The 57,671-nt window shown below is 54.4% G+C and carries 42 protein-coding genes and 6 tRNA genes (1 of these 48 running past the window's edge); 18 read left to right on the top strand and 30 right to left on the bottom strand.

The annotated features are described in order from the left end of the window. Nucleotide 1: 1 nt before the first annotated feature. From Q3Y58_RS03965 to Q3Y58_RS03945, 5 genes are all read right to left on the bottom strand, one after another. The gene (locus tag Q3Y58_RS03965) at nt 2-586 is read right to left on the bottom strand and encodes a NuoB/complex I 20 kDa subunit family protein (protein WP_319621124.1); all 585 of its coding nucleotides are present in this window, start codon (nt 584-586) and stop codon (nt 2-4) included. After that, entirely contained in the window at nt 577-942 is a 366-nt protein-coding gene (locus Q3Y58_RS03960) for an NADH-quinone oxidoreductase subunit A (RefSeq protein ID WP_274216607.1), read from the bottom strand. The genes Q3Y58_RS03965 and Q3Y58_RS03960 overlap by 10 nt, the downstream gene beginning before the upstream one ends. A gap of 537 nt (nt 943-1,479) precedes the next feature. Next, nucleotides 1,480-1,556 (bottom strand) — tRNA-Asp (locus Q3Y58_RS03955). A gap of 43 nt (nt 1,557-1,599) precedes the next feature. Beyond that, nucleotides 1,600-1,676 (bottom strand) — tRNA-Asp (locus Q3Y58_RS03950). Nucleotides 1,677-1,717: 41 nt separating this feature from the next. Continuing rightward, nucleotides 1,718-1,794 (bottom strand) — tRNA-Asp (locus Q3Y58_RS03945). A gap of 365 nt (nt 1,795-2,159) precedes the next feature. Between Q3Y58_RS03945 and Q3Y58_RS03940 the strand changes: the two genes are divergently transcribed. After that, a complete protein-coding gene (locus tag Q3Y58_RS03940) occupies nt 2,160-3,191 on the top strand; it encodes a peptidoglycan-binding domain-containing protein (protein ID WP_319621122.1) in 1,032 nt (343 codons plus the stop codon). Between the two features lie 104 nt (nt 3,192-3,295). Here Q3Y58_RS03940 and Q3Y58_RS03935 read toward each other — a convergent pair whose 3' ends face one another. The 10 genes from Q3Y58_RS03935 to Q3Y58_RS03890 all read right to left on the bottom strand — a co-directional run bounded on the left by Q3Y58_RS03935 (nt 3,296) and on the right by Q3Y58_RS03890 (nt 13,779). Beyond that, a complete protein-coding gene (locus tag Q3Y58_RS03935; protein WP_319621120.1) occupies nt 3,296-3,790 on the bottom strand; it encodes a hypothetical protein in 495 nt (164 codons plus the stop codon). Between the two features lie 232 nt (nt 3,791-4,022). After that, nucleotides 4,023-4,098 (bottom strand) — tRNA-Val (locus Q3Y58_RS03930). A 238-nt stretch (nt 4,099-4,336) separates the two neighbouring features. Next, a complete protein-coding gene (locus tag Q3Y58_RS03925; protein WP_274216604.1) occupies nt 4,337-4,612 on the bottom strand; it encodes an HU family DNA-binding protein in 276 nt (91 codons plus the stop codon). 185 nt (nt 4,613-4,797) lie between these two features. Beyond that, complete coding sequence (lon, locus tag Q3Y58_RS03920) at nt 4,798-7,227, bottom strand: endopeptidase La (protein ID WP_319621119.1); 2,430 nt, start codon at nt 7,225-7,227, stop codon at nt 4,798-4,800. Between the two features lie 361 nt (nt 7,228-7,588). Next, complete coding sequence (gene clpX, locus Q3Y58_RS03915) at nt 7,589-8,854, bottom strand: ATP-dependent Clp protease ATP-binding subunit ClpX (RefSeq protein ID WP_274216602.1); 1,266 nt, start codon at nt 8,852-8,854, stop codon at nt 7,589-7,591. 269 nt (nt 8,855-9,123) lie between these two features. After that, nucleotides 9,124-9,759, bottom strand: a complete 636-nt coding sequence (gene clpP / locus Q3Y58_RS03910; RefSeq protein WP_274216601.1) for an ATP-dependent Clp endopeptidase proteolytic subunit ClpP — start codon at nt 9,757-9,759, stop codon at nt 9,124-9,126. Nucleotides 9,760-10,042: 283 nt separating this feature from the next. After that, a complete protein-coding gene (tig, locus tag Q3Y58_RS03905) occupies nt 10,043-11,389 on the bottom strand; it encodes a trigger factor (protein WP_274216600.1) in 1,347 nt (448 codons plus the stop codon). Nucleotides 11,390-11,633: 244 nt separating this feature from the next. After that, nucleotides 11,634-11,716 (bottom strand) — tRNA-Leu (locus Q3Y58_RS03900). A gap of 148 nt (nt 11,717-11,864) precedes the next feature. Continuing rightward, the gene (locus Q3Y58_RS03895) at nt 11,865-13,361 is read right to left on the bottom strand and encodes an NAD(P)H-hydrate dehydratase (protein WP_319621117.1); all 1,497 of its coding nucleotides are present in this window, start codon (nt 13,359-13,361) and stop codon (nt 11,865-11,867) included. Nucleotides 13,362-13,374: 13 nt separating this feature from the next. Continuing rightward, the gene (locus Q3Y58_RS03890) at nt 13,375-13,779 is read right to left on the bottom strand and encodes a VOC family protein (protein ID WP_274216598.1); all 405 of its coding nucleotides are present in this window, start codon (nt 13,777-13,779) and stop codon (nt 13,375-13,377) included. 355 nt (nt 13,780-14,134) lie between these two features. Here Q3Y58_RS03890 and Q3Y58_RS03885 point away from each other — a divergent pair, with 355 nt between their 5' ends. Together Q3Y58_RS03885 and glnA are read left to right on the top strand one after the other, a co-directional pair. After that, nucleotides 14,135-14,473, top strand: coding sequence for a P-II family nitrogen regulator (locus Q3Y58_RS03885; protein ID WP_274216597.1), 339 nt, complete (start codon nt 14,135-14,137; stop codon nt 14,471-14,473). Nucleotides 14,474-14,584: 111 nt separating this feature from the next. Next, nucleotides 14,585-15,994, top strand: a complete 1,410-nt coding sequence (gene glnA, locus Q3Y58_RS03880) for a type I glutamate--ammonia ligase (protein WP_274216596.1) — start codon at nt 14,585-14,587, stop codon at nt 15,992-15,994. Between the two features lie 76 nt (nt 15,995-16,070). Here glnA and dkgB read toward each other — a convergent pair whose 3' ends face one another. After that, nucleotides 16,071-16,877, bottom strand: a complete 807-nt coding sequence (gene dkgB / locus Q3Y58_RS03875) for a 2,5-didehydrogluconate reductase DkgB (protein WP_319621116.1) — start codon at nt 16,875-16,877, stop codon at nt 16,071-16,073. Between the two features lie 832 nt (nt 16,878-17,709). On the opposite strand from dkgB, the gene Q3Y58_RS03870 reads away from it, so the two are divergent. Next, a complete protein-coding gene (locus Q3Y58_RS03870) occupies nt 17,710-18,126 on the top strand; it encodes a bleomycin resistance protein (RefSeq protein ID WP_319621115.1) in 417 nt (138 codons plus the stop codon). Next, nucleotides 18,113-18,610 carry a hypothetical protein gene (locus tag Q3Y58_RS03865; protein WP_319621114.1) on the top strand — a complete coding sequence of 166 codons (498 nt, stop codon included), beginning with the start codon at nt 18,113-18,115 and terminating at the stop codon, nt 18,608-18,610. The genes Q3Y58_RS03870 and Q3Y58_RS03865 overlap by 14 nt, the downstream gene beginning before the upstream one ends. Nucleotides 18,611-18,634: 24 nt before the next feature. Here Q3Y58_RS03865 and Q3Y58_RS03860 read toward each other — a convergent pair whose 3' ends face one another. Beyond that, complete coding sequence (locus Q3Y58_RS03860) at nt 18,635-19,414, bottom strand: transporter substrate-binding domain-containing protein (RefSeq protein WP_274216591.1); 780 nt, start codon at nt 19,412-19,414, stop codon at nt 18,635-18,637. 496 nt (nt 19,415-19,910) lie between these two features. Here Q3Y58_RS03860 and tyrS point away from each other — a divergent pair, with 496 nt between their 5' ends. Next, on the top strand, nt 19,911-21,164 hold the full coding sequence (gene tyrS, locus Q3Y58_RS03855) for a tyrosine--tRNA ligase (RefSeq protein ID WP_319621113.1): 1,254 nt from the start codon (nt 19,911-19,913) through the stop codon (nt 21,162-21,164). Between the two features lie 86 nt (nt 21,165-21,250). Here tyrS and Q3Y58_RS03850 read toward each other — a convergent pair whose 3' ends face one another. After that, complete coding sequence (locus Q3Y58_RS03850) at nt 21,251-24,460, bottom strand: AsmA-like C-terminal domain-containing protein (protein WP_319621112.1); 3,210 nt, start codon at nt 24,458-24,460, stop codon at nt 21,251-21,253. A 259-nt stretch (nt 24,461-24,719) separates the two neighbouring features. On the opposite strand from Q3Y58_RS03850, the gene bcp reads away from it, so the two are divergent. From bcp to Q3Y58_RS03835, 3 genes are all read left to right on the top strand, one after another. After that, nucleotides 24,720-25,196 carry a thioredoxin-dependent thiol peroxidase gene (gene bcp / locus Q3Y58_RS03845; RefSeq protein WP_413697779.1) on the top strand — a complete coding sequence of 159 codons (477 nt, stop codon included), beginning with the start codon at nt 24,720-24,722 and terminating at the stop codon, nt 25,194-25,196. An 11-nt stretch (nt 25,197-25,207) separates the two neighbouring features. Beyond that, complete coding sequence (locus Q3Y58_RS03840; protein ID WP_319621110.1) at nt 25,208-26,053, top strand: ferritin-like domain-containing protein; 846 nt, start codon at nt 25,208-25,210, stop codon at nt 26,051-26,053. 91 nt (nt 26,054-26,144) lie between these two features. Beyond that, nucleotides 26,145-27,494 (top strand): M23 family metallopeptidase, encoded by a 1,350-nt coding sequence (locus tag Q3Y58_RS03835; RefSeq protein ID WP_319621109.1) that lies wholly within the window; start codon nt 26,145-26,147, stop codon nt 27,492-27,494. Nucleotides 27,495-27,559: 65 nt separating this feature from the next. Here the strand turns inward: Q3Y58_RS03835 and prfB are convergent. The 3 genes from prfB to Q3Y58_RS03820 form a co-directional block, all read right to left on the bottom strand. Further along, nucleotides 27,560-28,691 (bottom strand): peptide chain release factor 2 gene (gene prfB / locus Q3Y58_RS03830; RefSeq protein ID WP_274216585.1). Its coding sequence is split into 2 segments (ribosomal slippage): nt 27,560-28,621 and nt 28,623-28,691, totalling 1,131 coding nucleotides; the frame shifts between segments, so codons are not numbered across the junction. A 110-nt stretch (nt 28,692-28,801) separates the two neighbouring features. Then, nucleotides 28,802-31,252 carry a penicillin-binding protein 1A gene (locus tag Q3Y58_RS03825; protein ID WP_319621108.1) on the bottom strand — a complete coding sequence of 817 codons (2,451 nt, stop codon included), beginning with the start codon at nt 31,250-31,252 and terminating at the stop codon, nt 28,802-28,804. A 193-nt stretch (nt 31,253-31,445) separates the two neighbouring features. Next, the gene (locus Q3Y58_RS03820; protein ID WP_319621107.1) at nt 31,446-32,663 is read right to left on the bottom strand and encodes an N-acetylmuramoyl-L-alanine amidase; all 1,218 of its coding nucleotides are present in this window, start codon (nt 32,661-32,663) and stop codon (nt 31,446-31,448) included. 889 nt (nt 32,664-33,552) lie between these two features. Here Q3Y58_RS03820 and Q3Y58_RS03815 point away from each other — a divergent pair. Continuing rightward, nucleotides 33,553-36,834 (top strand): Rne/Rng family ribonuclease, encoded by a 3,282-nt coding sequence (locus Q3Y58_RS03815; protein ID WP_319621106.1) that lies wholly within the window; start codon nt 33,553-33,555, stop codon nt 36,832-36,834. 71 nt (nt 36,835-36,905) lie between these two features. On the opposite strand, the gene Q3Y58_RS03810 is transcribed toward Q3Y58_RS03815, so the two are convergent. Then, nucleotides 36,906-38,018 carry a pyridoxal phosphate-dependent aminotransferase gene (locus tag Q3Y58_RS03810; RefSeq protein ID WP_319621246.1) on the bottom strand — a complete coding sequence of 371 codons (1,113 nt, stop codon included), beginning with the start codon at nt 38,016-38,018 and terminating at the stop codon, nt 36,906-36,908. Nucleotides 38,019-38,348: 330 nt separating this feature from the next. Here Q3Y58_RS03810 and Q3Y58_RS03805 point away from each other — a divergent pair, with 330 nt between their 5' ends. The 5 genes from Q3Y58_RS03805 to aat all read left to right on the top strand — a co-directional run bounded on the left by Q3Y58_RS03805 (nt 38,349) and on the right by aat (nt 43,519). Beyond that, nucleotides 38,349-39,662, top strand: a complete 1,314-nt coding sequence (locus Q3Y58_RS03805) for a M48 family metalloprotease (RefSeq protein ID WP_319621105.1) — start codon at nt 38,349-38,351, stop codon at nt 39,660-39,662. A 65-nt stretch (nt 39,663-39,727) separates the two neighbouring features. Further along, on the top strand, nt 39,728-40,471 hold the full coding sequence (locus Q3Y58_RS03800; RefSeq protein ID WP_274216580.1) for a DsbA family protein: 744 nt from the start codon (nt 39,728-39,730) through the stop codon (nt 40,469-40,471). A gap of 528 nt (nt 40,472-40,999) precedes the next feature. After that, nucleotides 41,000-41,458 carry an acetyl-CoA carboxylase biotin carboxyl carrier protein gene (gene accB / locus Q3Y58_RS03795; RefSeq protein ID WP_274216579.1) on the top strand — a complete coding sequence of 153 codons (459 nt, stop codon included), beginning with the start codon at nt 41,000-41,002 and terminating at the stop codon, nt 41,456-41,458. A gap of 13 nt (nt 41,459-41,471) precedes the next feature. Further along, nucleotides 41,472-42,815, top strand: a complete 1,344-nt coding sequence (accC, locus tag Q3Y58_RS03790) for an acetyl-CoA carboxylase biotin carboxylase subunit (RefSeq protein WP_319621101.1) — start codon at nt 41,472-41,474, stop codon at nt 42,813-42,815. Nucleotides 42,816-42,844: 29 nt separating this feature from the next. Then, nucleotides 42,845-43,519, top strand: a complete 675-nt coding sequence (aat, locus tag Q3Y58_RS03785; RefSeq protein WP_319621100.1) for a leucyl/phenylalanyl-tRNA--protein transferase — start codon at nt 42,845-42,847, stop codon at nt 43,517-43,519. A gap of 53 nt (nt 43,520-43,572) precedes the next feature. On the opposite strand, the gene Q3Y58_RS03780 is transcribed toward aat, so the two are convergent. After that, entirely contained in the window at nt 43,573-44,112 is a 540-nt protein-coding gene (locus Q3Y58_RS03780) for a DUF2155 domain-containing protein (RefSeq protein ID WP_319621099.1), read from the bottom strand. Between the two features lie 332 nt (nt 44,113-44,444). Here Q3Y58_RS03780 and Q3Y58_RS03775 point away from each other — a divergent pair, with 332 nt between their 5' ends. Continuing rightward, entirely contained in the window at nt 44,445-46,484 is a 2,040-nt protein-coding gene (locus Q3Y58_RS03775; RefSeq protein WP_319621098.1) for a mechanosensitive ion channel family protein, read from the top strand. 70 nt (nt 46,485-46,554) lie between these two features. Here Q3Y58_RS03775 and Q3Y58_RS03770 read toward each other — a convergent pair whose 3' ends face one another. From Q3Y58_RS03770 to Q3Y58_RS03750, 5 genes are all read right to left on the bottom strand, one after another. Beyond that, a complete protein-coding gene (locus tag Q3Y58_RS03770; protein ID WP_319621097.1) occupies nt 46,555-49,389 on the bottom strand; it encodes a valine--tRNA ligase in 2,835 nt (944 codons plus the stop codon). A gap of 150 nt (nt 49,390-49,539) precedes the next feature. Further along, entirely contained in the window at nt 49,540-50,151 is a 612-nt protein-coding gene (locus Q3Y58_RS03765; RefSeq protein ID WP_274216572.1) for a PopZ family protein, read from the bottom strand. Nucleotides 50,152-50,378: 227 nt separating this feature from the next. Beyond that, nucleotides 50,379-51,710, bottom strand: coding sequence for a TolC family outer membrane protein (locus tag Q3Y58_RS03760; protein ID WP_274216571.1), 1,332 nt, complete (start codon nt 51,708-51,710; stop codon nt 50,379-50,381). Between the two features lie 387 nt (nt 51,711-52,097). Further along, entirely contained in the window at nt 52,098-52,757 is a 660-nt protein-coding gene (locus Q3Y58_RS03755; protein ID WP_274216570.1) for a protein-L-isoaspartate O-methyltransferase family protein, read from the bottom strand. A 156-nt stretch (nt 52,758-52,913) separates the two neighbouring features. Further along, nucleotides 52,914-53,726, bottom strand: a complete 813-nt coding sequence (locus Q3Y58_RS03750) for a DUF2793 domain-containing protein (RefSeq protein WP_274216568.1) — start codon at nt 53,724-53,726, stop codon at nt 52,914-52,916. A 247-nt stretch (nt 53,727-53,973) separates the two neighbouring features. Between Q3Y58_RS03750 and Q3Y58_RS03745 the strand changes: the two genes are divergently transcribed. Together Q3Y58_RS03745 and Q3Y58_RS03740 are read left to right on the top strand one after the other, a co-directional pair. Beyond that, nucleotides 53,974-54,047, top strand: a tRNA-Cys gene (locus tag Q3Y58_RS03745). 255 nt (nt 54,048-54,302) lie between these two features. After that, nucleotides 54,303-56,390 (top strand): VCBS domain-containing protein, encoded by a 2,088-nt coding sequence (locus Q3Y58_RS03740; protein WP_274216567.1) that lies wholly within the window; start codon nt 54,303-54,305, stop codon nt 56,388-56,390. A 78-nt stretch (nt 56,391-56,468) separates the two neighbouring features. Here the strand turns inward: Q3Y58_RS03740 and Q3Y58_RS03735 are convergent, their stop codons facing one another. Together Q3Y58_RS03735 and Q3Y58_RS03730 are read right to left on the bottom strand one after the other, a co-directional pair. Continuing rightward, nucleotides 56,469-56,927 (bottom strand): hypothetical protein, encoded by a 459-nt coding sequence (locus Q3Y58_RS03735; protein WP_274216565.1) that lies wholly within the window; start codon nt 56,925-56,927, stop codon nt 56,469-56,471. 175 nt (nt 56,928-57,102) lie between these two features. Further along, on the bottom strand, nt 57,103-57,671 hold the 3' portion of the coding sequence (locus Q3Y58_RS03730) for a molecular chaperone TorD family protein (RefSeq protein ID WP_274216564.1). It continues 34 nt past the right edge of the window; the window shows 569 of its 603 coding nt (coding positions 35-603); its start codon lies off the right edge, out of view; the stop codon is at nt 57,103-57,105.

Genomic DNA, 57,671 nt, shown 5'->3' with positions numbered 1-57,671 from the left:
TTTATCTTTCGATTGTGCCTGTGCGGCGGATCTTTTTCTGAAGAAGCAGCACACCGTAAAGCAGCGCTTCCGCAGTTGGAGGACAACCTGGCACGTAAATGTCGACGGGCACTACACGGTCACAGCCGCGAACCACTGAATAAGAGTAGTGGTAGTAGCCACCGCCGTTTGCGCAGGAACCCATGGAGATCACATAGCGCGGCTCAGGCATCTGGTCGTAGACCTTGCGTAGCGCCGGAGCCATCTTATTCGTAAGGGTGCCTGCGACAATCATGACATCAGACTGCCGAGGAGAACCACGTGGCGCAAAGCCGAACCGCTCACCATCATAACGCGGCATGGACATCTGCATCATTTCAACGGCGCAGCATGCCAGACCAAAGGTCATCCACATGAGGGAGCCGGTGCGCGCCCACTGGATCAAGCTTTCTGATGAGGTGACCAGAAAGCCCTTGTCTGAAAGCTCACTGTTGATGTCCATGACATACGGATCGTCAGCACCAACAGGCTTGCCGGTATTCGGATCCAGAGTGCCCTTTGGCTGCTGAGCAACCATTGGACGGGCTCCGTCAGGATTTAATCCCATTCCAGTGCCCCTTTCTTCCATTCATAAACAAAGCCGACCGTAAGCACGGCAAGAAAGATCATCATTGACGAGAAGCCGAACCAGCCGAGATCGCCGAAAGAAACGGCCCACGGAAAGAGGAAAGCAACTTCCAAATCGAAGATGATGAACAAGATGGAGACAAGGTAGAAGCGAATGTCGAACTTCATGCGCGCGTCGTCGAACGCATTGAAGCCGCACTCATAAGCTGAGAGTTTTTCTGAATCGGGGCTTTTGTAAGCCAGTACAAACGGTGCAATCAGCAACGCCAGACCAATGACCAGAGCCACACCGATAAAGACCACGATTGGGACATAGTCCCTTAGGAGCTCTTCCATCTTTCGTTTGCATCCCTGCGCATGGGGCTATCGAAGCCCAAAAGCTAATTTGTGCAAAAGCAATGAAAGTCAACACGCGTAAGTTGGAGGTGCCCGACCCAAGGTGCAGACCAGACCGCTATGCATTGCACGCACGATTAACTTAGCCCCTCCAAGAGCGCAAGACCCCCAGAAGGAGTAAATCAGTATACACCCATATATAGAAGACTTACATCTACTGACCAGTTACCAAACAATGGCCAAAAATGGCTCAATTCAGGGATTTGAAAATATATGAGTTTTTTATTCATGTTATTAGTAGCTTGCTAAATAAAGTTTTCCCCCAGCGGTTGAATCCCTCAATTCAATAGACTCAAACATGCGTTCAGATTCCAGTAATGAGTAAACTTACTCATACTGCCGCTAAGTAAGGTATAAATTCGTATCGATAAAATATTTCGAGCGCGCTGTATTGGAGGAATGCATGAGTACAGCCAGTAAAACGCGAAAAGCGCGGCAGCTGTTTTAAGCTGACCGCGCTTTTTTCGGTGAAATGAGTGGCGCGAGTGACGGGGCTCGAACCCGCGACCTCCGGCGTGACAGGCCGGCACTCTAACCAACTGAGCTACACCCGCCCATTTCATTTTTTCTATCTGAGATGCCTCCTCTATGAAGGAGTGGCGCGAGTGACGGGGCTCGAACCCGCGACCTCCGGCGTGACAGGCCGGCACTCTAACCAACTGAGCTACACCCGCTCTCAGATATGTTTCTCAAGCTCACAACACCCTAGAAAGAATGGCGCGAGTGACGGGGCTCGAACCCGCGACCTCCGGCGTGACAGGCCGGCACTCTAACCAACTGAGCTACACCCGCTTCGTTCGAAGACGTTGTGTTGTCCTGAGGTGGCGCTGATGTACGGCGTGCACGGCCACAAGTCAAGCGCCCTCAAATGCCGTTTCTCAGATTTTTCTCATAATCGTCATTTCTCTGTGCAAATCACCTCTCCCATGGCGTGTCCATGTGGAAAAACACCCGTCAAAAAAAACGAATTAGCTGTTTATACTCAATGCCCTGCTGGAAAACTGGCAAAACACAAATTTGATCAAGGCCGCGGGTGGAAGAGAATCCGCCCCTGCCCTGAGACTTTCCAGTGTACCCGTAATATAATAGTGGCCATTCACAAGAGGGGCGCCGGAACAGCTTTCATCCGGCCATTTGAGTTTCGAGGTGAGGCACAGATGAGAACAGGAACAAAGGTATCCGGAGCGGTGGCCATGGCTCTGGGCCTGACACTTTCCGCATCTACGGCACTGGCTGGGGCTGGTGATTTTCTGGTCGGCGTGGGCGTGGGCGCGATCGGCAAAACAATCTACGACAAGGTAACCCGCAAACCATCCGCTCCGCCGCAAACCATCCCACAGGCGAGCAACCCGCAGCGAGAGCAAAACCGGGACATTCAAAACCGCTTGAACGTTCTCGGCTATAACGCAGGCACACCAGATGGCATTGTGGGACGAAAGACGCGGGCCGCCATCAACGCCTTTCAAACAGATAAAGGCTTCCCGCCAACCGGCACGCTGAACGATGAGGAACTCGCCCTCCTTTATCAGCTGACGACACCAACCAACAATGCAGAGAGCACCAGCTCCATTCCTGTCGGCAAATCAGACCTGCCGTCAGATGAGAAGGACACAACGCGCGCAGGCGCCCTGCAAACCGCACCACCTGCCATTCACGGACTAACGCCGGGCCTGCGCGAAGAAAATGTAATCGCGTTTTTGGAGAGCGAAGGCTACCAGACTTGCGAAGGAGACCAGACCTACGTGCGGTGTTCAGCTGACCTGGACACCATGGTTGATGCCATCGAAGTCGCGACGGTCAACGACACCATCTATATGATCTACCGCGATTTGAACTTCAAAACCGAGGTGCCGCGGGAAGCACTCGTCAATCGTATGCGAGATACATACCCTACCCTGATTGACGAAGAGACCATGTCTCTCTCATCAAGCACGCCTTGCCAGGCCAAACTGGAAACACCCATGTTGTCGGTGGTCGCACCGGTTTCCAACGCGCCGGCAGATCCTAACGTTCTTGGCGCAGCTGCACAGGCCTGTGCTGACTATGCAGGGATCGAGCTGTCGGGCGACCCAATTGTGACCCGCACACAGATTCTTCTCTACGACAGCGCACCGATTCTGCATGAACAAGAATCAGGAGCGGGAATTTTTGAGGAAACGAACGCGGTGCCGACAGAATTGAAATTCTGAATTCCGCCAGCCGATTAGCAAAGACCCAAAAAAGAAAAGCCGGAGGCCTCCCAACCTCCGGCTTTTATGTCCCCCAACTCGGGGGGACTGGGCTCTGGGATGCGCTAAGACCTTCTCAGGAGCGCCACAAGAGCCGTTACGAAGCCAAACAGCATGTGCCCCACCAACGAGGCCCATGTGAGCGGAATGAAGTTCAGGAACGCTGGCAGCCCTCCAACCAGATGCGCCATCACATAAAGCGCAAAGATCCAGAGCACCACACCGTAGCCCAAGCCGACAAACCACCATGGCAAAGACGGTGCTACCTTTTTCCAGATTGGGCGCACGATGAATAGATAGCCAATCGGATAAAGTAATATTCCAGATATCAGATGGATGGCTTCAGCGATAAAGAAATCGTTGAAATGGAAAACCGACTGGATCAGCGTCTCAGTCTGCAAGGGACCACCAATGAGCATGGGCGTAATGAACCGCGCCCAAATCTCCCAGATGGTTACGGCAGCGAAACCTGCCAACAAAACCGTTCCGACTACCGACATGGTAACCGGCGGCACAACTCTGTTTTCGGAATCGCGTAGACTGGCGTTTTGGCCTGACATGGACAGCCCCTCCTCCTTGGCGTGACCTCGTCATTGTTCTTAACCGGCCGCACCCCGCAAAGGATTGCGCACCGGCGCGTCAACCGCAGCCCGCTTCTAACCGATTTAACTCGGCCACAAGAAGAGCGGCATCCAACAAAGATAACCAAGGGGAAAGTTGCCTGCCCATCCCGCAAAAGGGATAAGACACAAAAAAAACCGGAGAGCCGCCTGGCTTCCGGTTCCAAATGAATGGTGGGCGATGAGAGACTCGAACTCCCGACATCTTCGGTGTAAACGAAGCGCTCTACCAACTGAGCTAATCGCCCTCTCCGCTGCGCCGCTCGGCGCGTCGTCGATGGAGCGGTATGTATCCAACCTGCTTCGGCTTGGCAAGACCAAAAACGAATTTACCACTCCCCTTCCTGTGCAAAACCATCGTTAGCCGCCATTCATCCACAGCATTGAAATATATAAGATATTCCCGCCAAAGAATTTCAACAGGGCAAACAAAAAACCCTGCCCACCATAGCGGACAGGGTTTTTAAAAGCTCGAAAACGCGAGGATTAAGCGTTTACGGCGTCCTTCAGACCCTTACCAGCCTTGAACTTAGGAGTCTTGGAAGCTGGAATCTGGATGGTCTCGCCGGTGCGAGGATTACGGCCTTCAGTTGCTGCACGCTCAGAAACAGAGAAGTTGCCGAAGCCGATGATCCGAACTTCGTCGCCGCCCTTCAGAGTATCGGTAATTGCTTCGAAAGCAGCTTCAATGGCTTCACCTGCCTGCGCTTTTGTCAGGCCGGTTTTTTCAGCAACGGCGCCGATCAGATCATTCTTGTTCATGACTGTTCCTTTCCAAAATTCACCTGGAATGCCAGATTCGTATTGCACTCCTTGACCGGACATTCACGGCATTTGACCAGCAAATCAAGAAGAAAACCGCAGAAAACTGCGGTTTTGGGGTGTGTTTCAACGAAAAAAACCCCGGGCAAAGCCCGGGGTCTACGTTTAAACGGCCTCAACTCACATTAATGAGCCACGATGCCAGTCTTATCATCTTCAGAAACGACGGGTTCCGCGTTCTTCTTCTCGTCTGCTTCGGTCCACTCAATCGGCTCTGGCATACGAACCAAAGCGTGCTTGAGAACCTCACCCATACGAGAAACCGGGATGATCTCCAGCTCGTTTTTCACGTTGTCTGGAATGTCTGCAAGATCCTTGGCGTTGTCCTGCGGGATCAAAACTTTCTTGATGCCACCACGCAGCGCAGCAAGCAGTTTCTCCTTCAGACCACCAATTGGCAGCACCCGACCACGCAGCGTGATCTCACCGGTCATGGCCACATCGCGGCGCACCTCAATGCCGGTCATCACGGAAATCACCGCTGTTGCCATGGCGATACCTGCGGACGGACCGTCCTTTGGCGTCGCCCCTTCTGGAACGTGAACGTGCAGCTCGCGACGATCGAACAACGGAGGCTCGATGCCGAAGTCTACTGCCCGTGAGCGGACATAGGACGCCGCCGCGGAGATGGACTCCTTCATCACATCCTTGAGGTTACCGGTAACGGTCATCTTGCCCTTACCCGGCATCATGACACCTTCGATGGTCAGCAACTCACCGCCCACTTCGGTCCATGCCAGTCCGGTAACGACACCGATCTGATCCTCATCTTCAACTTGGCCGAAGCGGAAGCGTGGAACGCCGAGGTACTCCTCAACGAGCGTCTCATCAACCTCAATGGTCGACTTGTCGTTCATCAGGATGTCCTTAACCGCCTTACGAGCCAGAGTAGCCATCTCACGCTCGAGGTTACGCACACCAGCTTCACGGGTGTAAAGACGGATCACCTTGCGCAGCGCATCGTTGGAAATTGAGAACTCACCATCCCGCAAGCCATGGTTCTTCAGAGCCTTTGGCAACAGGTGACGATGGATAATTTCCACCTTCTCATCTTCCGTGTAACCCGCTATGCGGATCACTTCCATACGGTCCATCAAAGGCCCTGGAATGTTGAGCGTGTTGGCTGTCGTCACGAACATGACGTCAGAGAGATCGTACTCAACTTCGAGGTAGTGATCCATGAAGCTGCCGTTCTGTTCTGGATCAAGAACCTCAAGCAGCGCGGAAGATGGATCGCCACGGAAATCCATGCCCATCTTGTCGATCTCATCGAGCAAGAACAGTGGGTTGGACTTCTTCGCCTTTTTCATGGACTGGATCACCTTACCCGGCATTGAGCCAATGTAGGTTCTCCGGTGACCACGGATCTCAGCCTCATCGCGGACGCCGCCGAGCGACATGCGAACGAACTCACGGCCGGTTGCCTTGGCAATGGACTTGCCCAGAGAGGTCTTACCAACACCTGGAGGACCTACCAGACAAAGAATAGGACCGCGCAGCTGGTTCGCACGCTTTTGAACCGCCAGATACTCAACGATACGCTCCTTGACCTTCTCAAGGCCATAGTGATCCGTATCCAGAACCTCTTCGGCAAAGTTCAGGTCGTGCTTGATCTTGGACTTCTTGCCCCACGGAATGGACAGCAACCAGTCCAGATAGTTGCGCACGACAGTCGCTTCAGCAGACATGGGGCTCATCTGCTTGAGCTTCTTCATCTCTGCGCCAGCCTTTTCACGGGCTTCCTTGGAGAGCTTGGTCTTCTTGATGCGCTCTTCCAGTTCGGCAAGCTCATCACGACCATCTTCGCCATCGCCGAGTTCTTTCTGAATGGCTTTCATTTGCTCGTTCAGATAGTACTCGCGCTGGGTCTTCTCCATCTGACGCTTGACGCGTGAACGGATGCGCTTTTCAACCTGCAGCACGGAGATCTCACTCTCCATCAGGCCCAGAACCTTTTCCAGACGCTCAGAAACGGAAACCGTCCCAAGGATGTCCTGCTTGTCCTGAATTTTCACCGCCAGGTGAGAGGCAATCGTATCGGCCAGCTTGGAATAGTCATCCAGCTGGTTGACCGCGCCCAGAACCTCTGGGGAGACCTTCTTGTTCAGCTTTACATAGTTCTCGAACTCGGAAAGCACGGAGCGGCCGAGAGCTTCAATCTCGACTTCGCTCTCATCGTTCTCATCAAGAACCAGAGCTTCAGCTTCGAACAAGTCCTCGCGATCTGTAAACTCGCTGATTTCTGCACGGGCGCCGCCCTCAACAAGCACCTTCACGGTGTTGTCTGGCAGCTTCAAAAGCTGCAGGACCGTTGCCAAGGTGCCGACCTTGTAGATCTGGTCAGCATCTGGATCATCGTCCGCGGCATTGATCTGAGTGGCAAGCAGGATCTGCTTGTCAGTGCTCATCACCTCTTCGAGAGCACGAATGGATTTTTCGCGCCCTACAAACAGCGGCACGATCATATGTGGGAACACGACGATGTCGCGCAAAGGGAGCACCGGGAAGACAGATTTCTCCGCATCTCCTGTGTGGCGCGTTTCATTGTCAGCCATAGTCGATCCTTTCATGTGGCGCGCTCGCACCTTTCGCTGCGGCGCACTCGAGGGACGCAATGCAAGTTTCCTTGGGGCAAACTCTATAAGGCCGGATCCGAATGCCCCGTTTTATGGGCGCAGCCAGACCCGCCGCGATTGCGGTGGTACGCTATTAGGTGGCCACCGCACCCCTGTGTGTCAAGCACCCAGCATTCACGTCAGCGAGCCTTCTGTTGATAGCATTGTGATCCGGGAATAGCTTGGATCGCGCCAGCCACAGTCAACCCTGTCTTTAGAGAAGTGCCCAGTGAATCGAAACGGGCGGACCATTCAAAGAAAGGCCGCCCGTCTGTAAATTTCTTAGTAAGCTGCGGCCTTATCAAGCACTGGTTGCTGAGGTCTCGGCACGGTCTTCATAGATGTAAAGCGGACGCGCTTTGCCATCGACAACCTCTGACGAGATCACCACTTCCTTCACGCCTTTCAAACCAGGCAGCTCGTACATGGTCTCAAGCAAAATGGCCTCAAGGATGGACCGCAGTCCGCGAGCACCGGTTTTGCGCTCGATCGCCTTTCGCGCAATCGAGATTAAAGCATCATCATGGAAGCTGAGCTCAACATTCTCCATTTCGAACAGGCGCTGGTACTGTTTGACCAGAGCATTCTTAGGTTCTTGCAGAATGGTAACCAGAGCTTCTTCATCAAGATCTTCGAGGGTCGCAATAACAGGAAGACGACCAACGAATTCCGGAATGAGACCAAACTTCAGAAGATCTTCCGGCTCCAGCTCGGAGAACAGTTCACCGGTCTTACGATCATCTGGCGCCATAACGGTCGCTGCAAAGCCGATTGAAGTAGAACGGCCGCGATCGGAAATGATCTTGTCCAGACCCGCAAACGCGCCACCACAAATAAAGAGAATGTTTGTGGTGTCCACCTGCAGGAACTCCTGCTGAGGATGCTTTCGGCCACCCTGTGGCGGCACCGATGCAACGGTACCCTCCATAATCTTCAAGAGCGCCTGCTGCACCCCCTCACCTGATACGTCTCGGGTGATGGATGGGTTGTCTGCCTTACGGGTGATCTTGTCCACTTCGTCGATGTAGACAATGCCGCGCTGAGCCCGCTCGACGTTATAGTCGGAGGCCTGAAGCAACTTCAAAATGATGTTTTCAACATCTTCACCAACATAACCCGCTTCAGTAAGGGTCGTGGCATCCGCCATGGTGAAAGGTACGTCCAGAATGCGAGCCAGCGTCTGGGCAAGAAGGGTCTTACCACAGCCAGTTGGCCCAACCAGAAGAATGTTTGACTTGGCGAGTTCAACATCGTTGTTCTTCGCCGCATGGTTCAAACGCTTGTAGTGGTTATGAACCGCCACAGACAGTACCTTTTTGGCACGGCTCTGGCCGATCACATAATCATCAAGCACACCACTGATTTCCTGGGGAGTTGGAATTCCGTCGCGGGTCTTCACCAAGGAAGATTTGTTTTCTTCCCGAATGATGTCCATGCACAGCTCGACACATTCATCGCAGATGAAGACGGTTGGCCCGGCGATGAGCTTTCTAACTTCATGCTGGCTCTTTCCGCAAAACGAGCAGTAAAGCGTGTTCTTGCTGTCGCTGCCGCTAGCTTTGCTCATGAGTTATAACCCCGCATAGTTTCGAGGACCCAGTCCCCTTCTTGAACTTTATTCGATCGCCGGCCATTGATGGGTAAACGGCGTGTTCTTACTGACTTAGCGTGTTTCACCGCATCGATCCAGTAAGAACATTCAGAAACCCTAACGCAACGATCAATTAACCGATAGTTTGACCGTAAAAATCAACAATCCTTTAAGGCCATTCTGAGACACCTCATTTAGGTGTTGACGAATTGCAGCAAAGAATGTGCCACGATCAAACTCGGTGCTTATTCTTCCTCGGACTTGGCAAGGCTGTCGCGGTTCTCAATGACCTTGTCGATGAGACCAAACTGTTGAGCCTCATTCGCTGTCATGAAGTTATCGCGCTCCAACGCTTCTTCTACAGCTTCCAATGTCTGACCGGTATGCTCCACGTAGATCTCATTGAGGCGACGCTTCAATTTGAGGATCTCTTGTGCATGCAGCATGATATCGGAGGCCTGACCACGGAAACCGCCAGAAGGCTGGTGAACCATGACGCGGCTGTTTGGCAGCGAGAAGCGCATTCCCTTTTCACCACCTGCCAGGAGCAATGAACCCATGCTGGCAGCCTGACCAATGCAAAGAGTGGTCACCTTCGGCTTGATGAACTGCATTGTGTCATAAATAGCCAGACCGGAAGTCACAATCCCACCCGGGGAATTGATGTAAAGCGCAATTTCCTTGTTCGGATTTTCCGCTTCCAGATAGAGCAGCTGCGAACAGATCAGAGTGGCCATCGTGTCTTCGACGGGCCCGGTAACAAAGATGATGCGTTCTTTCAGCAAACGGGAGAAGATATCGTAGGCGCGCTCGCCCCGGTTTGTCTGCTCCACAACCATCGGCACCAGACTGTTCGTGAAGTACTCTACAGGATCGGTCATGCGTCATCCATTGTGTTGCAAGAGCCGCCACCCGGCAGCTCCCCTGCCCCTTCGAATAAGGCAGGACTTGAAATCGTTCTGTGAGTCGAAAAAAGCGACAGACCCAACATAAGGTATGTCGCTTTGTTCTTAAAGGGATTGAAAGCCGACGTGAACCTAGCGGTTCAGGTAATCAGCATTCGCTCCCAGAAAATTGATGGAGCCCCCATAGTAGGCAGGCTGCCAAAGAAAACGGAGGCCCAGCATGTGGAGCCTCCGTTCCATGATTTCAACAGTCAGAAGCTTATGCTTCGTCTTCGTCCTGCTTCAGAAGCTCTTCCTTGGAGACAACCTTGTCGGTGATCTTCGCAAGCTCGAGAATGAAGTCCACAACCTTCTCTTCATAGATTGGGGCGCGCAGGGAAGCCAAGGCCTGAGGGTTCTTCTGGTAGAATTCGAAGACCTGCTGTTCCTGACCTGGGAACTGACGTACGCGGTCGTAAAGAGCGCGCTGAACTTCTTCGTCAGTTACCTGAATGTTGTTCTTTTCGCCAACTTCGGAGAGAACCAGACCGAGGCGCACGCGGCGTTCAGCAATACGCTGGTACTCAGCCTTTGCTTCTTCTTCGGTGGTGTCTTCGTCTTCAAAGCTCTTGCCAGTCTGCTCCATGTCAGCCTGAACCTGACGCCAAACGCCGTCAAACTCCGTAGACACCAGCTTTTCCGGCAGATCGAAAGAGTAAGCTTCGTCCATCTTGTCGAGGAGCGCACGCTTTACCTTCTGACGGGTCGCGGCACCGTACTGGCTTTCGATCTGGCTGCGGATGATTTCCTTCAGCTTGTCGAGTGACTCCAGACCGAGCTTGGACGCCATGTCGTCGTCGATGCTCAGTTCACCCGGAGCTGCGATTTCCTTGATCACAACATCAAAGGTCGCGGCCTTACCAGCAAGGTGCTGTGCGCCATATTCCTCAGGGAAAGACACTTCAACAACCTTCTCATCGCCGACCTTGAGGCCAACGAGCTGCTCTTCAAAGCCCGGAATGAACTGACCGGAGCCCAGAACCAACTGGCCGTTCTCGTCAGCACCACCTTCGAATGGCTCGCCGTCAATCTTACCGAGGTAAGACATTGTTACGCGGTCACCGTTTTCGGAAACAGCACCCTCTTCGCGAGCGTCGAAAGAGCGGTTGCTCTCTGCGATTTGCTTAACCTGCTCGTCAACTTCTTCGTCAGCGATTTCTACGATCGGACGCTCGAGTTCCAGAGTGGAGAAGTCGATCAGTTCGAATTCTGGCAGAATATCGTACTTCATGGTGAAGTTCAGATCTGCTTCGCCAGCAAGGACGCGCTCAGCGTCTTCTTCTGGCAGATCGATTTCAGGCTGCAGAGCTGGCTTTTCGCTGCGATCTTCGATGGCCTTGTTGGAGGTCTCGTTGATCAGGTTGCTCAAAAGCTCAGCCATTGCCTGACGGCCATAAAGCTTCTTGAGGTGTGCGAGAGGAACCTTACCTGGGCGAAAACCGTTGATGCGAACCTTGTCTTTCATGTCAACAAGGTATTCATCAAGGCGAGTTGCCAGATCAGATGCTGGAATTTCGATCTTCAGTTCGCGCTTCAGGCCTTCAGCCAGGGTTTCTGTTACCTGCATGGTACTTGTCTTCGTCCTTAATCTAGAACGTGCACTCAGCAAATCCGCTGTGATTTGCCTTCGGCTCAGAGAAAGAACCAATCCATTTTAGGGGAAACAAATTTTGCAGGGACCACGTTGCCCTCTGCAACAAACCACCCAAAAACCGGAGGCCTTTCAACCGAACTTTGACAACGCCCTCAACTTTTTAAGTTTCCGATAGGGTACGGTTGTCGTCGAGTTGCACACCGTAATACCGGGGGTTTGGTGCGGCTGGAGGGACTCGAACCCCCACGGTCTCCCGCCAGAACCTAAATCTGGTGCGTCTACCAATTTCGCCACAGCCGCAACGTTGGGTGCTGACTAATTGCTAGCCGCGAGGAAGTCAACCGCCTTAGCCGCTTAGTTTTCCTGCATCTCTCACTTTATCCCATTTTTTTGACAGTTATGGCGTCTTACAAATGGAAAATCACAGTGTCCCCGCGACTTAAGGGTCTCAAACCTGAGCAGATGCATAGGCTGCAGGCAGCTTCGAAATAAGCTCCTCCGGCACAAGCATCGGTCCGCATAGCTCCGCCGCGCGGCCATGAAGCCAAACGCCCATGGCAGCCGCCTCAAAACCGGAAACCCCTTGAGCCAACAATCCACCAATGATGCCGGCCAGGACATCCCCCGACCCGCCTGTTGCCAGCCACGGCGTTCCATTTGTATTGACCGCCGCACGGCCATCGGGTGCAGCAACGACCGTATCCGCGCCTTTTAAAACAACGATTGCCCCACTCTGCTCTGCAGCAACACGGGCCTTCTCTATTTTCGAAAGGGAGCGATCTGCGGATATATCCGGAAACAGGCGCGCAAACTCTCCCTCGTGCGGTGTAAGCACCTGCTGCCCGTGCGCGCCCTTGATCAGACCTGCTAGGCCCTCACTATCTCCGGCAAACGCTGTGAGCGCATCTGCATCCAGCACCACGTGGCGATCACGTGTGATGCTGAAGTGAACCGCCTTTCGGGTTACCTCGCCAACTCCGGCCGCCGGCCCAATGACAACGGCATTCAAACGTATGTCCCCGAGATGGTCCTCGAACTGTTTCGGGTTGTCGCTGGGGCGCACCATGACCGAACTGAGATGCATCGCATGAATGCGGGCGGCGGGCGTAGGTGCCAACACCGTGGTCAGTCCTGCCCCGACGCGCTGACCGGCAAGCGCAGCAAGGCGGGCAGCCCCCGTATGAAACTCGTCTCCGCTGTAAACCACAAGATGACCGCGGTTATACTTGTGCCCATCCACCTGCGGCTCAGGAAGCGCGGCAGCCCATAACTCCGGCGTATTGACAAAGGCATCAATAGCGACTTCCGGAAACACGGTCTCCTGAATGCCGATTTGGGAGATATTCAATGCGCCACAAAGGCCGCGTCCGGGAAACAGGTAGTGACCTGGCTTTCCCCTGAAGAAGGTGATGGTTGCATCTGCCTTAACGGCATCACCCATCACTTGACCCGTCCTGCCATCGAGGCCCGACGGCAAATCGATGGCAAGAATGCGTGCCGCACTCGCGTTGATGGCCGCGACCAGTTCCAGTGACACACCTTCAAGCGGCCGATCAAGACCAGCACCAAACAGACCGTCCACGATCAGATCGTAAGGCCCGAGCTCAGAAAGTGGCGGCATTTGATCGGCAATAGGCGTCACATCCAACCGCAATGATTGATAGGCTTCAAGCGCATCGCCTTTCAGCTTGTCAGCACGTCCGAGCAAGAACACCTCTGCCACGAACCCACGCTGCTTTAGGTGCCGGGCAGCAACAAAGGCATCCCCCCCATTGTTTCCCGGACCAGCCAACAAGATCACCCGGCGCTCGTATGTGGTAAGTCGGCCAGCAGCATTGGCAACCGCCAACCCCGCCTTTTCCATAAGCTCCAGGCCCGACCGGCCGCCCTCAACGGTCAGACGATCGGCTTTTGCCATTTCAGTCGGTACAAGGAGCTCATGCATTCTCAGGTGCCTTTCAGTCTGTGTGCTGCCCAAGCACCACATTTTGCGGCTGGGCCAGCTCGATCAGGTTTCCATCAGGATCTCGTACATATATGGAAAGCAAGGGCGATCTTGCACCCGTTCGGTAGACCGGCCCCTCCTCTATTTTCACTGAATTTGCATTCAGATGCTCGATCGCCTCTTCAATATTGTCGACGAGCAAGCAGATGTCCGCCGATCCCGGCGTCTCTCGCCCTGCCTTGGGCAAAGGTGCATGCTCTGAAAGTTGAAGATTGATTTTTTGCATGCCAAACCGAAAGCCCTTCCGCCCCGCGCCGAAGACGACTTCTTCCAAACCAAGGACTTCTCTGTAAAAGGCACAGGCACGATCCATGTCATGCACGGTGAGTACAATGTGATCGAGTGAGATCAGACGCATGATACCCTCCTACGTGTGGATTGCCTTTACCTTACAACCACCACCCGTCAAGAGCTAGCCGCCAAGCCGTCGCATGATATTTAAGCGGTAAATGTGATTAGTTTTTAATCACAGAGCACAGAATATCATCAATTTCAAATAAGCCTACGGTGAAGCCCTTGGTTCAAGACCGTCCAATTGCCCGATAAACGCGCGTTTTTCGCAGTTCTCGCCAAACTGGCACACTTCCTGCAAACAACGTTAGCATCGATTGCAGAAAGTGATTTTGCCTAGGCACTGATCGCCTGAACACGCTCTGGACAAAATGTGAAAGAACAGTTCAGGTGAAGCCACAAAACGGAGAGAATGTACGGCCATGAAAAAGATCGAAGCGATTATCAAGCCCTTCAAACTTGATGAGGTGAAAGAAGCGCTTCAGGAGGTCGGCCTCCAGGGTATAACCGTGACTGAGGCCAAGGGCTTTGGCCGACAGAAGGGTCACACGGAACTTTACCGAGGCGCCGAATATGTGGTCGACTTCCTCCCGAAGGTAAAAGTTGAGATCGTGCTCACCGATGATCTGGTGGAAAAGGCAGTCGACGCCATTCGCGACGCTGCTCAGACCGGCCGCATTGGTGACGGCAAGATCTTTGTTTCTAACATCGAGGAAGCCATTCGCATTCGTACCGGCGAGACAGGCGAAGAAGCAGTCTAATTTTCAACTTTCGCCCAAGGGAGGAGCTGAGTGGTCGCGCATCACTCCAGAACAAACCACGGGCGAGCTCATCCAAACGAAACTAGAAGCGTAACAAGGGGTAAGGACGTTATGACAACGGCCAGCGAAGTCCTGAAGGAAATCCAGGAAAAAGACGTCAAGTTTGTTGATCTGCGTTTCACCGATCCACGCGGTAAGATGCAGCACGTCACAATGGACGTTTCTCAGGTCAACGAAGACATGTTTGCTGAAGGCGTCGCGTTTGACGGCTCCTCCATTGCTGGCTGGAAAGCCATCAACGAGTCCGACATGATGCTGATGCCGGATCCGGATACAGCGCACGTTGACCCATTCTTCGCGCAGTCCACCATGTCCATTTTCTGCGACGTTCTGGACCCAATCTCCGGCGAAGGCTACAACCGCGACCCACGCATGACCGCAAAGCGCGCCGAAGCTTATGTGAAAGCATCCGGCGCCGGTGACACCGTGTTTGTTGGCCCTGAAGCGGAATTCTTCATTTTTGATGATGTTCGCTTCTCCGCAGACCCATACAACACCGGTTTCAAGCTGGATTCCGCTGAACTTCCATCCAACATGGACAGCGAGTACGAAAGCGGCAACCTCGGTCACCGTCCACGGACCAAGGGCGGCTACTTCCCAGTGCCACCAATCGACAGCTGTCAGGACATCCGTTCTGAAATGCTGACCGTGATGACCGAAATGGGTGTCGTCGTTGAAAAGCACCACCACGAAGTGGCCGCAGCTCAGCACGAACTCGGCATGCAGTTCCAGCCGCTGACCTCCATGGCTGACCACATGCAGATCTACAAGTACGTGGTTCATCAGGTCGCGCACGCTTACGGCAAGACCGCAACCTTCATGCCGAAGCCAGTCTTCGGTGACAACGGCACCGGGATGCACTGTCACTTCTCCATCTGGGAGGACAGCAAGCCAACCTTCGCCGGCAACCAGTATGCAGACCTTTCCGAAAACGCCCTGTACTTCATTGGCGGTGTTCTGAAGCACGCCAAGGCAGTCAACGCTTTCACCAACGCTTCCACCAACTCCTACAAGCGTCTGGTGCCTGGTTACGAAGCTCCAGTTCTGCTGGCATACTCTTCTCGTAACCGTTCTGCATCCTGCCGTATCCCGTTCACGTCCTCTCCAAAAGCAAAGCGCGTGGAAGTTCGTTTCCCGGATCCGACCGCCAACCCATACCTGGCGTTCACCGCTCTGCTCATGGCTGGCCTCGACGGCATCAAGAACAAGATTCACCCCGGCGACGCCATGGACAAGAACCTCTACGATCTTCCAGCGGAAGAACTCGCAGAGATCCCAACCGTTGCAGCCTCTCTGCGTGAAGCTCTTGACGCTCTGGATTCAGACCGTGACTTCCTCAAGGCAGGCGGCGTCATGGATGACGACCAGATTGATGCCTACATCGAACTGAAGATGGAAGAGGTCATGCGCTACGAAATGACTCCACACCCAGTTGAGTTCGACATGTACTACTCCGTCTAATCATCCATGGATTAGATATCGAAAGGCCGGGCAGATCGCCCGGCCTTTTTTATTGCGCTTCCCACCGGCAGGCCGGTTAGTCCCACTCAGGAGCGAAATCCGGATCGGCAATGCGCTTGCCCTCATCCAGAGCCGCAATCTGAGCCAAATCATCTGCATCCAGTGTCAAATCAAGTGACTTGAGGTTGGCCTCAAGGTTCTTGCGTTTAGTCGAAGAAGGAATGGTCACCATGCCGTTTTGGCGCACCCAGGCAAGGGTCACTTGGGCAGCAGTGGCCCCATGCTTTTCGGCGATCGCAACAATTGTTGGGTTGGTGATCGCTTCACCGACGGCCAGAGGCATGAAACCGGTCACCTTGAGGCCAAGCGCCTCGCTTGCTTCCCTCACCTTCCGGTTTTGCAAGAACGGATGCACCTCGATTTGGTTTGTGAAGAGAACCCCCTTGCCCAAGATGCTAACGGCCTCCTCAACCTGAGCAACCGTAAAGTTGGAAACCCCAATCTCGCGGGCCAAGCCGAGATCCTTCGCCTTCTTCAATTCACCAAGGTATTCAGCCATGGGAACACGATCGTCCTTCAACGGCCAATGGATCAATAACAGGTCCACATAGGAAGTCCTAAGCTTTGCCAAGCTTTCATGCAGGCTCGGAAGAAAGGCGTCTTGGGAAAGACGATCGATCCAGACCTTCGTGGTCAAGAAGATTTCCTCACGGGGAACAGGACTGTCATAAAGAGCCCGCCCCACATCCTCTTCGTTCTCATAGATCTGCGCCGTATCGATATGACGATAGCCCTCTTCAAGCGCCATGATCACGGAGTTATAGGCATCATCACCTTTTAGACGAAACGTACCGGCACCCAGTACGGGCATTTCAAGTGTCATAGTCATCTCCTGCTGCCTGCGGCAAAATCAAGTCGCCAGTTGGTGGCGCTGCATTCATCTAACAACATGAAAGCACTGAGATAAGTCGGCAATGCCGCAAGACAGTTTTGCTCTCACCGCGCGAATGAGATCAAATCCAAAGCGCCTTGACGGCTCGCCCAAAAGCATGGATCCACGAGCACAATCGTCACGTACGCGTCACACGATTCAGGCAAGAAACAACTCAGGTTTTCAGCTTCTGACCGGGCTGACTGACCCGCATCGACTTTAAAGCGGCTTGTCCAAGCCGCTTTTCTTTTGCCCTGCAGAGGCAATCTCCTCAAATGAGGTGCGCCACAGCATTCAAGGATGTGATCAGAACTTTTTCGTTCACGAAATATTACAGTTCCTTGAAACCCCGTCTGGGCCACTTACATCAAATCTATAAGACGGGAGGTTTAGAGAATGACACCACCAGACCGACGTCAGCTGCTAGAGCACTAAAACGCTCACCACGAAGAAACCTCTAGTGCGACGGCAGCAGAAACAGAAATTCAAGTACGTATATTGCTTGGCAGTGTTCCTGCCTTGAGTAAAATGGTTCAACTGAGAGCTGCACACACAAAGCTTCCTAAGCAAGCTTTCCAAACCTGACGAGCGCTCCAGCAACCTGAATACGACAACAACCCCGCTTTCCCTTCGAGAAGGGAGCGGGGTTTTTCTTTACTTGCTATCATGTTCTGCCCACCCTGCCCTCCTTGGCCTGGGGTGTTATTGTTGCTGCGCCCTATCAAATTTCGCGACGCGCGCCTAAGGTATTCAACCTACAAATTCATGCAGAAGGGCAATCATATTGAACCAGACAGCTGACCAGGAAATTGAAGTCCTTCCCAACTTACCGTCCTTAAATCTTTCCGAGACCAAAACCTTCTATCAAGGCATGCTTGGCTTCGACCGTGTCATCTATGAGGATCAAAACACATTGATCCTGCGCCGCAAGACCTGGGAGATCCACTTCTGGCTCTGCCGCAATAAGGAAATCTGCAACAACTCCAGCCTCTATGTCCGCGGCCAAGGTATAGATAACCTCTACCAGGAGTTCACCAAAGCGGGCCTTTCAAAAGATGGGGCTTCAGAGCCCAGACTATCGAGCTTTGAACTGCGCCCTTGGAACATGAAAGAGTTCTACATTCACGATCCGCATGGGAATTTGCTGAAGTTCGGTCGAGCTCCCAACGAGGCGGAAACAATACCTGATGCTCGCCCCTGAACAGATAGAAGCCTTTTCCCGCCTCCCTGTCCTCCTCAAGCATTGTCAGGATCCCTGGTGGATCATCGGAGGCGCGGGGCTGCTCCTTCATGGCGTTCCTGTCCAACTGAAAGACGTCGATGTACTGTTGTCCGAACGGGATGCAGTAGCATTGCAGCGGCGCCTCAATTTGCCCAACGTTGTTGACCGGTGCTCCGACCGTTTTCGCTCCAAAATTTTCCTGAAATTGGAAGCGCCGATCCCGTTGGAGTTCATGGGAGATTTTTCTGTTGCCACCAAGGAAGGGTGGCACATTTTGGTCCCGAGAACGCGGCAACGCTTTTGCGCCGGTCATTTTGAGCTTTGGGTGCCGGACCTGCCAGAAATGATCAACATTTTGGAGATGTTCGGGCGCGACAAGGATATGAAGAAGCGCGCGCTGGCACTCAATCACCTCATGGCCAGCACCCAACAAAAAAAGGCGGTGCACCCACCGCCTTTTTAGAATGACTACACGCGCAATCTCAGATCATTCGCCATATACGTCAAAATCGAAGTACTTCGCGGCGATTTCCTGATACTTCCCGCTCTCACGCAGGTCCTTCACGGCCTTGGAGAACAGTGCGTTCAGCTCCGCCTCGCCCTGACGCATACCAACGCCAACGCCTTCACCATGAATTTCAGGGACTGGTGCCATTGTGCCAAGCAGCTTGCAGCAGGCACCATCTTCAGACTTCAGCCAGTCAGACAGCACAACAACGTCATCGATCACCGCGTCTACACGGCCCCCTTCAAGATCGAGCTTGTACTCGTCTGCACTTGGGTAGGTTGTGATGGAAGAACCTTCGAACTTCTCTTCAGCAAAGATCGCGTGGGTCGTACCTACCTGAACACCAAGGTACAGCCCATCAAGAGCCTCTGGCGTTGCCTCCGCAATATCGCTGTCTTTCAAAACTGCGATCCCAGGAGGGGTCTGATAGTACTTTTCGGAGAAGTCGATGAATTGCTTGCGCTCTTCAGTTGAAGACATGGAAGCCATGATTGCATCATACTTGTTCGCGATCAGGCCAGGAATGAGGCCTTCCCAATCCACTGGGAACCACTCGCATTCAACCTTGGCTGCTTCGCACATGGCATTGCCAAGTTCGATCTCAAAGCCCGCCAACTCACCTGCAGGCGTGGTGTATGCAAACGGAGGGTAAGAGGCTTCGGTTGCAATCCGCACCTTTGTCCACTCTTTTGCCTGAGCGCCACCTGCAATAGTCAAAGCTACCAAAGCGGTCGCTGCCAGTGCCCAATTCTTTTTCATTTTGTATCCCCTTGTCTGGATTTGCGGCGAGCGCTTGAAGCGCAGTTTCGGCCACGACATGAGTTGAACTAGACCGCCAAAGCGCTGATATTTCAAAGATGAATTGCAAAGCGCACAACGTTATTTTTGCCGACTCCGGCAACTTGCAATTTATCCTGAGATTATGCCGGATATCAGGCTCATCCCCCTTCAGTCTGGCGAACAATTCGAAGTTGCCTCAACATTTTTTCACAGCCCAAATTCCGCAGAATCAGTTTCAGAGCTTCCATTAGAAACAATTGGTCATTTTAACGTGGTCAATATGGAGCCAATCTCTATCATTTTGAAACATATTAGATCTCATTTTGGAAACTCTTCGAGATTGGGAAAGCTTTGCCGGGCAGACCGTTGGACTGGCCGCAAAAACGGATGCAACCCAAAACATTCTCCTTTATAGAACGCACAACGACTTACGCCCGAGGAGGCTGGTCACGTCTTTGCAAAACAGGTTTGGGAAATGAGCGACTATAAATCCGAATTCATGCGGGTCCTCGATGAGCGAGGCTTCATTCACCAGTTGTCCGATGCCGACGGGCTGGACAAGCTCCTCGCAAGCGAAACCGTAACCGCCTATATCGGCTTCGACTGCACCGCTACCAGCCTGCATGTGGGCTCTCTGGTGCAGATCATGATGCTCTATTGGTTCCAAAAGACGGGTCATCGTCCAATCACCCTCATGGGTGGTGGCACCACACGCGTCGGCGACCCAACCGGCAAGGACGAAAGCCGCAAGGTGCTTTCTGACGAAACCATCGAGGCGAACAAGGCTGGCATCAAAACAGTCTTCGAAAAGTTCCTGACATTTGGTGATGGTCCTACCGACGCTGTAATGCTCGATAACGCCGAATGGTTGTTGAAACTGAACTATCTGGAATTTCTGCGGGATGTGGGTCGACACTTCTCCGTCAACCAAATGATCCAGCGTGACAGTGTGCGCCTGCGCTTGGAACGCGAGCAGCACCTCTCCTTCCTAGAGTTCAACTACATGCTCTTGCAGGGTTATGACTTCGTGGAACTCTTCAACCGCACAGGCTGCCGCCTCCAGATGGGCGGCTCTGACCAGTGGGGCAACATTCTTTCCGGCGTGGATCTCGGCCGCCGCATGACCGAAACGGAGTTCTTTGCGCTCACCACACCGTTGCTCACAACCTCTTCTGGCGCAAAGATGGGCAAGACCGCGGATGGCGCTGTTTGGCTCAACTCGGACATGTTGTCCCCCTATGACTATTGGCAGTTCTGGCGCAACACGGAAGACAGCGATGTCGAGCGCTTCCTGAAGCTCTTTACAATTCTGCCAATGGAAGAGATCTCCCGTCTCGCAGCCTTGGAAGGGGCTGAAATCAACGAAGCCAAGAAGGTGTTGGCGACAGAGGCAACAGCTCTGCTACATGGCCGTGAAGCCGCTGAAGCTGCTGCCGAGACCGCTCGCAAAGCTTTTGAAGAAGGTGAAAGCGCAGCAGGCCTGCCAACCGTCGAGGTTCCGGCTGGCGATCTTGAAGCGGGTATTGGCCTTCTCTCCGCCTACGTCACAGCTGGCTTGTGCCAGTCGAATGGTGAGGTCCGCCGCAACGTGAAAGGCTCTGCGGTACGCATTAACGATGCGGTAGAGACCAACGAAAAGCGCGTCCTGACCATGCAGGACCTTACCGAGGACGGTATCATCAAGCTGTCGCTGGGCAAGAAAAAGCACGTTCTGATGCGCCCGGCCTAAGCCAAGCGGCAACCCAGAATCACAAAAAGGCCAGTCCAATCAATGGACTGGCCTTTTTTTCATGACTCATTTTCTGAACGCTTCACCTATTGGAACTCAAAGATCTTCCTGAAAATACCGGGTGCGATCGCTGAAACCGGGTTGATGGTGAACTTAGGATCCTCAAAGCTCCCCGTCATTTTGTAGGTCACACCGAACAAGCCACCGTCACCGGAGCCCCCACCGAGGGCCAGTCCAAGGATCGGAACTTTCGAAAGGAAGTTGTTGATGGTGTAGGCAGGTACAAAGGTACCGGTCATGTCCAGCTGCTTGGAAGAGAGGTTCGCTGTCCCCTCAACAGTACCGCCAATAATGGCACCTGCGAGCACACCACGTGTCAGATACAGGATATCTCCATTGCGGTTGAACTCTATGCCCATGCGGTTGAAGGACGCCTCTCCACTTCTGGCAACAGTCGACATCGCTGAATCAGGTTCGCCACGGCGATAAGCTGAATTGCGCTGGCGTGACTTCGCCAAAGCCTGAATGGCTGGATCTTCCGTAATCGAGAAATCCTTGATGACGACATTGCCTTGCCATTGCCGCTCAGCGGGCATATCTACCTGACCGAACGCAAAGCCACCGCGCATTCGGGCAAACAGGTCGGCAAACTTCAGCAGTTCCCCAACATTCTGGACATTGAGAGACAAGCGCTTGCCCCGCTCTGACGGCTTGAGGTCAAACTTGAACGGATTTCGCTGCGAGGTCTGCCCCGAAAGATTCATGCTCTGAAGGGTATCGCCCAGAAGAGAAATCGTGCCGTCCAGCTGGCTCGCCAACACACCGCCAAACCCAGTGACATTGCGAAGCTGAACATTCACCCGAAGGGGTTCATTGCTATCCGCGCCTGAACTGGCATTTGAGGCCTCACCTGTGCCTGCGGACTTGAAGCGTTTGAGTATACCGCGCCCGTCAAGGCGTTGGCCGCGTACATCAACGTCGTATCCGCGCCTTGCATCATGGCGAATGCTGACTTCAACCTCATCATTCGGGCGCAGATTGAACTGCGAGAAATCGGCAAATTCCAACTCGCCATCATTGCTGAGTTTAGCATTTCCGCGAATTTCCACGCCGTCCGATAGCAGCGCAAAGTTATGAATGGTGCGCCCGCTGTCGGATTCCAACATGCGAAAACGGGCCTCTGCCTTCACGCCAGAAGCCTTTGTCCATCCAACGGGGTCCAGATTGATGGTCGTGCGCGTCAGGTTCAGACGATACACCTTTGTCCCATCAACCTCTGAAAGCTCAATCTGAAGTGGCCCGCTCAGGAACTGTGAAAGATCAAGCCCCTGCTCAGCAAGCGCATCAACCGTTGCATCAAGCACAATGCCTTGCCGCGAATGGCCTTCCACGCCGTCCATCGGGCTTTCAAGATCAATTTGTGCCTGAAGGCCGTTCAGCTTGCCGGCCCCTTGAACGGTAACGGACTCCTTGTTTGCAACGACGACCAGATCAGCCTCAGAGATAATCTGATCACCAATCTCGCGGCTGCTGGAAAACCCTTTGGTCTCAAGCTCTGCCCGCCATACGACGTCATCAAAGCTGATGTCGTCTTGTACCGGGAACGCGGCCTCAACCTTCAGCTTGCCCGCACCAGTCAAATCGCTGGGGACGAGCTTGAGGCGCTCAAGCGCCCGGAACGGCTCCGCATTGACCAACACACCAAGATCAGCAGCGGCCCCATCAATTACCAAGGACAGATCGTGAGACCGCTCAGGCCTCAAAGCAAGGTTCAGTGTCTTGTAAGTTACCTCATCGACATGGATGATCTTGCCATCCTGCATGCGGAACTCACCGTCCTTGGCTTCCACAATCAGGGTTTCGTTCTCGATCCGTCCAGTGCCGCTCAGGTTCGAAGCGATCGGCAAGCTATCCAGAGTGGCAAGCGCCGCATCGTTGATGTCAAAGCTGGCCGTGACGGCATCGCCAACCCAGCCCCGGTTGTCCGGATTGCCATCAAAAGAAGCGGGCCCGAGTCCTAAATCAAGCCGAAGGTTCTCAACGGCACCGGCTTTTATGTGCTCCACCAACCAATGACGCGTTTTTGCTACCACAGGAACAGGCCACAATTGCAGCACCTGCGCTGCCGTCAGCCGCGGTGCAACCAATGACAAGGCCAACCAAGGGCCATTATCCCCGAAGTACAAAGACCCTGCCACGTTGATGTCAGCACTCAAGCCCAACAGGCGCGCCGCATCAATGAATAGGGTCTTCTGGTTCATGTCGATGCGTCCGTCGACATAAGCGTCAATGAAAATGGTCGGTGGTGCGTTCACGTCGCTTGGCGCAACGACGACCTCCCGCGAACCAAGTGAGTAGGTCCAAGGCGCGCCCGAAAAGGCTGGGGGATTGACTACACCACCAAACACAGCGCGCGTTTGCCCACGCACGAAATAAGAACGCCCGATCAGGATTTCAGGCTCGTCTCGCAGCACCTTCAAGCTGATGAACACTTCGTCGAGGTTCACATCCGCATCTGTCAGATGCACGCGAATACGACCGGTTCGCAGCCGCAATTCGGCCTCCTTGAAGGAACCCGCGGGCGTCAACACAGCCTCGGCATTTGCGAAAAGCGGCGTCCCCCGCCCCTTGTCGAGCGGAAGGTCCACATTACTGGGCAGCAGATCACCGATGGCAACACCGTCCATCTCGACAGAAATGGACCGCTCACCCGTCTCCGGAGAGACCTTCCGCCGCATGTTCCAAGACCAACGGCCCTGTTCGCCCGAAAGACTTGACTCAATCTGAAAGGAAACCTCGTCAAGCACTTCAAAAACGGCATCAATTCCGTCTGCGTTGAACTCGCCGGTAGCGCTGCTGATCGTCACCGCGCCATTGGTCACCGTGACGCTTTGCAGGTTACGGCGTCTGAGTTCTTCCGCTAGCAGGATGCTGAACTTGTCGATGGCAACGACCTGGCTCTGCAGTTTTGGCAGCGGTGCGCTGCGGCCTCCGATAAACAGATCAGCACTTGGGCGGTCAAGGCGTACCCCCGTTACCTCCACGTTGCCGGTAAGCAAGCTGACAAGGCTGACATCGATCTCCGTGCGCGGCAACAACACCTCTGCTGAAGAGGTGCCCGCAACCGAAATCACAGATTCTTCCAGAATGATGACCGCTTCGCCGGATGAAAGATCCAACCGCGCGGCCCCTACCTGCAAGTTGATTGGGCCGTCTTCCAACTGGCCCAGAGCCCACTCCACCAAAAAGGCCATATTGATTGGCCCGGAAGCGGCACGTACAACAAACCCAACCACGAGGACGATCAGGATCGCACCAATGCCAACGAGAGCCCGTCGGCGCCAACTGGCTTTTTTCTGGCGCTGTATCCTTTCCCGCCTTCTGCCTAGCCTCTTTAACAGCGTTAAATTCCTTGTTTCGGCCCGATTGAAAAAAACTCGAATCGATCCAGATGATAACCAGCTAACGATAGGTTGTGCATGCTGACTTCTGCATGACACACTTCTAATAATCGCGATCAGGATTACTCCCGATCAACACCTCTTGAGGAGATGCATGATGACAACTGAGGCTCTAACCGAAGGTGCCCCGGCACCAGATTTCACACTGGAAACGGACGGCGGCGCAACGATCACCTTGGCTGACCATAAAGGCAAACCGGTTGTTGTCTACTTCTACCCGAAAGATGACACACCGGGTTGCACCAAAGAAGCAATCGCCTTCACGCAACTTGCAGAAGACTTCGCAGCTCAAGGTGCCACAATTGTCGGAATTTCGCCCGATACACCAGCCAAGCATGACAAGTTTAAGGCAAAACATGAGCTGACAATCACGTTGGCCTCAGATCCAGAAACAAAAACCTGCGAAGCCTATGGGGTTTGGGTCGAAAAAAATATGTATGGGAAAAAGTACATGGGTGTGGAACGCTCCACGTTCCTCGTGGATGCAGATGGAAACCTCTCCAAGATCTGGCGTAAGGTAAAGGTTCCCGGACACGCTGAAGCCGTGCTGGAAGCTGTTAAATCTCTCTAGCAATCAAGTACATGACGCATACACTCAAAACCGCTCCGGAGCAGAGCATTCAATCGCTGAAATCCGGGGCGCGTGCCATTGTTGCAGCTACCGACCCGAATGAGAAAGCCTCACTGGCTTATGAGGTGGCGCAAAAGTGGTTTTCCGGAGGGCTGGGCCTGCACAGGTCCGCCCTCGACAAGGACATGCCAAATCGTCCGGGCAGACCAGACAAGCCGGTGTTGCTGCCGCCCCGCGATATGCCCAAGCGGGCCATGGGTGGAAAAGCTGGCAAACTGGCCCTGCTTCACTCCCTCGCCCACATTGAGCTCAACGCCATTGATTTGACCTGGGACCTTTTGGGCCGGTTTTGCCGCGTACCAATGCCGCGCTCTTTCTTTGATGACTGGGTTCAGGTGGGGCTGGAAGAAGCCAAACACTTCACCATGCTGGAAAAGCATCTGGCCTCGATTGGTGCAAGCTATGGGGATCTGCCCGCGCATGACGGCTTGTGGCAAGCGGCCCAATCCACCGAGCATGACCTGCTCGCCCGCCTTGCAATCATACCATTGGTGCTGGAAGCGCGCGGCCTCGACATTACTCCGCCCATGATTGAGAAGGCGCGCAGTAGCGGCGATCCGGAAACGGCGCGGGTGCTTGAAGTCATCTACAGAGATGAGAAACGGCACGTGGCCTTTGGCGCAAAATGGTTCCGCTTCATGTGCGATCGTGAACGCATCAAACCGGAACCGAAGTTCCATGAACTTGTTCGCAAACACTTCAAAGGACCACTCAAGCCGCCGTTCAATGACAGGGCACGCTCAGAGGCTGGTTTGACGCCCGGATTCTACCGCCCCCTCATCCGTCTTACCGGATAGACACCCCTAGGTTAGCCTTTATTAACCATAACCCCTTTAAATGGAGAACACTCAAGAGCCAGTGATACCAGTTAGTTTGTAAGGATAATCAATGCTTTCTGCGCTACGGAAAAAGAAGCGAGTCGGGCAGAAGATTCCGCATTACGTCATTCTCAAAACGCCTCGCGGAGAGAAGGCATTTACCTTACATCCGGCAACCGCCGTCATAGCTGGCACCACGCTCCTCGTGTTCTCCATCGGTTACTTTTCAGCTACCGCCTACCTCATGATGCGCGACGAAATGCTGACAACCACCGTCATGAAGGAAACCGAACTGCGCCGCTCATACGAGGATGAAATCACGCGTCTTCGTGGCCGCATAGAGACACTAAACTCAAAGCAACAAATTACAGAGCACCGGGCAAGTGAAAGCCTGACGGATATCCGCTCCCGACAGGCCGCGCTTCAGGAACGCCAAAACAAACTCACCCGCATTCTGGCTTTGGCCAAAGACAGTGGGATGGAAATCGCATCCCTCGTGCAAAGTCCGATCCCCATTCGCAAGCCGACCTCCAGTGATAAACCGAGTTCTGTTCAGGCCTCCGTTATCTCCTTCGCTGAAAATGGTCTGCAAGACTCTGTTGGTGGTGAACCCGTACCACTTGAGAACCCGAGTGCCCTACTCGGTCTGCGGCCAACCACCTCTGGTGTGCCAGCAGCAAGCGCTGCCAGTGCACCAACCGCGGTACCATCACCAAAAGTCGAGAAGGACCTTGAAGAGCTTTCCAGCCTGGAACTTCAACTCGAAGGTCAGATCGACGAGAGCAAGGCCGTATTGGCAGCTGTGCTCGCTTTCGCACAGGCTGATCTGAAATCAATGAAAAGCGTCGCAAGCTCATTGAAAGTCGATGTTCCTGCCGCTGAGCAGGCTTCAGTTGGCGGGCCTTATGTGCCGCTGCCTGGCGCAGACTTCGACACGTTCCTCACTAAGACCGAGCAGGCTCTAGCATGGCGTCATCGGCTTAAAGCTGAACTCAAAGAACTGCCACTTGCCGCTCCCCTATCCACTTCTCGCATTACCAGCCGTTTTGGCGCACGTATGGACCCGTTCCTGAAGCGCCCCGCCATGCACACCGGCGTCGACTTCAAGGCAACCGTAGGTACGCCCATCCGCGCCCCTGCGGATGGAAAGGTCACCTATTCCGGTTATCGGGGCGGTTACGGCAAGTCTGTTGAAATCAAGCACAGCAATGGCATGACGACGCGCTTTGCTCACATGCACAAGATCTTCGTCGACAAGGACGACAATGTGTATGCTGGTGACATGATTGGCGCAGTCGGCAATACCGGCCGCTCAACAGGGCCGCACCTGCATTATGAAACCCGCATCAACAACGCGCCGGTTGATCCGATGCCATTTATTCAGGCTGGAGAACGCCTCGAAGGAATATTGGGAAGCTAATCCCTTCCAACTAAAAAAGGCCCCAAGCAGGGCCTTTTTTGTATCTATTGAGGATCAACCGAGCTTTACTCGATGTCTTCAACGACGTTCTCACCCGTGCCAAAGGCGCGCTGCGCGAGCGTTGCCTCCATGAACGGTGTCAAAGCCCCATCGAGAACATCACCTGGCGCGGTGCTTTCAACACCCGTGCGCAAGTCCTTGACCAGCTGGTAGGGCTGCAGGACATAAGACCGGATCTGGTGTCCCCACCCGATGTCAGTCTTGGAAGCAGCTTCCTTGTTCGCCTCTTCTTCGCGGCGCTGAAGTTCAGCTTCATAAAGGCGTGCTCGCAGCATGTTCCACGCCGTAGCGCGGTTCTTGTGCTGAGATCGCTCGCTTTGACACTGCACTACGATGCCCGTCGGCAAGTGTGTAATACGTACCGCGGAGTCGGTGGTGTTCACGTGCTGACCGCCAGCACCTGACGCCCGGTATGTATCAATCCGGCATTCGCTTTCGTTGATCTCGATGTTGATGCTGTCATCAACCACCGGGTATACCCAGACGGACGCAAAGCTGGTGTGGCGGCGGGCATTGCTGTCATACGGCGAGATACGCACCAGACGATGAACACCGGCTTCCGTTTTCATCCAGCCGTACGCGTTTTCGCCCTTGATCAGAAGCGTTGCAGACTTGATGCCAGCCTCTTCACCGTCGTTGTATTCCATCAACTCGACTTTGTAGCCCTGCTGCTCGCCCCAACGGCGATACATGCGAAGCAACATGCTGGCCCAGTCCTGGCTTTCAGTACCGCCCGCACCGGAGTTGATTTCCACATAGGTGTCGTTTCCATCCGCTTCACCGGACAAGAGCGACTGAAGCTGCAGTTTGTTGACGGAGGTCAGCATCTCTTTCAAAGCAGCTTCCGCTTCGTCGATCACCGACTGGTCATCTTCCATCTCACCCATCTCAATCAGCTCCTGATTGTCGGCGAGATCCTGCTGCAGCTTCCGGATACCAGAAATGCTGTCATCAAGCTGCTGACGCTCACGCATCAGTTTCTGGGCATTGCTCGGGTCATTCCAAAGGTCCGGATTCTCGGAAAGAGCATTGAGTTCATCTAGACGGACAAGCGCTGTGTCCCAGTCAAAGATGCCTCCTCAGCAGGCTTACGGCCTGCTTGATTTCGTCAACGATGGCCTCCATCTCGGCGCGCATCGGATACCTCACTGTTTTATTTGAAGAAGTTAGAGTCTAGCTCATAAGACTGGAGGGCGACATTAATCGCCCTCCAAGTGCATTGCAATCTTGTCTGGTGGTTTTTCGGCCTAATAAAGACCGCCCGTACCCACGGTCACCGCTTCCACGGCAGAAGGAGAAAGGGTTCTGTAAGTACCAATCTCATCTTCAAAACCAATCACGGAATAACTGTTCGGAGGCACTGTACCTGGTTTGAAGGCTTCCAGAATGGTGCCAGGTTCGCCAGCATTGGCACGAAGACCAGTACGGCGGTTGATCGGGATCAACTGCAACCCGGCAGGCAGCTTGAACTCCATTGGCGGTGTGTTCGCAAGAGCGTCCTTCATGAAGGCCGTAAAGATCGGCGCTGCAATCTGGCCACCTGTTGCACCCCGCCCCATGCGTCGGGGCGTGTCATAACCAACATAAACACCAACAGTCAGCTCAGGCGTGTAGCCCACGAACCAAGCATCTTTCTCATCGTTGGTCGTACCGGTCTTGCCTGCAACTGGACGCCCAACTGCCTTAACGGATGTTGCCGTACCGCGCTGGACCACACCTTCCATCATGGAGGTGATCTGGTATGCCGTCATTGGATCAAGAACGCGTTCACGCGTGTCGATCAACTCTGGCTCTTCCTGATTGGTCCAGTCAGAAACGGCACAGGCGTCACATACAAGCTGATCACTGCGGTAAATGTTACGTCCATAGCGATCCTGAATACGGTCAATCAGGGTCGGCTGCACACGGCGACCACCGTTGGCAATCATCGAATATGCATTGGTCATGCGCATCAATGTTGTTTCACCAGCACCCAGAGACATGGAAAGTACCGGCATCATGTTGTCATAAATACCGAAACTCTTGGCGTACTGCGCCACGAGATCCATTGTCATGTCCTGAGCAAGACGCACGGTCATCACGTTACGCGAAAGCTCAATGCCGGTGCGCAGCGTGGACGGACCGTAGAATTTGCCGCCATAGTTCTGCGGACGCCAAACACCAAGCCCAGGCCCCTGCTCGATTTCAACCGGCGCATCCAGCACCACGGAAGAAGGCGTATAGCCGTTATCGAGCGCAGTTGCATAAACGAATGGCTTGAACACCGAACCCGGCTGACGCCATGCCTGCGTTGCGCGGTTGAACTCGCTCTGGTCGAAGCTGAAACCACCAACCATTGCCAGCACACGGCCCGAGTTGGGATCCATGGCAACAAGCGCACCGGAAACTTCAGGCACCTGACGCAGTTCATAGGTGTCACCACCGGTCTTTTCGACGTAAACCACATCGCCCGGCTTCAGCACTTCCTGAACATTTCGTGGTGCCCGCCCGTCAACTCGTGCCCACTTCATGTCCTCAAGAGAAAGGCGAGTGCGCAGTCGTTCGGTAGAGAGCTTTCCACCAGCAACAGTCTCAGGGCGAATGCCGACGATGGCATTTTCATTGGAAGTGGAAAGCACGATTGCCGTTGTCCACTCTGGAACATCGTCCAGACGCTCGACCTTGGCGAGCTCTGGCCCCCAGTCGTTCGAGGTAATTTCCAACGTTGTGAGCGGACCGCGCCACTTGCCACGAGAACGGTCAAACTTCAACAGGCCTTCCTTGAGCGCCCTGCGAGCCAGAATTTGCAGTTTCGGGTCAAGCGAGGTGCGAACAGAAAGACCACCTTCATAAAGCCGCTCTTCACCATAGCGACTGGCAAGCTCTCGGCGTACGGCCTCAGAGAAGTACTCTGCACCCTTCAAACGAGTGCCAGTTTCGCGAAGCTTCACTTCCAGCGGCATCGCCTTGGCTTCTGCAGCTTCCTGCGGATCCACATAGCCGTTTTCAACCATCCGGTCGATCACCCAGTTACGACGCTCAATAGCGCGGTCCCGGTAGCGGAACGGGTGATAGTTGGACGGCCCTTTGGGCACGGCGGCCAGGTAAGCCATCTCCGCAAGGTTCAACTCATGAACTGACTTGTCAAAGAGGATCAGGGATGCGGCCCCCACACCATAAGCGCCCACACCGAGGTAGATCTCGTTGAGGTAAAGCTCAAGGATGTGGTCCTTGGAATAGGTCTGTTCCATACGCAGCGCCAGCAATGCTTCCTTGATCTTGCGCTCATAGGAAACTTCGCTGGTCAGCAGGAAGTTCTTTGCCACCTGCTGTGTAATGGTGGACGCACCAACAAGACGGCGACCAGAGCCACGGTTGCGCAGGTTGGTCACAATCGCGCGCGCAATGCCCTGAGGATCGATCCCCATATGCTGGTAGAAATTCTTGTCTTCTGCCGAAATGAAAGCCTGCTTCAACCGATCAGGAATAGCCTGGATTGGCAGGAAAAGCCGACGCTCACGCGCAAACTCATCCATCAGCTGGCCATCCGTGGCATGGACACGGGTCATTACCGGCGGTTCATAAGTCTGCAACGCTGTAAAGTCGGGCAGATCTTCGGACATTTTGTTCAGATAAATCCAAAGGCCAGCAGCAGCAATCAAGCCGAATACCGCAGCTACGCCAAACAAATATCCGAAGGCTCTAACTAAAAACTTCATCTTTCGGGCTCGTCTCCAAATCCCGCAGTGGTCTGGTGCGTGTGTCTGTAGCTGACCTCAGCAGCGGGTCTACTCATTTTCGAGTTGCAGGCCCCACCTACCGCTCTTTTAGAGTTCAGCTTCATGCCCCCTCATCGCGCCTTAATATGGCAATGCTGAGGCGTTGCTTTTGCGGCACAAAGCGCACAACTGTTTAATCCTGCTGCACATTCTGTGCAATGCGCGCTTTGAAAAAAGAATTTATGGCCTGCACCAAAGCAAATGACACCCTGTCGCGCCACTCATCAGAGCCTAGCATCTTCTCATCTAACGAATTGGAAAGAAACCCAAGCTCGATCAAAACCGAGGGAATATCATAGCTTTTCAGGACCTGAAATCCTGCAGACCGAAGCGGATTATTGATCAGCTTTGTGGCGCTCTTGAGTTCCTCAACCGCCAGCCGGGCGAAATGAATGGAAAAATTCTTCGCCTCACGCCGCGCCAGATCCACAAGAATATCTCCCACTTCATCCGGCTCTTCGGAAAGATCAACACCCGCCAGAAGGTCAGACCGGTTTTCGCGCTGAGCCAGCGCCTCGGCCAATCGGTCAGAGGCCCGTTCAGACAGCGTGTAGATGCTTGCGCCTCGGGTCGTGGACGCCCCGCGCAAAATGGAATCAGCGTGAACGGAAATAAACAGGTCGGCCTGAAGCTCACGCGCGATATTAACCCGGCCACGAAGCGGAATGAATCGATCATCATCCCGCGTCAGATGGATGGTGTAGTTACCTTCCTCTTCGAGCTTCTCTTTCAAAAACTTGGCAAACCGCAGGACGATTGTCTTTTCCAGCGTCCCGTTATCCCCTACTGCGCCAGAGTCGATACCGCCATGCCCAGGATCAATCACGATGACCGGGCGATCGGACCTCTCTGCAGCGGTCTTTACAGCCCGATCTGATTTTCCACTGTGCTGCGGCCGCATACCAAGCGCAAATTCTTGTGCCTGTTTTTCAAACGAGGCCTGATCCGCCTCAACCAGATCCAAAACAAGGCGCGTAGGCTGATCTTGAACGCCCGGCAGAAGGAAGGACTTGTCCAGGTTCACCGGGCCAGTCAGGTCTAGAACGACACGAGAGCGGCCAACAAAAACCTGTCCATAACGCCAGGATTCCACAAGTCCCCGCCCCTCGGCTTCAAATTCCTCAGGGAAATCAAACTCAACTTCCGGCAGATCAATGATCACTCGGTTCGGATTGGCAATAAATGAAACGTGATACGCGATCTCACGATCCATATCGATAATGAACCGTGTCCGCACGTTGTCACCGGCTACCCGAGCGTCGACGACCTTGGCGCGTTCCGGTGGCTCCAGCGCGTCGGTCGCACCGGAAAAAACAGTCAGAAAAGCCAATAATAGAGCCAAAAAAAGCATGGTCTGCCTTAAAATGGCACCGTTTATTGCACTACACCCTCTGGATGCTAGGCGTGAGATCAACAATCCCCTCCTCACAAGCCGCACACGTCCACCTCTAGCGGCTGCCCGATTTAAAGTGGCAGCACCCTAACTTTCAGAGATCGCAAAAATGTGGCTAACCTCGATAAAATAACGGGTAGCCGCCTTTTCGCTCCTTAACACCCTACTAAAAGGTCTGTGTCAAACTTTGAGTTCGATTTCCCCAATCTTGCCAAGTGGCTCTCCTGATCGTAAAAGAACATGTCAGGTTTCTGATTGCCTCCCGTAATTTGGAGCAATCATTCTCACGTTAAGGAGCATTCAAGACCTTGAAACCGCTCTTGGCGCATGGGAAAAGGAAGTGATCCTTTGGCCGCGAATCCAAGACCTTAGGCAGAAAGAATAACTCTGAGGCACCTAAGGGGATTGGACCAAGCCGCCAGATGGCAAGATGGAATTTAGAAAGTTTGCAGGCAAATGACCTGCAAAAACTTGTAGATAACAGTCCCGGATCTGATCGGGGGAGCGAGGGCACTGCCCTTCCTTCGGACCCGTCAGAATTCAGGACACCCCTGTAGGTGGTGCGGAACGTTCGGCACCAACCAGTTTGCGGGTCAGGACATTGGTCTGATCGGCAACCCAATGAGATCTTTGAGGACACGGTTGCACAAGATGCGCGCCAATTTGAAAACACTGAAGACAGATACCAGGGCTCGTTTTGACGTGCCAACCGGTCTGTTGAGTGCAGCGCGTCGCCGATCCTCCCCTTCAGTTTTTAACATCGACAAAGTAGCGACCCACAACAGCACGTTAAGGCTCGAGCGCCGTTTGCGCCGGCCGGTCTGGTGGGTCGTGGAGAACTGCATTCATGGCAAACAAGATGCTGATAGACGCGACCCACCCGGAAGAGACCCGGGTGACGGTCGTACGCGGAAATCGGGTTGAAGAATTCGACTTTGAAGCTGCCAACCGGAAACAACTGCGCGGCAATATTTATCTGGCCAAAGTAACAAGAGTAGAACCTTCTCTTCAGGCCGCATTCGTTGAGTACGGGGGAAACAGACACGGATTTCTGGCTTTCAGCGAAATCCATCCTGACTACTACCAGCTCCCCAAGGCTGATCGCGAAGCATTTGAACGCCAGCTTGCTGAAGAAGCTGCGGCCCATCAGCGTGAGCGCGAACGCCGGGAACGTGAAGAAAAAGAACGCGAGGAGAGCAAGCGCTCTGCTGCACGGCGTAGCGATCAGGACGATGACGTCATCACTGAGGACATGCCTGAGGATGAGGACGCGCTGGATGACGACAGCGATCTAAATGCGCCAGATGATGACGATGAGGACAGCATCGAGGAAATCGTGCCGGAAGGCGCGTCCTACGATGATGATGACGACAGCTCCGATTCTGAAGCGACCGATACCACGTCTGATGAAGACGAAGTAAGCCAGTCCGCGCCGACAGCAAAGTCTGGGTCTGACTCTTCTGATGATGATGAGACATCCTCCGACAGTGCTGATGCAGCTGACGATGACAACTCCTCTGAAGCCCTCTCATCTTCAAATGACTCAGATGACAGCGACGACGATGAAGCGTCTGACGATGACGACGAAGATGGTGACGCTGAGCAGGCTCAGGCGCGCGGCGATCGCCGTCGCCGTTCCCGTGGCTCCCGCCGTCGTCGCTCGCGCAAAGGCCGCAGTGGTGACGACAAGGAAACCCGTTCATCCGACGACGCCGAAGAAATCAGCTCAAACGACAGTGACAGTGACGACGACTTCGACATCGCTCCAGAGCGTGCGCGCCGTCTGCGCGACAACTACAAGATTCAGGAAGTTATCAAGCGCCGCCAGCTTCTGCTGGTTCAGGTGGTAAAGGAAGAGCGCGGCAACAAGGGTGCAGCTCTTACCACTTACCTGTCTCTGGCAGGTCGCTATTCCGTCCTGATGCCAAACACGGATCGCGGTGGCGGGATCTCTAGAAAGATCACCAAACCGACCGACCGCAAGCGCTTGAAGGAAATCGCTCAAGATCTGGGTGTGCCAGTTGGCATGGGCGTGATCTTGCGCACAGCAGGTGCAAGTCGCACCAAGGCGGAAATCCGCCGCGACTTCGAATACCTCATGCGCCTTTGGGAAAACGTTCGTGAACTAACACTGTCCACCACCGCACCAAACCTCGTTTACGAGGAAGGCAGTCTAATCAAGCGGTCCATTCGCGACCTCTACAACAAGGACATCGATCAGGTTCTGGTCGCTGGCGAAGAAGCTTACCGTGAAGCCAAGAACTTCATGCGGATGCTGATGCCGAGCCATTCCAAGAATGTTCAGCCCTACCGGGATGTGGTGCCTGTCTTCAATCGCTTCGGCGTTGAAGCACAGCTCGATGCCATGTTCTCGCCAGAGGTTACGCTGAAGTCCGGCGGTTACATTGTCATCAACCAGACTGAAGCTCTGGTCTCCATCGACGTGAACTCCGGCAAGTCAACCCGCGAACAAAACATCGAAGACACGGCCCTCGCCACCAACATGGAGGCGGCAGAAGAAATCGCACGTCAGTTGCGCTTACGCGACCTTGCTGGCCTTGTGGTCATCGACTTCATCGACATGGAAGAAGGTCGCAACAACCGCGCCGTTGAACGCAAGCTGAAAGAATGCCTGAAGGCAGATCGTGCCCGCATTCAGGTTGGCCGCATTTCGCATTTCGGCCTTTTGGAAATGTCACGCCAGCGTCTGCGTACCGGCGTTCTTGAGAGCTCCAGTGTGGTGTGCCCGCATTGCCGCGGATCCGGTATTGTGCGCTCCACGGAATCTCTGGCTCTGCACATTCTGCGCTCTGTTGAAGAGCAGCTGCTGCGCAATGCCAGCCATGACCTGATTATCCGCACGCCGACGGAAGTGGCGCTCTATGTGCTGAACCACAAACGCGATCACCTCATTTCGCTTGAGCAGCGTTTTGGACCGCGCATCACTGTTCAGGCAGATGACAGCGTGACCGGAGAGCACTTCACGTTGGAACGCGGAGAGCCTGTCTCTGCGTCCCCTCGCCCGCAGGTAATGCCAGTGTCCGTTCAGCAGGATGCTCTGCCGCCTGTTGAAGACTACGAAGACATCGAAGCGGACGAGGAAGCTGAAGTAGAGGCAACCAACGACGAAGAAGAAGAAGACCGCGAAGAAAAGTCCGGTCGCCGTCGTCGTCGTCGCCGTCGTCGCCGTGACAAACGCGATCAGGATCAAGTGCAAGCTGAAGGCGATGAGGCCGAGGCAAGCGAAGATCAGGAAGCGGATTCCGAAGCCTCTGCAGACGGCGAAGCAACCGAAGCAAAGGATGGCAACGAAGACGGCTCCGAAGATGAAGACGGATACGACCGTCGTCGCCGCCGTCGCCGTGGTCGTCGCGGTGGACGCCGCAGCCGCCGCAATCGCAAAGAAGATGGCGAGTTGGAAGCCGCAGATGGCAACGATGACGCTTCCTCAGAAGGCTCTGAAGGTGCCGAGGACGCTGCAGTCGTTGAGGCAACTGAACAGGTGGATGCCAGTCCAGAGGAAGCTGAAAAGGCCGCAGAAACCACAGAACAGACTGATGCCAGTAAAGGTGCTGTCACTGCTGAGGAACCTGCTGCACAAGCCTCTCCAGAGGCTGAAGCAAAAAGTGTTCAGATAATCGAAATCAAGGAGCCGGCGTCTGAGGAGGCACCAGCCGCAGCAGCAGCCCCGCTTGAAGAAGCGGCTATCGCTGATACCGAGGCTTCGGCACCTTCAGGTGACGAAGGCGCTCAAAAGGCTGAAGAAGCAGAAGAAGCTACTAAAACAGCTGAGACTGAGACCGTAGAAGCAGCGCAAGGTGTTGAAGCAGCTTCTGAGGCGCCTCGCGAGGAAGCTCCGATCGCCGAAGAACAAGCTATCGAGGCCGAAGCAGCTCCTGTTGAGGCCCAAGAAGAAAAGGAAGAGGCGACCCCTTCTAAGGCTCAGGAGCCAATCTTGGCCGAAGTCGTCTCTGAGGAGGAAGAGCCCGTGGCTGCTAAACCTGCAGCCAAGTCAGCCCCTGCTCAGCCTGTGGTGACAAGCGAAAAGCTGAACCCGGACGAGTCGGTTGAAATGGACAAGGATGCCCCGCGCCGCACAGGTTGGTGGCAGCGCCGCTCCTTCTTCTAAGCAGCTCTTGAAGCGCAAAACAAAATGGGCGGCCTCGTGCCGCCCTTTTTATTTCCATCACGCGCTGGCAATCAGAAGTTTGCCGTCCATGCCTTCAGGCGTGTCATGGCTTCCCTGATGTCCTCGGTCGGTCCGGCAAATGAGAAACGCATGTATCCCGCACCGTGCGCCGGGTCAAAATCCGCTCCTGGCGTCGAGGCCACAGAAATTTCTTCCAGCATGCGCTTGCAGAAATCGAGACTGTCATTGGAGAATTTACGCACGCCTACATAGGCGTAGAATGCCCCATCAACAGGCATGACTTCGTCAAATCCGGCTGCCGCCAACCCATCCAGCAGAATGGCGCGATTTTCCTGATAGACCGCTTTGACGCGTTCAAGGTCGTCCTTCACTTCAAAAGCGGCGGCTGCCGCAATCTGAGAAAGCTGCGGCGCAGAAATGTAGAGGCTCTGGGCAATCCGCTCAACGGGCCTGACCAGCTCCTCTGGCAAGATCATCCAGCCGATACGCCAGCCTGTCATGCAGTAGTATTTGGAGAAGCTATTGATGATGATCGCTTTTTGAGAAAATCTGAGTGCTGTTTCCTCTTGCACTTCATAGGAAAGGCCATGGTAGATCTCATCGGAGATAAACCAGATGCCTTTTGCCTCGCACGCCTCAACAAGGTCCTTCAAGGCCTCGGGGGTCATCATGGTGCCTGTCGGATTGGCGGGACTTGCTACCAAGACCCCTTTCAACGGCGCCTCTGCATGAGCCTTTTCGATGTGCTCTGGCGTGAGTGCCCAGCGGGTCTCGGGTCCCACCTCAATTTCAACGGGTATAAGACCAAGTGCTTTGAGGATATTGCGGTATGCCGGATATCCGGGGGCCGTTAACGCAACCCTGTCTCCGGGATCGAATGCTGCCAGAAAAGCCAGATTGAACCCGGCTGAGGAGCCGGTGGTCACCACAATCCGCTCATCTGCAACGTCCACGCCATAGTGCTCTGCGTAGTGCTTGATCAACGCGTTACGCAAGATGGGCATTCCGCGCGCTTCCGTATAGCCAAGCTTGCCACTCGCCAATGCGTCCTCTGCAGCCACCCGAACATGGTCCGGAACAGGCATTCCCGGCTGACCCACTTCCATATGCAGAACGCGTGCGCCCTCCGCTTCCAGCTTGTTGGCCGCAGCCATCACATCCATGGCAATAAAAGGGGCGACCTCACTCCGATTTGACGGTTTAAAAATTGCCAAGTCCCATTACCTCTGTATTGTTGGAGATCAGATTGATCTCATTTATGCTTTGTCAAAATCCCGCCGTCGTTGGATGCTCTAGGGTTACACGAACTATTCGGGAATTTACGACATAAACTGCCTTAGTTTTGCTGCGCTACGTCGAAAGGCACACTCTTGCTGAAACGATTCTTTTCGAACCTTAACCGGCCAAGGTCTCGTCGCGCTACAGCTACGTCCGTCGCAAGGAAGTCTGTTGCAACAGTAGCTGCCACTGCCATTCTTCTTCCGCACCTGTTGGTGGCCCCAGCTCAAGCTCAGAGCCGAAAGCTGCCTTTGGTGCGCGATGCGGAAACAGAGAACCTGCTGCGCGAATACGCCAAGCCCATTTTTCGTGTGGCTGGCCTGCCTCAAGGTCAGGTGGACATCATTCTCGTGAATGACAAAAGCTTCAACGCCTTTGTTCCCGACTCACGCCGCATGTTCATCAACATTGGCGTGCTCATGGAAGCCAAAACGCCTTCAGAAGTGATCGGCGTGATCGCCCACGAAACAGGCCACATTGCGGGCAATCACCTTGTGCGCATGCGTCAGGCAGCCGCCAATGCGGAAATCATTTCCGTAATTGGCATGATCCTCGGTGTGGGGGCCGCAGCTGCCGGGGCTTCAACCGGTAACTCCAACGTGGCAGGTGGCGGTGCCGCAGCAGCAATGAGCAGTGGCGCACTTGGTCAGCGCACGTTCCTGGCCTATCGCCGATCAGAAGAATCCGCAGCCGATCAGGCAGCCCTGCGTTACCTGGAGCGGACCCAGCAATCCGCCAAGGGCATGCTCACCACCTTTGAGCGCATTGCAGATCAGTCTCTGTTTGCCGCACGCCATGCCGATCCCTATGCCATCAGTCACCCGATGCCGCGCCAGCGCTTCAACGCGCTCAAGGAGAAGGCTGAAAACAGCAGGTATTTCAACAAGCAAGATCCGGAGCACCTGCAGTTCAAACATGACATGGTCCGGGCCAAGCTTCTTGCTTTCACCAGTCACCGCAACACCGTCTACCGGCAGTATCCGCGCAAGGACAAGACCTTACCAGCGCAATACGCCCGCGCAATCGCGTCCATGCGCGCTGATGGCTTGAATAAGTCCATACCGCAGATCGATGCGCTGATAAGACAGATGCCGCAGAACCCATACTTCCACGAGCTTAAGGGACAAGCTCTGCTGGAAGGCGGTCGTCCGGAACAGGCGGTCGCCCCGTTCCGTAAGGCGCTCTCCATGTTCCCGGGCAATCCGCATTTCGAGATTTGGCTCGGCTTTGCCATGGTGGCTTCGGAGCGAAAGGACTACCTGCCGGAAGCACGCCGGTTGCTCACAGCCGCACTGCAGAAAGACCCATACTCCCCTGTGGGCTACCAGCAACTCGCCATCGCCCATGCCCGCTCAGGCAGTCCGGCCATGGCGGATCTGGCAACAGCAAGGGGCTTGATGGCCCGCGGCGATGTTCGTGCAGCTCAACGCTATGCGGCCCGCGCTCAAAAACAATTGAAAACCGGTTCACCGTCTTGGCAGCAGGCTGATGACATTCTGTCTTATAAGGTAGACAGAGCACTTAGATAATCGGTACTCGAAGATTCGTTGAACCAGTGAGGCCGCTCGCCAGTTGCGGGGGCACAGGAGAAACTATGCTGAAATCCACTTGCAGAACCTTGGGACTTGCCTTCACGGCCCTGGTTGCAATCACCACCGTGTCGCAGGCTCAAGAGACTGTCGAGACGCGCTCCGATGTAGAAAAAATCATCCGCGAATACCTCATTGAGAATCCGGAGATCATCACGGAAGCTCTCACTGAACTTGAAAAGCGCCGTGTTGCCGCTGAACAAGAGGCCAAGAAAGAAGCCGTCGCCTCGCTTTCAGACATCATCTTCAACTCTGAAAATCAGGTGGTACTGGGCAACCCTGAAGGCGATGTGACGCTCGTTGAGTTCTTCGACTACAACTGCGGTTACTGCAAGCGCGCCATGAGTGACATGCTTCGCTTGATCGAAGAGGACAGCAACCTCCGCGTCGTTTTGAAGGAATTTCCGGTTCTCGGCCAACCTTCAATGGAGGCAGCTCAGGTTGCCATCGCCGTCAACGATGTGGCGCCAGAAAAGTACGAGGACTTTCACACCAGCTTGCTCACCCAGCAATCTCGTGCTTCCGGCGACACAGCCATGCAGATTGCCCTCACCCTTGGCATTAGCGAAACTGACCTCACCAACTCCATGGAATCCGGTGTAGTACAGGCTACTTTCCAAGAGGTTTTCGAGATCGCCAATCAGCTTGGTCTGAGCGGCACGCCCTCTTATGTCATTGGCGACGAGGTTGTCATTGGCGCAGTTGGCTATGAGACCTTGAAAGAAAAAATTGCAGACGCACGGGACTAGGAACAACCCGTAGGTGTTTTTTCCGCAAGTTTTAGCGGGAAATATTGCTCTTGCTTATGATCGGACAGACAAAACCCTTTTCCTCTGTCCGATCAACTTCTATAACAGCCCCATGAAATCGAGGTTGACCTAAAGAGGGAGTTGCGCTGATTCGCGCCCCGTAGGCTTGGGCACAGACTCTGTTGTATTTTCAGGCACTAATTCCGTTACTGCCTAAAGAAAGACTTAGTTGTTCAGCATATCCCTCACAAATTGGCAGCCAAGATACTGAGTGAAGCTGGAATGGCACGGGAAAGTCCTGCTGACCACTTCAACGAGAGTTCATGCCCCGTGTAGCGCTCGCAGTGCGAGAGGAAAGTAAAGCACAGGGTAAAAGCAGAGCATCATGGGTCTATTGGATGACGCTGTCCTAAAACTGACCGGCCTGCTGATTTGAGAGTGGCGCCCCTCGTGCGGCGCCTGAATGCTATTTAAATGGTCCTTGGCTTTACGCAGAGCCGGACGTCACGAACTGGACGATGAGAAACGATGACGAAAGAAACAAAGTTTGACCAGGATCTGATCCGTCAGCTTGCGACTCTTCTGGATGAAACCAATCTGACAGAGATCGAACTGGAACAGAAAGACCTACGTGTACGCGTTGCACGCCAGATCACCGTTGAAGCTCGTAGCGTGGCACCAGCAGCAGCTGCTGCGGCTCCGGCACCAGCAGCGCCGGTTGAAGTGGCTGTTTCTGCAGATCCTGCGAACCATCCTGGCGCAGTCACCTCCCCAATGGTTGGCACCGCCTACATGGCTCCAGAGCCAGGCGCGCGCAATTTCGTTGAGGTGGGCTCCTCCGTTCGCGAAGGCGAAACCATCATGATCGTCGAAGCCATGAAGACTATGAACCAGATTCCGGCAACCAAGTCCGGTAAGGTAACAGCCATTCTGGTTGAAGATGGTCAGCCAGTAGAGTTCGGCGAACCACTCGTCATCATCGAATAACGGGCGAAACGCTATGTTTTCAAAGATTCTCATCGCAAACCGCGGCGAGATCGCACTTCGCATCCTGCGCGCCTGTAAAGAGCTCGGCATTCAAACCGTTGCCGTTCACTCCACAGCCGACCAGGACGCCATGCATGTGCGACTGGCTGACGAGAGTGTTTGCATCGGGCCCCCTGTGGCCCGTGACAGTTACCTGAACATCCCTGCAATTCTGGCCGCCTGTGAAATCACTGGCGCCGATGCAGTACACCCGGGCTATGGCTTCCTCTCCGAGAATGCCCGCTTTGCGGAAATTCTTGAAGCGCACGGCATCACCTTTATCGGCCCTACCTCCGAACACATTCGTGTTATGGGCGATAAGATTCAGGCCAAGACCACCGCGAAGGAACTGGGCATTCCAGTTGTTCCTGGCTCAGACGGCGGCATCACCTCAGAAGATGACGTGCATGCGCTGGCCCGCGAAATCGGCTACCCGGTTCTGGTAAAAGCTGCAGCAGGCGGCGGCGGCCGCGGCATGAAAGTGGCGCGCTCGGAAGAAGAGCTGGACACGGCCATCTCCACTGCACGTTCCGAAGCAAAAGCTGCCTTCGGTGACGACGCGCTTTACATGGAGAAGTATCTCGGCAAGCCACGTCACATCGAAGTTCAGGTACTGGGCGACGGGTATGGCAACGCAATCCATCTGGGTGAACGCGACTGCTCATTGCAGCGCCGCCACCAGAAGGTGTTCGAAGAATGTCCTTCCCCTGCCCTCAACGATGCTCAGCGCCAGGAAATCGGTGAGATTTGTGCCGCAGCAATGCGCAAGCTGAAATACCGCGGCGCAGGTACTGTCGAGTTTCTCTATGAAAACGGCGAGTTCTATTTCATCGAAATGAACACCCGTCTTCAGGTGGAACATCCGGTAACTGAAATGGTGACCGGCATCGATCTGGTGATCGAACAGATCCGCATTGCCTCTGGCGCAACACTCTCCATCAATCAGGAGGATGTTCGTTTCGAAGGTCATGCCATCGAATGCCGCATCAACGCTGAAAACCCTCGCACCTTTGTGCCCTCTCCAGGCACCATCACCTACTACCACCCACCAGGTGGTCTGGGCGTACGCGTGGATTCAGGCGTCTATCAGGGTTACAAGATCCCACCTCACTACGACAGCCTGATCGGCAAGCTCATCGTGCATGGCCGCAGCCGTGTGGAATGCATGATGCGACTGCGCCGGTGTCTGGGTGAGTTCGTGGTGGATGGCATCCAGTCAACCGTGCCGCTATTCTCTGAGCTCGTGGACAATCAGGACATCGCAAACGGTGCCTACGACATCCATTGGCTTGAAAAGTTCCTCGAAGACAGCAAATAGTTAATAGCTTAACTAGTCGACGAGGTCTCATGGCAGCCCGGCACGATCATGTGCATTTGGAAATCACGCCTCACGTATTGCTAAAGGCCTATGCGTGCGGCGTTTTTCCTATGGCTGAATCGGCTGACGACCCGGATTTGTTCTGGGTCGAGCCCGAAAGACGCGGGATCATCCCGCTCGAAGGGTTTCACGTTCCCAAGCGTCTGAGACGCACCGTGAAATCGGACCGCTTCAAGGTCATCGCCTCCCAAGATTTTCAAGGTGTCATAGACGGCTGCGCAAGTCCTGCGCCCGGCCGTAAGCGCACTTGGATCAACGCAGAGATACGCCGCCTGTACTGCGAACTCTTCAAGATGGGCTACTGCCACACAGTCGAAGTCTATGAAAACGACAAGCTTGTCGGTGGGCTTTATGGCGTTTGCCTTGCCAGCGTGTTCTTTGGTGAGAGCATGTTCTCAACAGCGCGTGATGTCTCCAAGATCGCCCTTGTTCATCTTGTCGCTCGGATGAAGGCAGGTGGCTTCACTTTGCTCGATACCCAGTTCGTGACCGATCACCTGCAACAGTTCGGAGCGCTAGAGATCCCGCGCGATGTCTACAATGAGCTTCTGGACACAGCCCTTCAGGAGCCGGCCAACTTCTTCTCAGAGCCATCCCAGATTACTGGTGCGCGGGCGCTGGAGTTAATTGACAGCCCCTACTGATCCTTTGCACTCACCACAAACGACAAACCGGGCACTTGGCCCGGTTTTGTTTATCACAAGAATGGATTAGGACGCGGAACTGGAATGTTCCCGGAGCTTATGAAGTCATCCCCTGCCAATGGATCATACTCCGGCGCGTCGGCCACGGGGGGGCCGCTATAGCCCTCAGGAGGCGGCACTTCCGAATATCGCTTACAGTTCACCAGCCAAATATCGTAGACGCCGTGCTCAACGGCGTGAACACCGGGGTTCGCGGCAAACATCCAGCCCGTGAAAATTCGCTGCACTTCATTGTTCAGCGTCACCTCGTCCACCTCGATAAAAGCAGTGGTCTTTGCCGCTTCTGTCTCAGGCCGGGTGAAACAAGCGCGCGGGGTCACCTGCAGTGCACCAAACTGAACGGTCTCGCCAATGTAGACGTCAAAATCAATGATCCGGCCAGTGATCTTGTCCAAGCCATTAAAAACGGCAATCGGGTTCTCTATTTTGGAGGCACGCGCGTCGTCCAATGTCACAACACTCCCAAAACCGAGAGCTGCAAGAGCCACAAAGGCCGTGGAACATAAACGGCGGCGCAAAACTTTGAACGTCATTCTATCCTGATCCGGAAAACTCGTGATTCAGCAGTGATATCGCCTCTAGGCTGTAGCAAACCATTAGCCGCTCGAAAAGGTCGGAATTGGGCAAAGCTATGGCTAATTTCCAAGATCGCGGTTTATTCCCAGCTCTGTGGCACAACCCCATCACTCAGTAATGCAATCAAAATCTCAGCAAAAGCCAGCAGCAATCTAACTGTTGGTGAACTGAACGGCGGGCACCCCGCCCGGATACCCGCCACCCCTAATATTTCAGGGGTGATGAGGTAAGCATTTGAGAACCCTCGTTTTGGATGCTGGCCCTAAACAACGAACATTGGGGGCCACCCATGGCAAACTCAAAAATTGCTCAAGGCGCTAGAGTCTTTGCAGCCTGTACAGCGCTTGCTGCCAGCCTCTTGATTTACTTGGGCACCTGCGTGGGTTTGGCTCAAGAGACAACCGCCGTTCAAGGTCCGCAGCCGCTCAAGCTGGGCAGTCAACTGGAAGACCGCTCAGATGCCTATATTCTGCCTTTAGACGCCGACTACTGGTTGAAAAAATACCCTCTGGCTCCCCTGGACACCAGCTCTCCTCGTGCCACTCTGGAGAGCTTTCTTACCGTCATGGCAACGGCAAATGATCTCGTGATTTCGGCCTATGAGGCCAACATAGAGCACCTGCGGCAAGCCGCTGAACCGTCGCTGAGCAGAGAGCAGATTGATGAGCAGGTTTATCTGGCAAAGCTGCTCTTTTCTCGGGCAAAGAGCGTGTTTGACTGGTCACAGCTTCCCACCGCCACCAGGAATCAAACCTCTCTTGAGTACGCCATGCTCATGAAGGAGGTATTGGATCGCATCCCGCTTCCGGCCCCGGACAAAGTGCCCGGAGAGCAGGCAGGCACCTATGACTACCTGCAGGAAGGGCTGCCAGAAAAGTGGACGCTGCCTCACACCCAGATCACGCTGGCGAATGTGCCGGATCGCGGATACTTGTTTGCGCCAGAAACCGTCGCTCTTATCGTCACACAGTACAATCAGATCAAAGACTTACCAGCACTTCAAAGCGCAAGCCCGGACTTCTTCACGTTCTACACCACAAGCCCCGGTGAATTTCTTCCCCCAGCTTGGTACACCTTCATAGAAGGCGGAGAACCATGGTTGTTCGAAGTCTATGAAGGGCAAACCACATGGCAGTGGATCGCACTTGTCATTGTGGGGCTGGGGCTATTCCTTGTGTTGGCAGGGCTTCGCCACGTACACCGCCGTCTGACCCCGCCGAGCACCCCCATTCGCCGCCGCATGTTCCACATGATCATGCCGGTCTTGGTTCTCTTCGCAGTTCAAGCGTTCAGATACGCGGCCATTGAAGAAATCAACATCGGCGGTTCTGTCATGATCGGGATGGAACTGACCATTGAAGCCGTCTCATGGATCCTCATTGCCATCCTGACTTATCAGTTCATCTCCGCCATTTCGGAGTTTGTTCTCGCCCAAAAGCGGGCCAAGTACCTTGAAGCTCTGGATGTAAGCATCATCCGCACGGGCTTCCGAGCCATTGGCATGGTCGCAGTCATGGGCGTGCTTGCCTACGGTGCAACCCGTCTCGGCATCCCTCTTCTGGGCGTCATTGCAGGCCTCGGCGTCAGTGGTCTGGCAGTTGCTCTGGCTGCTCAACCCACCATTGAGAACCTGATCGGCGGAATCATCTTGTATGCAGATAGAATGGTTCGCGTGGGTGAATTCTGTAAGTTTGGCGAGTTCTCCGGTACCGTTGAAAACATCGGCGTGCGTTCAACGCGCGTGCGCGCCAAAGACCGAACCCTCGTCACCGTAGCCAATGCGGATTTGGCCAAAATGCGCATCATCAACTACTCCCGCCGCGATCGCACGTACCTCCTTCAGGAAATCGGCCTTCGCTACGAGACAAGCCCCGACCAGCTGCGCAACATACTCATGGAAATCCGCGAGTACATCTGCGCCCACCCTCAGGTTCTCGAAAGCACGGTCCGCGTCCGTTTTGTGGGTTATGGCGATTCATCCTTGAATGTGGAGATCGCCGCCAACATCCTGAAGCCCGGCTATGAAGACTTCTTGGCTATTCAGGAGGACATCCTCTTTGCCATCTACCTCATCGTCGAGAAGAACGGCTCAGGCTTCGCCTTCCCATCCACCACCGCCTACTTCACCAAGGATACCGGGCTGGATGTAGACCTGAAAAAAGCTGCCGAAGATACGGTTCAGGAGCTGCGTGCGAGCAATCGCTTGCCCTACCCCACCTATGCCAATCAAGGCATGGAGTATGGCGATCCATTGGAGGACGGCGCTGCTACCCAAGGGAATGATGAAACCACGCGGGAAAAGCGTGGCGACGGCCGGTCCGCAGCCTGACAACAGGCCAAACAAAAAGGGCGCTGGAATTACCGGCGCCCTTATTTTCTATCGGAACAAACCGCTTGACTTAGGCAAGCGCGGCCAAGCGGGCCAGTGCCTCAGTGGTCTTGACCTTGCGCTCAGTCAGCTCCACAACGCGGTCTTTTTCACCCTGGACAACCTCTGCCGGAGCCTTTTCAACGAACCGTGGGTTTTCAAGCTTCTTGGTGATCTTGATCAGCTCACCATCGATCTTGCCCAGATCCTTTTCAAGACGCGCCTTTTCGGCATCCAGATCAATCACGCCCGCCAGCGGCAGACAGACCGTGGCTTCACCAACCACAATCTGCGCAGACCCCTTCGGTGCTTCATCTGCAACCGATACAGTCTCTGCACGCGCGTTCTTCATGATCGCAGCTTCATGGATCTTCAAGCGGTTCTGTGTCAGTTCAGACGCACCTGAAAGCACCACAGGCACCTTCGCACCTGCTGGAACGTTCATTTCGGAGCGAACGCTGCGGATCTGCATGATCATGTCGATCAGCCAGTTGATTTCCGCAGCAGCGTTCTCATCTTCGCCGACAACAGAAGGCCAACGAGACAGCGCCAGCAGCCCTTCACGGGAAGAACCTTCCGCTTCAACCGTGCGCGCCCAAAGCTCTTCGGTAATGAACGGCATGAACGGGTGCAACAGCTTCAGGATCTCGTCACGCGCCCAAGCCGCTGTAGCACGGGTTTCTGCCTTTGCTTCTTCGTCAGCACCGCCAAAGATCGGCTTGGCCAGTTCCAGATACCAGTCACAGAAGGTATTCCAGACGAAGCGATAAGCTGCACCTGCCGCATCATTGAAGCGATAGGTGTCAATGGCTTCGGTAACCGCGCGGATCGTGCGGCTGGTCTCTGTCACGATCCAGCGGTTCACGGTCTGCTTTGCCAGAGCCGGATCAAAACCTTCAACGCGCTTGCATTCGTTCATCTCCGCAAAGCGGCAGGCGTTCCAGAGCTTGGTTGCAAAGTTGCGATAACCCGCCACACGACTGGTTGCCAGCTTGATGTCCCGGCCCTGCGCCGCCATGGCAGCCAGCGTAAAGCGCAGCGCATCAGCGCCATACTCATCGATCAGCTCCAGCGGATCCATGACGTTGCCCTTCGACTTGGACATCTTCTGCCCCTTCTCGTCGCGGACAAGGGCGTGGATGTAAACCGTGTCGAACGGCTCGGTCTTCATGTAGTGGTTGCCCATCATCATCATCCGGGCAACCCAGAAGAAGATGATGTCGAAACCGGTCACAAGAACTGAGGTCGGATAGTAACGGGCCAGTTCCGGGGTCTTGTCCGGCCAACCGAGAGTAGAAAACGGCCACAGCGCAGAAGAGAACCAAGTGTCAAGCACGTCCTCATCGCGGTAAAGGGCTACCTTCTCGCCTTCACCAGCCTCATGGGCTGCAAGTGCATCGTTGATGTCCATCAGCGCCACAGGCTTGCCATAGAAGCTCTCAGCAGCTTTCAGAGCGTCTTCTTCAGACTTTTCAACGAAGACCTTGCCTTCAGGACCATACCATGCCGGGATGCGATGCCCCCACCAAAGCTGGCGGGAAATACACCAAGGCTGAATGTTCTCCATCCACTCGTAGTAGGTCTTGTCCCAGTTGGCCGGAACGAACTTGGTTCGTCCTTCCCGAACGGACGCAATCGCAGGCTGTGCCAGCGTCTTTGCATCCACATACCACTGATCGGTCAGCATCGGTTCAATTGGAACACCGCCGCGATCACCGTGCGGAACCATATGCGCATGGTCTACAACTTCGTCCAGAAGCCCCTTGGCTTCCAGCATTTCGACAATGCGCTTGCGTGCAGCGAAACGCTCAACGCCATCCAGCGCCTCGATGGTGGCCTTCAGATCGTCAGAAGCCTCAACGCCTTCAAGGAAGTCGGCATTTTCCGCCAGAATGATGTTGGCTTCACGATCCATGATGGAGATCATGCGCAGGTCATGGCGCTTGCCGATGTCAAAATCGTTGAAGTCGTGCGCAGGCGTCACCTTCATGGCACCAGTGCCGGTTTCCACCTCAACATAGTCATCAGGAATGATCGGAATACGGCGGCCAACCAGCGGCAGGATGATGTCCTTGCCCTGCAGGTCTTTGAAGCGTTCATCATCGGGATGAACGATAACGGCCGTATCACCCAACATGGTCTCAGGACGCGTGGTCGCGATCACGATGTAGTCGCGCGTCTCGAACTCGGTTGCCTTGCCCTCTTCATCAAACGCAATCGGGAACTGGTAGGTCACGCCATCCGCCAATGGATAGCGGAAGTGCCACATGTTACCCTGCGTGTCCTTTTGCTCAACTTCCAGATCGGAAATCGCGGTCAGCAGCTTGGGATCCCAGTTTACAAGGCGCTTGTCCTTGTAAATCAGGCCTTCCTTGTAAAGCGAAACAAAGACTTCCAGAACAGCCTTGGACAGGCCTTCATCCATGGTGAAGCGCTCGCGGGACCAGTCACAAGACGCACCAAGACGCTTGAGCTGATTGAAGATCATCCCGCCGGATTCATCTTTCCACTGCCAAACGCGTTCAATGAAACCTTCACGGCCCAGATCGCGGCGAGAAGGCTCGCCATTGGCAGCCAATTGACGCTCAACAACCATCTGCGTTGCAATGCCAGCGTGGTCCATACCCGGCTGCCACAGAACGTCGCGACCGCGCATGCGCTGGTAGCGAACCATGATGTCCTGAAGAGTGTTGTTCAGTGCGTGGCCCATATGAAGTGAGCCTGTCACATTGGGCGGCGGAATCACGATGGAATAGGTCGCAGCACCGTCGTCTGCTCCTGCTCCGGCCTTGAAAGCACCTGCATTTTCCCAGGTCTCGTAAATCCGCGGCTCAACAGAGGCCGCCTCATAGGTTTTATCCAGCATACTTCTTTTCTTCCACTTGCGGGGTCTGCATGGTGTAAATCGGAAGCCAGTTCCGAAGTCAACCGGTGTAAGCCGGTAAAGCCAACTCCCATCGCAATAAAAAAGCGCCACCGGCCGGCAGCGCTTTCAGGTCATTTCGTTTTTGCCTGATTAGCGACCGCGGGAGATCCTTTCGATCTCCTGTTTCACGAGACGCTCTACCATATCGGGAAGGTGCTGATCCAGCCATGATTTCAGCATGGGGCGCAGCATATCCGCAACAAGATCATCAAGGGTTCGTGCATTCTGAGAGAGCACGGTGTTCGCCAACCCATTGAAGGCAGAGGAAACTGCCTGATTGGCGCTTTCAGAAAGCAGTGTTGGCGCAGCCGCCTCTACCTTCTGCTCAACGGTTTCCAGAATGTCATCGGCATCCACTTCCGGCGCACCGTCGAAGGAAATATCACCGCGATCATCATCCGCAGTTTCCGGCATGCCCTTTACCAGGTCCATCTCCGGCTTTTCTTCCTCAACAGCCGCGTCTTCGGTCAGCTCGAGAACATCATCAACCGAATCCACTTCCTGTTCCGGTTCATCATCGTCTGAACCAAAACCACCCGGGGAATCAAAGAGCTTGTCCAGATCGTCCTGAGACAGATCCTTGCCCTCTTCCAAATCCATATCACCAGCTCCGGAGTCTGTCTCTTCTTCAGATATAATCTTTCGAATAGAGCTCAAAATCTCCTCCATGGAAGGCTCTTGGGTCTTCGAAGCTTCTCCCATGGCATCCCCCTCGTTCCGTGAGAAAACATGGCTCGAAGTTGCAACATACGACTCGAGCGCCAACAATTAATCATCAATTAATATTAAGGGATATAGACCCTTGATGAACACCACGCGACAGAGTTCAAAGCTTCTCTGCCCACAGAAAACCCGAGGATTACTCAAGGTTTTCCAAAAGAAAAAGGGGAGCTTACGCCCCCCTCATCTCAATTGAGATCAATTAGCCCTTAGCGGCCATCCGGCGTACGTAAGCCGATCCACTTGTCACGCACCGCGTTATAGTGCTCTCGCGGATCATACTGCGGCACGGTCAGCCCAAGGTGGGTGTAGTTCAGGCGGCCAACAGAGCTTAGGAGTGCGTAGGCTGCAACAACCTTGTCGCGCTGTGCGGTAATCAGGGTCACACGCGCATCTACCAGATCGCTCTGCGAGTCGAGAACATCAAGTGTGGTCCGCTGACCAACGCGCTGCTCTTCAACAACACCTTCCAATGCCAGCGTCGCAGCAGCCACTTCAGCCTGAGCTGCAGTGATCGATGCTTCCGATGCGTTCAGCTGGCCCCAAGAAGAGATCGCCTGCGCGCGCACCGTGTCGCGTGCCACGTCAACCAGAATCTCGGTCTGGCCGAGTTCTTCCTTGGCCTGACGGATCGCGGAGTACTCGGTACCCTGCTGATAGATTGGCACAGTCACGCGGCCGAAGATGGACGCCGTATTGGTGGTGCCGTTGCCACCTAATGAACGACCATTGGAGCTGCGGTAATTGCTTGAAAGATTACCCTCCACGTTCACCGTTGGCAGCAAGGTGCCTTCCGCAGTCTTGACCGCAAAGATACCGGCATCAACGAAGTGAAGCGCCGACATGATGGAAGGATGCTCTTCCTGACCGACCGCAATTGCCTGACTCACAGACTTCGGCAAGAGGCTGGCAACGTTGGAACGTGGGTTCAGGTTCTTTGGATCGACACCAATCACCTGACGGAAAACCGCGCGGCTTGTATTCAGATTCGCCAGTGCGGTGTTCAAAGCGGACTGAGAACGCGCGCGCCCGGCTTCCGCCTGCGCAACATCTGTACGAGTGCCCTCACCCACGCTGAAGCGGTCCTTGGAGGCCCGCACAAGCTCTTCCTGGAACTTCAAGTCACTCCGGCGCAGCGCCACGATACCGGTATCCCGGATCACGTCCATGTACGCCGTTGCGGCCTGCAACAAGGCGGTCTGCTCGGTCACACGCAGGTCTTCCCGCTGTGCCCGCACAATCGCTTCCGCCTGCCGGGTTGAGTTCACTGTTCGGAAACCGCGAAACAACGGCTGAACCACCTGAACGGCGACCGTCGTGTCGGAGAAACCGCCACCCGTGAAGCCCTGATCAGACTGGTTGACCATGCCTACAGCCGCAGAGCCGGTGATGGATGGACGCCAACCGGCCAGAGCCTGAGGTACGTTTTCATCTACGCCACGCAGCTGAGCGCGAGCGGCGTTGAGTGTCGGATTGTTTTGGTATGTAGCGGACAGTGCGTCGCGAATGGATTGCGCATGTACGGCAGATGCCGAAACCATCAAACACGCGCCTGCTACTGTCGCCAGAAGTCGTTTAGAAATCACTTTTACAGCCTCAAGTCAGGTGCAACGCTTTACCGCTGCCTCGAACCAATTAATTCCAACACCTGCGACCAACGTATACTGTTCACATCCGCGGTCTGGAACCCGAGGACACTCGAATTCCGCAAAAAAAACAAGTGCTGAGGCGAACGAGCAACAATCGCGAAGTTTTTGGCAAAACTTACAGGTCGAACACTGTTTGTACTTGATTTGCACGAGTCGGACTTCACGCAAACTACAGGATGTCCGCTTCTCCACGACTTTCGCAAGGATGCGTCGCGATTTCTTTACAAAGCATTAACTGTAAATCTGCGGGTTTTGGTCCCCTCCGCAGATTCTACTCCGTTAAAATGTAAAGCTCTTTGGCTTCTCGAAACCCGGCAGAGGGGCGCCACTGGCATTGAAGGCAAATCGAGAACTCACAGTTTCCTGTGTCTTGTAGTAGATATTCGCCTCGCCTGTTGGCCCAGACTGCTCGATTGCCACCAGACGACCATCGTTTTTAAGCTGGTCAAAAAGCGCAGAAGGAATCGATTCGACCGACCCGTCGATCACAATCACATCGTATGGCGCGTCCGAGGCGTACCCCTGGCGCATCTCGCCATCGATCACGGCAGCGTTTTCGATGCCCAGATCGGCAAGAATGGTAGAAGCTTCGGCGGCCATGGCCTCGTCCTGCTCAACGCCCACCACGGAATCGCAGAGCTTGGACGCAATCGCCACGCTGTAGCCCGTGCCAGCGCCAACCACCAGCACCACATCATCTTTTGCGATGCTTGCCAGCTGCAGCAGCTTGCCCAGAATGTGCGGCTTCAGCATCTTGCGCAGGCCAGCACCGTTCATGGGGATGTCTTCATCGATATAGGCGATGGACTTCTGCTCTTCCGGCACGAAAGTCTCGCGAGGCACTTCCCCCATAGCATCCAGAATGCGGAGATCTGTAATGTCATTGGTGCGAAGTTGATTATCGACCATGCGGGTTCTGGACTGCACGTAGTCGGCCATAACGTCCTCATTTTCAAATCGGATAAGCTGGTAGGTGCATATCGCCCCATGCACGCAAATACAAGCACGCGCACTGCCAAAAATGAAGCGTTTTTACCAATATGCCCCTCTCTTTCGTCGGTAACCACTGCAGGACAGAGCGACGCAGCCGGACCGTCAGGCTAGCGGCACCTGCGGCAAAAAGTAGTGCAGCGCCACGCGAACGGCCCCGCCCGTAAAGCTGCCGCCGTTTGCCGTCAGTCTCACCCGTGTGGGGCTGTAGACGGCTTGTGGGCCAATCACCCCTGCATTGGTCGCGCCTTCTGCAGCGCCCAATGAACCACCGAACTTGGATGTCTCCCCGCTAATGCCACAGTCATACGAGGATGCACCGCTCACCGCGGTTACGGTGCGCGTTGAAACGCAAAGCACGATGGCTCTGTCCGGAAACTGGATTGACGTCTCCACCACACTGCCTGAAAGGTCGGAGAGAAGCTCCTCCACCACATGGAAGCCCGAATGCGCCCCTGCGGGAGCCGTTGCGACAATGCTGTTGCCGAACACCTGAAGCCGCTCCGCAGGCCCATCCCCCCCAACCCCGAGATTGGTTCCTCCGCCACCACCAACGCTCAAAATGCCGCCAAGGCCCGCAGGCGCGCTGATGATCGTCCAGCCTTCCCTGCCATAAACGGCAAGCGCTTCTTCTGCGGCGATGTAAACCAGCTGGCCCTCGACCGGGGCCAGCAGGGACCACGCCCCGTCAACAAAGAAAGCAAGCTGCCCCTCGCGCCCTGCCCAAGCATCCACGGGATTGGCCGACACAATGAAGCCCTGCCCCTCCAGGGCGCTTGGTGGCGCGCTCAGGTCGCGCCGTTCCACCGCGCAGGAGACCAGTTGGTCAAGCCGAAACAGCGCCTCATTGTGAGTGACATGCTTTTGCGCCTGAGAGGACGCGATGAAAGGCAAACCAAGGCGCGCAGAAGAAGACATGACCAAGCCCCGCTGAGAATGAAACCGATGCCCTCCACTGTGCCTGTCGCCCCAGTTAGGGGGATAAGTTTTTTGCAAGCCCTCGCAGCCATCGCCGCCATAACAAAACCCGACGTCACACCGCTGCAACAAACGCCGTAAAACCCCTGAGCCCCGTAGGTTTTTCACAATTCTGGGGCGATATTTTCTGATGGACGCTTGACTATCTCCGCCAAATGTCAGAAAAGCCACTCCACACCACAACGGCGGCCTCTTGGCGGAGTGGTGACGCAGCGGATTGCAAATCCGTGTACGCCGGTTCGATTCCGGCAGAGGCCTCCACTCTTCTCCCCTTAATTTTTTGCTGATCAATCAGTCATGCTCTGACCTATGGTCATTGAGCTTTGGCGTATGACTAAACGGCAAAACTGATCAGCCTGCTATCGGGACTGCCTCTCCATGTGATGCCTGCATACTCAAGTAAAGCTCCGCGCAAGCCACGCAACCTTAGGGTGCCTCGGCAATAATCTCTTGGAGTTTAGGCAATGCTAAACAACGCCCCTAAAACCTATCCTGTGGCAGTTCAAACAGACGAGAATGGCGCAGCTACAATCCGCGTTTTTTTTTGAAGACCTTGATCTGGCAGACTTTCACACACTTGTTCTAAACACCGAAGGAATGCTTGGAACGGGCATAGTTACATCAGATGACATGTTCCAATATGATCCCGGAACCGCGTTCGACCATCTCGCAGCAGGTGAGACCGCGATCGAAACTTTCTCCTACACAGTAGCAGACGCTTTTGGCGAAAGCTCAACTTCCACAGTTACAATAACACTGACCGGCCGAAACGATGGTCCAGTAGCGGTGGCCTTAGCACCGCAGACAGACGAACAAACAGCAATCAACATTGCGCCTAGCTTCACTGACCCCGACACCAACGATAGCCACAGTTTGCAAGTTGACACCACGGGCACACTTGGAACGGTGACAATCAAAGAAGATGGTACGTTTTCATATGATCCAAACGGCAAGTTCGATGCCTTGAATCACGGAGAACTGGCCACCGACACATTCACATACACTGTGACAGACAATCATGGATCAAGTTCCACTGAAACAGTGACCGTGACCATCCAAGGCGAGAGTGAGAGTGCAGCAAGCCCCGCCAAGATTGTCGCCTCTGACGCAACTACAGGCGACATGTTCGGCAGGGATGCGCAAATTAACGACAGTGGCGTTGTTGTTGTTGGATCGCCGAGCGATGATGGAAAAAGAGGTTCCATTTACGTATACACGCCAACAAGCGACGGTGACTACACAGAAAACAAGTTGATTGCGGCTGACCGAGCAGCGAGTGACTGGTTTGGTGTTCGCACTGCAGTAAACAGCACCGGGACAATAGCTGTAGCAGCGAGTGGCGATACGGTTAATGGAGTATCCTCTGGATCGATCTACGTTTTCATACCTGACGAAACTGGCAGTTATACATCCACAAAACTAACACCTTCCGATGGCCGCACGGGAGATGCTATTGGCGTTCGCGGCCTTTCCATGACCGAAGCAGGCGTTATAGCGGTGTCTACTAACTCCGACAAGATCTATGTTTACACGCCAAATGGTGAGGGTGACTACATCGAAACCAAGCTCGTTTCTTCGTTTCGCGGCGGACACCTCGGCTTCGGCGGCTTTATGGACATGAATGAAAACGGGACTATCATAACCTCGGCACAATACATAAAGGATGGCCCAAATAATCTGGCGCGGGTTTTCACACCAAACGCTGAAGGGCAGTATGCTGAAATGCGCTTACGTTTGCCTGAGGCTGGAAGTTCGATCGCCTGTAATGGCGAGGCACTGAACGACGGTACAATAGTCGTTGGTACAAACCAGTCGGTCTACGTTTATAAGCCTGATGATGTTGGCAATTATTCGGTGACCAAGCTTAGCGGAATTGCAAGTGCCAATTACGACCTAGATGTGAACTCCGGAGGGGTCATCGTGGCAAGCTCCAATGATGTAGCCTCGATCTTTGTTCCCGATGACAACAATGGATACAAGCAGATTGTTCTGAGAGCGTTTGATGGTATCAATGGCGATCCTTTTGATGCTTTCGGTTCATCAGTCTCCATCAATGAAGACGGTGTAGTCGTCGTGAGCGCAAGGTATGACGACGACAAAGGGAAGGATTCAGGCTCAATTTACATCTTCACACCAGATGCAGATGGCAACTACGTTGGGCCGGATGGGACAGTCTATGAGCCGTCAGAGACGCCGCCTGTCATTGAGACTTTCGATAGTGCGCCTCTCGAAGTTATCGGAAGCGATTCTGCGGAAAGCCTTCTGGGTGGTAACGCGGACGATGTCATTGTCGGAAATGGCGGCAACGACATAATAGATGCCGGGCTTGGCAGCGATACTTTGACTGGCGGTGAAGGCAACGACACGTTCCTGTTTGCGTCTGACGAAGCTGGACACGATGTGATTACAGATTTTGTCGCCGGAGCAGGTTCCGAGGATTTGATTGAGATCGACAGCTCAATGTTCACCGACTTCACTGCCCTCATCGCGGCAGCCGAAGATCAAGGTGCCAATACTGTGATCACAATCGATGGGGACAGTTCAATCACCCTCAAAGATGTAAACATCGCTGACTTGCATCAGGATGATTTTTCCTTCCTGTAAAGGTCACTGATCACGATAGATGAAGGGGCCCTGCCCCTTTATCTCCTCTCCGTTGCCACCCAGTACGCCATCGCCCGTTTAGTAGGAGAGCACGAACTGGATCTCGATTTCGTGGTAAGGCCCCTTTTGCCCGCTCCAACTGTGATAGACCTCCCGGCTCTCACCCGAGATCACATGGCGCGAGAACGAAATGTCCTTCAAGAGCGGCCCGTAGCCCTTGGTAAACAGGCCCTGCATGGTGCCCTGATAGCGCGTTGAGGCCGCCATCACCGGCTCCAACCGCCTCACAGTGAGCGCCCCGTCATACCGCGCCGGTTTCCTGATTGGTCGGCACATCTCCCAGTCAAACAGCTCCCGCCCGTTCTCTGGCAGGTTGTGAGAGATGAACACCCAAGGCCCAGCCACCTCAAGACCGAACCGGTCGATCTCTGCTTCGATCTGCGCAGTAAGGCCCGGAGACACATCCTTGATATCGTGAATACACAAGCGTTTCTTTGCGCTTATGACCCACATGTCAGCCGTTTCTACGATATTCATTTTGCAAACCTCATGCATGTTCAAAGGCACCCCGTATTGCTTCGAACCGCACTCAGAGATAACCGAAGAATCCAATTGGCCAACTCAGATTATTAGAAAAATTTTCTGCTAGAAGCTTTGACCTAAGGCATAATCGGAACAACGTTCCGCCAAAGGCCGCATCTTGCCCAATCGCTTACACTTCCTGCTTCAGGAAAGCATTCAGCAGCTTCAAGCTGGCCTTGTGGAAGCCAAACTTTGTCGGCGTGCGGGCAACATCGCCCGTGAACAGCGGCACCCACTCCATCATCTCAGAGGCAATGAACGCCCCCGGCGCTTCGAGGGGCTGATCTGAGGCATAAAGCTCCGCCAAATAGCTCAGCTGCAAGGAAAGATGGTCTGCAGGTTCCCTGCATTCTCCCAGCATGGCAAGGCCAGCCGTCTCCAGCCGTTCCAGCATGCGTTCGTGAGGCGCGTCAAACAGGCACCGCCCCTTGGTTGTGTAGTAGGACGCATAAGGCAACGGCGCGCCCGGCCCGCTTGCCAGAAACAGTGATGCGAAGTCCGTTGCAAGCTCCAGCTCTGCTGAGGGGGAGTGCTGCCACCGCTTTATATCACCCTTGATTTCCTCAAGCGGCCCAGCGCTTGGCAGTCCGATGGCTTTTTCCAGTTCAGCAGCAAGGTCCTTGAACCCGCCCCGCCCATAAATCTGCATCTGCTCCAGGCTCAACTCCCTAAAGAACACGCCAGCAAACCACTCGCAGA

This window comes from Nesiotobacter zosterae (assembly GCF_033843645.1).
GTDB lineage: Bacteria > Pseudomonadota > Alphaproteobacteria > Rhizobiales > Stappiaceae > Pseudovibrio > Pseudovibrio zosterae.
Note: the sequence above shows the minus strand (reverse complement) of the source record. Positions and strands in the feature narration are given on the sequence as shown.

Bases quoted from the DNA above. Each gene is read 5' to 3' on its own strand.
- bcp (WP_413697779.1), top strand. From the start codon at position 24,720: ATGATGACAACTGAGGCTCTAACCGAAGGTGCCCCGGCACCAGATTTC.
- Q3Y58_RS03800 (WP_274216580.1), top strand. From the start codon at position 39,728: ATGCTGAAATCCACTTGCAGAACCTTGGGACTTGCCTTCACGGCCCTG.
- Q3Y58_RS03895 (WP_319621117.1), bottom strand. From the start codon at position 13,361: ATGCATGAGCTCCTTGTACCGACTGAAATGGCAAAAGCCGATCGTCTG.
- Q3Y58_RS03960 (WP_274216607.1), bottom strand. From the start codon at position 942: ATGGAAGAGCTCCTAAGGGACTATGTCCCAATCGTGGTCTTTATCGGT.
- accB (WP_274216579.1), top strand. From the start codon at position 41,000: ATGACGAAAGAAACAAAGTTTGACCAGGATCTGATCCGTCAGCTTGCG.
- Q3Y58_RS03940 (WP_319621122.1), top strand. From the start codon at position 2,160: ATGAGAACAGGAACAAAGGTATCCGGAGCGGTGGCCATGGCTCTGGGC.
- Q3Y58_RS03965 (WP_319621124.1), bottom strand. From the start codon at position 586: ATGGGATTAAATCCTGACGGAGCCCGTCCAATGGTTGCTCAGCAGCCA.
- Q3Y58_RS03780 (WP_319621099.1), bottom strand. From the start codon at position 44,112: ATGACGTTCAAAGTTTTGCGCCGCCGTTTATGTTCCACGGCCTTTGTG.
- Q3Y58_RS03765 (WP_274216572.1), bottom strand. From the start codon at position 50,151: ATGGGAGAAGCTTCGAAGACCCAAGAGCCTTCCATGGAGGAGATTTTG.
- accC (WP_319621101.1), top strand. From the start codon at position 41,472: ATGTTTTCAAAGATTCTCATCGCAAACCGCGGCGAGATCGCACTTCGC.
- clpX (WP_274216602.1), bottom strand. From the start codon at position 8,854: ATGAGCAAAGCTAGCGGCAGCGACAGCAAGAACACGCTTTACTGCTCG.
- aat (WP_319621100.1), top strand. From the start codon at position 42,845: ATGGCAGCCCGGCACGATCATGTGCATTTGGAAATCACGCCTCACGTA.
- Q3Y58_RS03735 (WP_274216565.1), bottom strand. From the start codon at position 56,927: ATGAATATCGTAGAAACGGCTGACATGTGGGTCATAAGCGCAAAGAAA.
- lon (WP_319621119.1), bottom strand. From the start codon at position 7,227: ATGGCTGACAATGAAACGCGCCACACAGGAGATGCGGAGAAATCTGTC.
- Q3Y58_RS03890 (WP_274216598.1), bottom strand. From the start codon at position 13,779: ATGCGTCTGATCTCACTCGATCACATTGTACTCACCGTGCATGACATG.
- Q3Y58_RS03825 (WP_319621108.1), bottom strand. From the start codon at position 31,252: ATGAAGTTTTTAGTTAGAGCCTTCGGATATTTGTTTGGCGTAGCTGCG.
- Q3Y58_RS03815 (WP_319621106.1), top strand. From the start codon at position 33,553: ATGGCAAACAAGATGCTGATAGACGCGACCCACCCGGAAGAGACCCGG.
- dkgB (WP_319621116.1), bottom strand. From the start codon at position 16,877: ATGACACTTGAAATGCCCGTACTGGGTGCCGGTACGTTTCGTCTAAAA.
- Q3Y58_RS03760 (WP_274216571.1), bottom strand. From the start codon at position 51,710: ATGGTTTCGGCATCTGCCGTACATGCGCAATCCATTCGCGACGCACTG.
- Q3Y58_RS03860 (WP_274216591.1), bottom strand. From the start codon at position 19,414: ATGAAAAAGAATTGGGCACTGGCAGCGACCGCTTTGGTAGCTTTGACT.
- tyrS (WP_319621113.1), top strand. From the start codon at position 19,911: ATGAGCGACTATAAATCCGAATTCATGCGGGTCCTCGATGAGCGAGGC.
- Q3Y58_RS03740 (WP_274216567.1), top strand. From the start codon at position 54,303: ATGGCGCAGCTACAATCCGCGTTTTTTTTTGAAGACCTTGATCTGGCA.
- Q3Y58_RS03835 (WP_319621109.1), top strand. From the start codon at position 26,145: ATGCTTTCTGCGCTACGGAAAAAGAAGCGAGTCGGGCAGAAGATTCCG.
- Q3Y58_RS03750 (WP_274216568.1), bottom strand. From the start codon at position 53,726: ATGTCTTCTTCTGCGCGCCTTGGTTTGCCTTTCATCGCGTCCTCTCAG.
- Q3Y58_RS03865 (WP_319621114.1), top strand. From the start codon at position 18,113: ATGCTCGCCCCTGAACAGATAGAAGCCTTTTCCCGCCTCCCTGTCCTC.
- Q3Y58_RS03935 (WP_319621120.1), bottom strand. From the start codon at position 3,790: ATGTCAGGCCAAAACGCCAGTCTACGCGATTCCGAAAACAGAGTTGTG.
- Q3Y58_RS03775 (WP_319621098.1), top strand. From the start codon at position 44,445: ATGGCAAACTCAAAAATTGCTCAAGGCGCTAGAGTCTTTGCAGCCTGT.
- Q3Y58_RS03925 (WP_274216604.1), bottom strand. From the start codon at position 4,612: ATGAACAAGAATGATCTGATCGGCGCCGTTGCTGAAAAAACCGGCCTG.
- Q3Y58_RS03810 (WP_319621246.1), bottom strand. From the start codon at position 38,018: ATGGATGTGATGGCTGCGGCCAACAAGCTGGAAGCGGAGGGCGCACGC.
- Q3Y58_RS03820 (WP_319621107.1), bottom strand. From the start codon at position 32,663: ATGCTTTTTTTGGCTCTATTATTGGCTTTTCTGACTGTTTTTTCCGGT.
- tig (WP_274216600.1), bottom strand. From the start codon at position 11,389: ATGCAGGTAACAGAAACCCTGGCTGAAGGCCTGAAGCGCGAACTGAAG.
- glnA (WP_274216596.1), top strand. From the start codon at position 14,585: ATGACAACGGCCAGCGAAGTCCTGAAGGAAATCCAGGAAAAAGACGTC.
- Q3Y58_RS03770 (WP_319621097.1), bottom strand. From the start codon at position 49,389: ATGCTGGATAAAACCTATGAGGCGGCCTCTGTTGAGCCGCGGATTTAC.
- Q3Y58_RS03840 (WP_319621110.1), top strand. From the start codon at position 25,208: ATGACGCATACACTCAAAACCGCTCCGGAGCAGAGCATTCAATCGCTG.
- clpP (WP_274216601.1), bottom strand. From the start codon at position 9,759: ATGACCGATCCTGTAGAGTACTTCACGAACAGTCTGGTGCCGATGGTT.
- Q3Y58_RS03885 (WP_274216597.1), top strand. From the start codon at position 14,135: ATGAAAAAGATCGAAGCGATTATCAAGCCCTTCAAACTTGATGAGGTG.
- Q3Y58_RS03755 (WP_274216570.1), bottom strand. From the start codon at position 52,757: ATGGCCGACTACGTGCAGTCCAGAACCCGCATGGTCGATAATCAACTT.